Annotated in this window: 32 protein-coding genes and 4 pseudogenes (1 of these 36 running past the window's edge); 21 read left to right on the forward strand and 15 right to left on the reverse strand. The window is 46.1% G+C overall.

Translation table 11 applies throughout. From position 1 onward, the window contains the following. Nucleotides 1–2,870, forward strand: a 2,870-nt coding sequence (locus QUA23_RS23920) for an Ig-like domain-containing protein (protein ID WP_333077612.1), incomplete at its 5' end; no start/stop codon positions are given. A 1,034-nt stretch (nt 2,871–3,904) separates the two neighbouring features. Here QUA23_RS23920 and QUA23_RS23925 read toward each other — a convergent pair. Both QUA23_RS23925 and ffh read right to left on the reverse strand, forming a co-directional pair. Further along, a pseudogene (locus QUA23_RS23925) lies at nt 3,905–4,654 on the reverse strand (IS1 family transposase). A gap of 442 nt (nt 4,655–5,096) precedes the next feature. After that, on the reverse strand, nt 5,097–6,545 hold the full coding sequence (gene ffh, locus QUA23_RS23930; protein ID WP_333077613.1) for a signal recognition particle protein: 1,449 nt from the start codon (nt 6,543–6,545) through the stop codon (nt 5,097–5,099). Between the two features lie 481 nt (nt 6,546–7,026). Between ffh and QUA23_RS23935 the strand changes: the two genes are divergently transcribed. From QUA23_RS23935 to QUA23_RS23945, 3 genes are all read left to right on the forward strand, one after another. After that, complete coding sequence (locus QUA23_RS23935) at nt 7,027–7,212, forward strand: hypothetical protein (protein ID WP_333077614.1); 186 nt, start codon at nt 7,027–7,029, stop codon at nt 7,210–7,212. A gap of 147 nt (nt 7,213–7,359) precedes the next feature. Continuing rightward, nucleotides 7,360–7,728, forward strand: a complete 369-nt coding sequence (locus QUA23_RS23940) for a DUF4440 domain-containing protein (protein WP_333077615.1) — start codon at nt 7,360–7,362, stop codon at nt 7,726–7,728. Nucleotides 7,729–7,751: 23 nt separating this feature from the next. Then, nucleotides 7,752–8,141 carry a GNAT family N-acetyltransferase gene (locus QUA23_RS23945; RefSeq protein WP_333077616.1) on the forward strand — a complete coding sequence of 130 codons (390 nt, stop codon included), beginning with the start codon at nt 7,752–7,754 and terminating at the stop codon, nt 8,139–8,141. 219 nt (nt 8,142–8,360) lie between these two features. Here the strand turns inward: QUA23_RS23945 and QUA23_RS23950 are convergent, their stop codons facing one another. Together QUA23_RS23950 and QUA23_RS23955 are read right to left on the reverse strand one after the other, a co-directional pair. Next, a complete protein-coding gene (locus QUA23_RS23950) occupies nt 8,361–9,533 on the reverse strand; it encodes a TRC40/GET3/ArsA family transport-energizing ATPase (protein ID WP_172188640.1) in 1,173 nt (390 codons plus the stop codon). 300 nt (nt 9,534–9,833) lie between these two features. Continuing rightward, nucleotides 9,834–10,226, reverse strand: coding sequence for a DUF2358 domain-containing protein (locus QUA23_RS23955; RefSeq protein ID WP_333077617.1), 393 nt, complete (start codon nt 10,224–10,226; stop codon nt 9,834–9,836). A 137-nt stretch (nt 10,227–10,363) separates the two neighbouring features. On the opposite strand from QUA23_RS23955, the gene QUA23_RS23960 reads away from it, so the two are divergent. Beyond that, nucleotides 10,364–10,972, forward strand: coding sequence for a glutathione S-transferase N-terminal domain-containing protein (locus QUA23_RS23960; RefSeq protein ID WP_333077618.1), 609 nt, complete (start codon nt 10,364–10,366; stop codon nt 10,970–10,972). A 262-nt stretch (nt 10,973–11,234) separates the two neighbouring features. Here the strand turns inward: QUA23_RS23960 and QUA23_RS23965 are convergent, their stop codons facing one another. The 3 genes from QUA23_RS23965 to ahcY all read right to left on the reverse strand — a co-directional run bounded on the left by QUA23_RS23965 (nt 11,235) and on the right by ahcY (nt 15,159). Then, nucleotides 11,235–12,659, reverse strand: a complete 1,425-nt coding sequence (locus tag QUA23_RS23965; protein WP_333077619.1) for an NADP-dependent isocitrate dehydrogenase — start codon at nt 12,657–12,659, stop codon at nt 11,235–11,237. Between the two features lie 430 nt (nt 12,660–13,089). Then, nucleotides 13,090–13,683 carry a DedA family protein gene (locus QUA23_RS23970; protein WP_333110543.1) on the reverse strand — a complete coding sequence of 198 codons (594 nt, stop codon included), beginning with the start codon at nt 13,681–13,683 and terminating at the stop codon, nt 13,090–13,092. A gap of 198 nt (nt 13,684–13,881) precedes the next feature. Then, complete coding sequence (gene ahcY, locus QUA23_RS23975) at nt 13,882–15,159, reverse strand: adenosylhomocysteinase (RefSeq protein ID WP_333047387.1); 1,278 nt, start codon at nt 15,157–15,159, stop codon at nt 13,882–13,884. Nucleotides 15,160–15,519: 360 nt separating this feature from the next. Here ahcY and QUA23_RS31145 point away from each other — a divergent pair. Next, nucleotides 15,520–15,693: pseudogene (locus tag QUA23_RS31145) on the forward strand (mechanosensitive ion channel domain-containing protein); the annotation flags it as partial. Nucleotides 15,694–15,791: 98 nt separating this feature from the next. Beyond that, nucleotides 15,792–16,040, forward strand: coding sequence for a hypothetical protein (locus QUA23_RS23980; protein WP_333077620.1), 249 nt, complete (start codon nt 15,792–15,794; stop codon nt 16,038–16,040). Between the two features lie 286 nt (nt 16,041–16,326). Here the strand turns inward: QUA23_RS23980 and QUA23_RS23985 are convergent, their stop codons facing one another. Together QUA23_RS23985 and QUA23_RS23990 are read right to left on the reverse strand one after the other, a co-directional pair. Beyond that, nucleotides 16,327–17,019, reverse strand: a complete 693-nt coding sequence (locus QUA23_RS23985; RefSeq protein ID WP_333077621.1) for a PEP-CTERM sorting domain-containing protein — start codon at nt 17,017–17,019, stop codon at nt 16,327–16,329. Between the two features lie 626 nt (nt 17,020–17,645). After that, nucleotides 17,646–18,245, reverse strand: a complete 600-nt coding sequence (locus QUA23_RS23990; protein WP_333077648.1) for a sulfite oxidase-like oxidoreductase — start codon at nt 18,243–18,245, stop codon at nt 17,646–17,648. Between the two features lie 275 nt (nt 18,246–18,520). Between QUA23_RS23990 and QUA23_RS23995 the strand changes: the two genes are divergently transcribed. Next, the gene (locus QUA23_RS23995; protein WP_333077622.1) at nt 18,521–18,790 is read left to right on the forward strand and encodes a hypothetical protein; all 270 of its coding nucleotides are present in this window, start codon (nt 18,521–18,523) and stop codon (nt 18,788–18,790) included. Between the two features lie 337 nt (nt 18,791–19,127). Here the strand turns inward: QUA23_RS23995 and QUA23_RS24000 are convergent, their stop codons facing one another. Together QUA23_RS24000 and QUA23_RS24005 are read right to left on the reverse strand one after the other, a co-directional pair. Next, entirely contained in the window at nt 19,128–19,823 is a 696-nt protein-coding gene (locus QUA23_RS24000; RefSeq protein ID WP_333077623.1) for a TrkA family potassium uptake protein, read from the reverse strand. A 140-nt stretch (nt 19,824–19,963) separates the two neighbouring features. Next, on the reverse strand, nt 19,964–21,298 hold the full coding sequence (locus QUA23_RS24005; protein WP_333077624.1) for a TrkH family potassium uptake protein: 1,335 nt from the start codon (nt 21,296–21,298) through the stop codon (nt 19,964–19,966). 260 nt (nt 21,299–21,558) lie between these two features. Between QUA23_RS24005 and QUA23_RS24010 the strand changes: the two genes are divergently transcribed. From QUA23_RS24010 to QUA23_RS24020, 3 genes are all read left to right on the forward strand, one after another. Beyond that, on the forward strand, nt 21,559–22,512 hold the full coding sequence (locus QUA23_RS24010) for a methyltransferase domain-containing protein (RefSeq protein ID WP_333077626.1): 954 nt from the start codon (nt 21,559–21,561) through the stop codon (nt 22,510–22,512). 99 nt (nt 22,513–22,611) lie between these two features. Continuing rightward, nucleotides 22,612–23,607 carry a homogentisate phytyltransferase gene (locus QUA23_RS24015; RefSeq protein ID WP_333077649.1) on the forward strand — a complete coding sequence of 332 codons (996 nt, stop codon included), beginning with the start codon at nt 22,612–22,614 and terminating at the stop codon, nt 23,605–23,607. A 147-nt stretch (nt 23,608–23,754) separates the two neighbouring features. Next, entirely contained in the window at nt 23,755–33,597 is a 9,843-nt protein-coding gene (locus tag QUA23_RS24020; protein ID WP_333077627.1) for a tetratricopeptide repeat protein, read from the forward strand. Nucleotides 33,598–33,673: 76 nt separating this feature from the next. Here QUA23_RS24020 and QUA23_RS24025 read toward each other — a convergent pair whose 3' ends face one another. Beyond that, nucleotides 33,674–36,895, reverse strand: a complete 3,222-nt coding sequence (locus QUA23_RS24025; protein WP_333077628.1) for a glycosyltransferase — start codon at nt 36,893–36,895, stop codon at nt 33,674–33,676. 173 nt (nt 36,896–37,068) lie between these two features. Between QUA23_RS24025 and cobA the strand changes: the two genes are divergently transcribed. The 6 genes and pseudogenes from cobA (at nt 37,069) to QUA23_RS24055 (ending at nt 42,047) form a co-directional block, all read left to right on the forward strand. Then, a complete protein-coding gene (gene cobA / locus QUA23_RS24030; RefSeq protein ID WP_333077629.1) occupies nt 37,069–38,634 on the forward strand; it encodes a uroporphyrinogen-III C-methyltransferase in 1,566 nt (521 codons plus the stop codon). A gap of 396 nt (nt 38,635–39,030) precedes the next feature. Then, nucleotides 39,031–39,237 (forward strand): annotated as a pseudogene (locus QUA23_RS24035) (type II toxin-antitoxin system death-on-curing family toxin); the annotation flags it as partial. A 226-nt stretch (nt 39,238–39,463) separates the two neighbouring features. Next, on the forward strand, nt 39,464–40,648 hold the full coding sequence (locus QUA23_RS24040; RefSeq protein ID WP_333077630.1) for a tetratricopeptide repeat-containing serine protease family protein: 1,185 nt from the start codon (nt 39,464–39,466) through the stop codon (nt 40,646–40,648). A gap of 87 nt (nt 40,649–40,735) precedes the next feature. Further along, a pseudogene (locus QUA23_RS24045) lies at nt 40,736–41,314 on the forward strand (Uma2 family endonuclease). Nucleotides 41,315–41,625: 311 nt separating this feature from the next. Further along, complete coding sequence (locus QUA23_RS24050; protein WP_333077631.1) at nt 41,626–41,883, forward strand: hypothetical protein; 258 nt, start codon at nt 41,626–41,628, stop codon at nt 41,881–41,883. Further along, nucleotides 41,883–42,047: a hypothetical protein gene (locus QUA23_RS24055; RefSeq protein WP_333077632.1), complete on the forward strand. Its 165-nt coding sequence runs from the start codon at nt 41,883–41,885 to the stop codon at nt 42,045–42,047. Before QUA23_RS24050 ends, QUA23_RS24055 begins: the two co-directional genes overlap by 1 nt. A gap of 231 nt (nt 42,048–42,278) precedes the next feature. On the opposite strand, the gene QUA23_RS24060 is transcribed toward QUA23_RS24055, so the two are convergent. Then, nucleotides 42,279–45,305 (reverse strand): PAS domain S-box protein, encoded by a 3,027-nt coding sequence (locus tag QUA23_RS24060; protein ID WP_333077633.1) that lies wholly within the window; start codon nt 45,303–45,305, stop codon nt 42,279–42,281. 422 nt (nt 45,306–45,727) lie between these two features. Between QUA23_RS24060 and QUA23_RS24065 the strand changes: the two genes are divergently transcribed. Beyond that, on the forward strand, nt 45,728–47,152 hold the full coding sequence (locus QUA23_RS24065; protein WP_333077634.1) for a diguanylate cyclase domain-containing protein: 1,425 nt from the start codon (nt 45,728–45,730) through the stop codon (nt 47,150–47,152). Nucleotides 47,153–47,641: 489 nt separating this feature from the next. On the opposite strand, the gene QUA23_RS24070 is transcribed toward QUA23_RS24065, so the two are convergent. Continuing rightward, complete coding sequence (locus QUA23_RS24070; RefSeq protein WP_333077635.1) at nt 47,642–52,789, reverse strand: CHAT domain-containing protein; 5,148 nt, start codon at nt 52,787–52,789, stop codon at nt 47,642–47,644. Nucleotides 52,790–52,994: 205 nt separating this feature from the next. On the opposite strand from QUA23_RS24070, the gene coaE reads away from it, so the two are divergent. Together coaE and patX are read left to right on the forward strand one after the other, a co-directional pair. Then, nucleotides 52,995–53,732, forward strand: a complete 738-nt coding sequence (coaE, locus tag QUA23_RS24075) for a dephospho-CoA kinase (protein ID WP_333077637.1) — start codon at nt 52,995–52,997, stop codon at nt 53,730–53,732. Between the two features lie 815 nt (nt 53,733–54,547). Then, complete coding sequence (gene patX, locus QUA23_RS24080) at nt 54,548–54,751, forward strand: heterocyst-inhibiting protein PatX (protein WP_333077638.1); 204 nt, start codon at nt 54,548–54,550, stop codon at nt 54,749–54,751. A gap of 311 nt (nt 54,752–55,062) precedes the next feature. Here patX and QUA23_RS24085 read toward each other — a convergent pair whose 3' ends face one another. After that, nucleotides 55,063–56,469 (reverse strand): TldD/PmbA family protein, encoded by a 1,407-nt coding sequence (locus QUA23_RS24085; RefSeq protein WP_333068058.1) that lies wholly within the window; start codon nt 56,467–56,469, stop codon nt 55,063–55,065. Nucleotides 56,470–56,737: 268 nt separating this feature from the next. On the opposite strand from QUA23_RS24085, the gene QUA23_RS24090 reads away from it, so the two are divergent. After that, nucleotides 56,738–57,671 carry the 5' portion of a HAMP domain-containing sensor histidine kinase gene (locus QUA23_RS24090; protein ID WP_333077639.1) on the forward strand. It continues 683 nt past the right edge of the window, so 934 of the gene's 1,617 nt are visible here — the first part of the coding sequence; it begins with the start codon at nt 56,738–56,740; the stop codon falls past the right edge of the window.

Consider the following 57,671-nt stretch of genomic DNA (forward strand, 5'->3'; position numbering starts at 1 on the left):
GCGACGGAACCTTCACGTCTGGGTCTGCTCAGATAGGTATTAATGTCACCAATCAGCCGCCGCAGGCAAATAGCGACCGTTACAACACTCCCCACGACAAGACACTCAATGTCGTATTCCCCGGAGTTCTGGCCAATGACATCGACCCCGACGGCGACCCCTTAAGTGCCACACTGCTATCAGTCCCCACTAACGGCAAGGTCAATTTCAACCCTAACGGTTCCTTTAGCTATACTCCCAATCCGGGTTTTGTCGGCTTGGAGGAATTCAGCTACAGCGTCAGCGACGGAACCTTCACGTCTGGGTCTGCTCAGATAGGTATTAATGTCACCAATCAGCCGCCGCAGGCAAATAGCGACAATTACAAAACCCTGCACGATCAAGCCATCAACGTGCCAGTTGCGACAGGAGTTTTAGCAAACGATAGCGACTTAGACGGTGATTTATTGACTGCAACTAAAGTCACAAATCCCAACAATGGTACTCTCGGATTGAATAATGATGGTTCGTTTATTTATACTCCGAATCCTGGATTTGTTGGACTCGATAGCTTCACTTATAGTGTCAGCGACGGGATTGCTACCCTACCACCAATTGTGGCAAATATCAATGTCACTAACAATCCGCCGATCGCACAACCCGATACCTATACCACCAGTGCCGGCAAAGCCCTCAGCGTAACAGTGCCGGGAGTTTTAGCCAACGACTCAGACGCGGACTTTGACACGCTGACTGCTGCGCTGGCCGCAAATCCGACGCAAGGGTCGATCGCCCTCAACAAAGACGGTTCTTTCACTTATACTCCTAACGCTGGCTTTTCTGGAACAGACACCTTTACCTACACAGTCAGCGACGGGATAGTTAACTCTGCATCGGCTACCGTAACTGTAAACGTCAACAATAACCCGCCTGTTGCGAATTCTGACACCTATACTACTCCTTTTAATACGGGTCTCAACGTGACGGGTTTGGGAGTCTTAATCAACGATACAGACCCGGAAAACGACCCGCTGACTGCGATTCTGGTGACAAATCCGGCTACAGGGTCGCTCGCCCTCAACCAAGACGGTTCCTTCAGTTACACTCCGAATGCTGGTTTTGCAGGGACAGACTCTTTTACCTACAAAGCTAATGACGGGAAAGCTGATTCTGCGATCGTCACGGCAAGCATTGTTGTCAATAACCCTCCGACTCCGACTCCAACTCCAACTCCCACGGAAACTCCAACTCCAACTCCCACGGAAACTCCGACGCCGACTCCCACGGAAACTCCGACTCCGACTCCCACGGAAACTCCGACGCCGACTCCCACCGAAACTCCGACGCCGACACCTACGGGAACTCCGACACCGACACCTACGGGAACTCCGACGCCGACACCTACGGGAACTCCGACACCGACACCTACGGGAACTCCGACACCGACACCTACGGGAACTCCGACACCGACACCGTCACCTACGGAAACTCCGACTCCGACACCTACGGGAACTCCGACGCCCACTCCCACGGAAACTCCAACGCCCACTCCCACGGAAACTCTAACGCCCACTCCCACGGAAACTCCAACGCCCACTCCCACGGAAACTCCGACGCCCACTCCCACGGGAACTCCAACGCCAACGGGAACTCCAACGCCAACGGGAACTCCAACGCCAACGGGAACTCCGACTCCAACGGGAACTCCGACTCCAACGGGAACTCCGACTCCGACGGGAACTCCGACTCCGACTCCGACGGGAACTCCGACTCCGACGGGAACTCCGACTCCGACTCCGACGGGAACTCCAGACGATCGCGATTGCATTTGCGAACAGATTACCCTACCCGCGATCGGTTCGATTCCGGGTCCTAATTCAGTCGATCGCACTTTCAACGGCACTGACGGCGACGACTTCCTCACTGCCAGCAATCTCAACGACGCTATCAACGGTTTCAACGGCAACGACATTCTGCTGGGCGAACAAGGCAACGACAATATTTACGGAGGACGGCCCAACAATATCCCCCTTGGCCCGAATGCAGACAGAGACTTGCTGTTTGGTGGCCGTGGCAATGATTACCTCAACGGCCACGCCGGCAACGATCTCATTTTTGCGGGTAAGGGCGATGATCTGGCGATCGGTGGCAAAGACGATGACTTGATTTGGGGTGACAAGGGCAATGACACTCTGGTTGGTGCTCAGGGTAACGACTGCTTGTTTGGAGGCAGTTTTTACCCGTCTAGCCCTGACTCGAATGGACGCGATTTGCTGTTTGGCGGTGCGGGTAACGACTTCTTGAACGGGGGAAATGCTGCGGATACTCTCAGCGGCGGCGAGGGCAATGATACTGTTTATGGCGGCAAGGGCAATGACGTTCTGATGGGGGGTACTGGCAACGATCTGTTGTTGGGCGATCGCGGCAGTGATAGCATTTGCGGCGACGACGGGGACGATACTATTTTAGGAGACAGTGCGATCGACTTTAACGGCGAGCCTGATTCCCTGTGCGGCGGTGCTGGCAACGATCTGATGTTTGGAAGCGGCGGTAGTGACAAGCTATGTGGCGAGGAGGGCAACGATACTCTCTATGGGGGTAAAGGCGACGATTGTCTGATAGGGGGTTTGGGCAACGATATTCTCAGCGGCGACATTGGGCGCGATCGCTTTGTTTTAACAGCAGGTGAAGGCAGCGATCAAATTACTGATTTCACAAAAGGTGAAGATTTGCTGGTGTTAGCGGGCGGTCTAACTTTTGCTCAACTTAGTATTACCCAAAACGCTACTGCAGCTTTCATCAGGATTGGTGAAAACGGTCAATTGTTGGCTGCTTTAAATGGAGTTCAAGCTAGTGCGATCGGTGTGAATGATTTTACTATCTTCGGGTAAGCACAAATTAATTAACTAAGGTGCGTACTCCGCACCTAATACCATTTTTTTAAAGATGTGATAGACTTGTGTTAAAAGTAAAGGAGAGAATTACAATGTCTGGTCCTCCTCATATAAAGATTACCGAATCTGTAGAAAATTTACGAGAAATCCTCAAACAGCTTGCAAAGAATCCTAGCTTATAACAAAGTTCAAATGCTTTATTTATTTTAGTCAAAGCAAGTAGAAACTGTGCGAGAAGTCTCGGCAGTTTTAGGTAAAAGTGAGGCAACAATTCATCGCGGGCTCTCTCAATATAAAAAGGGCGGTCTGGAAAATTTGTTAAAAAATCGGCAGGTTTTTGGCCAAAAAAGTTTTCAGTTGAAATAGCAGCTTCATTGCAACAAGAGTTGAGAGACCCTCCCAGATTTCGGAGTTACCAAGAAGTTCATCTCTGGCTCTGGTTGATTAAAGGAATAGCCAGTAGTTACCAGGCTGTGTATTCTTTAGTGAAAGGTGAATTAAAAAGTAAATTAAAAATTCCAAGACCTCGCAGTATTTCTCAGAAATCTACGGCAATTAATGAATTTAAAAATAACTTGCATCAACAGATAAAAGCTTTACTAGACAAAGCTTTACCTCAAGTAAACAAATATAAAAAAGTCAATTATTGGTGAGCGTGATGAAACTCGTCTAGGGCTGCATACAATTCGTCGGCGTAAGCTGACGCTTTCCGGCGTAAAGCCCCGAGGAAAGCATCAATGGAAGTTTGAGTGTTTTTGGCTGTATGGGGCAGTATCGAGCGCAAAAGAGAAAATTTTTTTTGGGAGTTTTCGCATTTAGACAAAGTTTGTTTTGAAGCATAGTTACAATTTTTGTCAATCCAATATCCTGCTGAATTACACATCATTCAAGTGGATAACGCACGACTCTCATAATTTAGGATCATCTGAATTACCAGACAATATTATTTTACTATTTCAGCCTCCGGCCTGTCCAGAAGTAAATCCCACAGAAAGAGTGTGGGAATATCTAAAAAATTCGGCGTTGCTGAATTACGGTATGATACGGGCAAAAATACGAGAGGGAACCCGAAAATGATTTTTGAGATTTTGATGGGGAATTGGAACATCTCCAAATTTTAGATAATGAATTAGTAATTTAATTGAATACCCTAGCATTTTTTCACATTTAGAATAACAAAGAGTTTTTCTTTTTAGGCGAGCCAAGTAATGTCTGAGTCTTGTATTTTCACCTTCAACTGCAAGTCATATAGGTTTTGCTAATAATCTGGTCTCCCTCCGGGATAAAATTTGGGTAAACTTTCCAGCCATCTGTCACATAAAAATAGCATTTCCATTTACTAACTGTCGCCCATAGTGGTTCAAAAGTTTGGGCGCTATGGGATCCTAAAACCCATCCTAAAATACCTTGTTTAAAATGGTCTACGGCTGTCCACAGCCAGATTTTGTTTTTTTTGAACCAACAAATGTTTGTAATTCATCTAATTCTCCCACTTCGGGATTTGTTTCTGGGTCGTAACAATCTGGTAAGAGTTTCCCGGCTTCTTTTACCCAATTAATGATTGTAGTATGATGCACATTTTTGACTCTTTCAATTGCTCGAAAACCCATCCCATTAACATACATCTTGAGACATTCACGTTTAACTTCTTCCGGATATCCTTTTTGAGCTTGATAATCATCTATAAATTGTCTTTTGCATTTGATGCAAATATAATTCTGTTTGCCTTTTTTGTGACCATTTTTACTGATATGAGTTGATTTACATTCAGGGCATTGCATAATATTGCTTTTAAATGTGTGTGATTTTTGACGCTCGGAGGACAACTTCATCATACCCTAGTTCAGCAACGCCAAAAATTCTTTAGCTTGGTCGGTGTTTTGTAATCTTGACGAACTCCGCACAAAAGTCCAGGAAATTTTGGCATCTTTCACAGCTCGCGTCATTGGTTTTATCACCGGATCGTCTTGGATTTTACATTCTTTATCTCTATCACATCTTTAAAAAAATGGTATTACTCAAAGGTATGAGTGAACGATTGTTGGGTCGTGGAAAGGTCAAAATGCAGGTAATTGGTACCTTGATGAGGAAACTGGTCCATTTGGCTCTTGCGATTTTAAAATCCCAAGAGCCTTTCGACCCCAATTATTTGAACGCTACCCCTTGACAGGTCAAGACAGTATCTACAACTTTTTGACAATGGTGCAATATGTTTGACGCTTTCTACAACTGTCCGAAACCTTTTTTAGGCTTATCTTTTTTCTTTTTCTTCTTCTGCTGCGCCCCAATATAGCCGCGGGAACCGGGCTGCATTCCGGGGCTGCCCATTCCCGGCATTCCGGGCATTCCCGGCAATCCTCCCATTCCTGTAAAGTTGCCTTGACTCATTTGCTGCATCATGGTACGCATTTTCTGGAAATCGCTTACCAGCTTAGTTACGTCGTTTTCAGCGTAGCCTGCGCCTTTGCCGATCCGGCGGCGGCGGGATGGAGAACTCGCTAAAAGTTCGGGGTTGCGGCGTTCTTCAACTGTCATCGAATTAATCATGGCTTCGGTGCGTTTTAGCTGCACTTCTCCCTGCCGCATTTGTTCGTCTGAGAGTTTGTTCATCCCCGGAATCATTTTCATGATGCCGCCGAGGGAACCCATATTTTTTAACAGTCTGGTTTGTTTGAGAAAGTCAGTAAAGTCAAACTTTGCCGTAAGCATTTTCTCTTGCATTTTCTCGGCATCGGCGATGTCGAATTCTTCTTGCGCTTTTTCTACTAGCGTCAAGACATCGCCCATTCCGAGTATTCTCGATGCCATGCGATCGGGATAAAATGGTTGCAAGGCTTCGACTTTTTCGCCGACGCCGACAAATTTAATCGGCGCGCCGGATATTTGCCGCACGGATAAGGCTGCACCGCCGCGGCTGTCGCCGTCTAATTTGGTTAAGATTGCGCCGGTAATGCCGATTTGTTCGTGAAAGGTGCGGGTTAAATTTGCTGCTTCTTGGCCGGTCATGGCATCAACAACTAACAGCGTTTCGTGGGGTTGTACTGTTTGTTTGATGCGGCCCAATTCTGCCATCATGTCTTGGTCTATTTGCAGGCGACCGGCTGTATCGACGATGATGGTATCAATGCCAATTTGTTTGCCGTGTTCGATGCCTTGGCGGGCAATTTCTACGGGGTCAATATCTTTGCCTAATTCAAATACGGGTACGTCGATTTGTTTGCCGAGAGTCAGCAATTGGTCGATCGCGGCGGGTCGATAAATGTCGGTTGCGACTAGCAGTGCGGTACGATTTTGTTTGCGGAGGTGCAGCGCTAGTTTGGCGGTAGCTGTGGTTTTCCCGGTTCCTTGCAAACCTGCCATCAGGATAACTGTGGGCCCGGAGTCGGCGGTGGCTAGGGGTACGTTGGTTTCCCCCATGACGCGCACGAGTTCGTCGTGGACGATTTTGATGAATTGTTGGTCGGGACGGACGCCTGAAACGACTTCTGCGCCTTGTGCTTTTGCCGCTACCTCTCCGATAAAGTTTTTGACGACTTGGAGGTTGACATCGGCTTCCAGGAGGGCGCGGCGGACTTCTTTGAGGGCGTCTTGAATGTTGGACTCGGAGATTTTATTCTGTCCGCGCAGTTTTTTCCAGGTGGATTCGAGTCGATCGGCGAGGGCTTCAAACATAGGGCATTGTTGGCTAGTCAGTATTTTTAATTTTAGGCTAAATGCGGACGTTTGGATTAATGTTTTGCTAATTTTTCAATAATCCTTTCAGGGCGGGCTAGAATCCCACCCCAAAAGCTAATTATTCATGTGTTGTGGAACAGGCATCTTGCCTGTTCTTAAAACTGCTATAAGATGTGAGTTTTTATGCGAATTGATGCTGAAATTACTTCTATTTTCTGTAGTATGGTACGTTTTGATAAACCCTACTTTCTGGAATACGATTAAATTATTTCCGTCACGTTGCCACAATTTTAATGTCTGCTTATACCCAAAAAGATTCGATAACTCAAAAGCTTGCTGCTAAAAGGTGGGTTTACTTATCGTTCGGCAAAAGGCAGGCATACAAGATGGGTTCATGCTTTACTACCTAATGAACCAATTACCCTTGCTGGAAATGATGGCGATGATGCGAAACTGTGTATAAATTAAAGATTATAAGTTGTTTTGGCGATCGAATGCTGACCCAGAAAGGTTGAAAATGCTGCAAACAAATGCGTCGGAACGTCAGGCGCGAAAAATAGAGGTTAATGCAGGAAAGAGTGAACGAACCGCAGAGGACACAGAGAGCACAGAGGATGGGAAAGAAGAGGGAGGGGAAGTTATGTCTTTAAGTGAGGAGGAATAGTCATCGATGTATGGGTTGATTCGTTCTTGATTCCAGAGAAGTTATTAGCGATCGCACGGGCATAAATAATTGTGAAGAGATCGGGCATAACAAATCATTGGAGGGGACAAAATTGTGATATTTTTACGTTTAGTTAGAGTGATCGTTATGGAAATCAGCAGCGAAGACCGAGACACCCTCGAATGCCTAGAGCAAGAGCTATGGCGCGAAGAGACTCGCGTTAACACGGAACGCATGAACGAACTGATCGCACAGGACTTTTTTGAATTTGGACGTTCTGGACGTGTGTGGCAAAGACAAGATACACTTGTGGCAGAGCCTTCATCAAGAGATGTCCTCCGTCCACTACCTGAATTTCACATTCGCCTGCTCGATGAGAACATTGCTCAGGTTACCTATGACAGTGCATTTATTTATGACGGCGTTGTTGAACATACACACAGAAGCTCTATTTGGTCGCGAACGGCAAGCGGTTGGGTAGTTCGCTTTCATCAGGGTACACCGTTTCAACCTTGACTACTTTCAGCACTCGCATCACAATGATGAATGCAATTACCTATAGACATCTAGAACCTGGGGATGAACACCAAATCAGTGCTTGTATGTGGGCTGCTGCGGATCTATGGGAACTCACAGATGGAACACCAGAAAGTGTTGCTGAATGGAAAAAAATTTCTGACATAGAAGAATTAAGAGCCAGAATTTTGAGTAGCGAGAAAACGCTAGTCGCTACGTGGAATGGGATGATTGTTGGTTTTATTGCATTTCGGAGAGGGAATCATCTGTCATTGTTGTTCGTCGGAAGAGAATTTGGTGAGCAAGGAATCGATAGAGAACTATTCACTCGATGCAGCAACGATATTGAGGAAATTACGGTTAACTCATCTGATGCGGCAGTAGGCTTTTACCAAAAAGTAGGGTTTGTCTAAAGTTGCGATCGCTTCTTCAAAAATGGAATAAGGGGAACACCAATGAAGTGGGTGAAATGAACTCGCTAAAACTGATTGGTTACTTGGCTGAGTGAAATCTAAAATAGCCTTTAGTTCAGGTGTTTGCCTTAGTTAAGTAGTCTCTAGAACGACTAAGCTAAAAATACAGGACTTAGACAGGCAAAATATTTATATTGTGCCTGCCTAAGTTGTGTTAAATTAAGCAAACTTAATCTTCAAATAATCGTCCTCCATCTTCGCCCCGGAAGGTTGCAGGGCGGCTAAAGCTTGCGGCAACACCAAATTACGGCGGTGATTGCCAATCCGAACATTCAACTCATCTCCTGTTTTGCTCAACTGGATCTGATCCTTAGCAATTCCCGGCAAATACAGTTCCAGACTATATTGATTGTTTTCCTGCACGATCTTAATCGTATTTTCTTTGTAATAAACTTGACTTGGGTCTTCGTCTTTGTAAAGCGTTTCTTTCAACCGTTCCAAAGCTGCCAAACCGCACATTTCTTCTGAATAAAGTGGCACCTCCTTAACAGGTAGTGGCATGAAATCTGAGTGAATTTCCTGACGGTACTGTTCCTGGCTTTCTTTCCACCGTTTGAAAAAGGGGTCAGTTACTTCTGCGGGAATAATCCGGTTAGCTACTACTAAATCTGTGGCTACATTGTACAAACTCAAATAGGCATGAGCCCGCAGAGACTCTTTAATTACCATTTTTTCTGGATTAGTAACTAACCTTACCGAAGTGACAGTATTGTCAGTTAAAACTTTTTCCAAAGCTTCGATTTGTTCGTAAAATTCGTAAGGTGCATCCATCACCTCTTTGTCTGGTAAAGAAAAACCCGCAATCGGTCTAAAAATAGGTTCAACTAAAGGCCGAAGGGCGGCTGATATGCCTTGCAGCGGCTTGTAAAATTTTCTCATGTACCAGCCGCCAACCTCCGGCAAACTTAGCAGTCTCAATGCAGTGCCAGTTGGGGCAGAATCGATAATTAAAACATCAAATTCACCTTCGTCATAATGCCGCTTCATCCGCACTAAACCGAAGATTTCATCCATTCCTGGCAAGATGGCTAATTCTTCAGCTTGCACGCCTTCGAGCCCCTGCGCTCGCAAGACTTGAGTAATGTATCGCTTAACTGCTCCCCAATTGCCTTCTAATTCCCTGAGAGCGTCTAATTCTGCTCCCCACAAATTCGGTTTCACCAGCCGCGAATCGTGTCCGAGTTCCATGTCGAAGCTGTCGGCTAAGGAGTGAGCGGGATCAGTGCTCAGCACTAGGGTTTTGTATCCCAATTCGGCACATCGCAGCCCAGTCGCAGCGGCTACGGAGGTTTTGCCGACGCCGCCTTTTCCAGTCATTAATATTAAGCGCATTTATTGTTTAGCTCGCCTGAAAGTAGTTTACTCTTATATTGTAACGTTATGTAACAAAAATTAATTTGCTGGGGTAATTAATTGGGGCGACAAGCAGCCACTGAACACAGCGCATTTCCTGTGACTCACGAAATTGCTGCAATGTCAAGATCGGTTAAAATTATTTATTTCAAATATCTATTGCGGCGCATAAAAATCCATCAGCGTTCATCTGTGTTTACATGCTAATATCTGCGGTTAAAAAAGGGAGTTCGCTCTTGAAACACTATTTTTTATTGCTAACAAACCTAAAAACAATTCTCAAACATTAGTTTTCCGAGGAAATACAAGCTGTTTGAGCACATCCAACCGCGAAGAGTCCCAGTAATCGATATGAGAAACAATTAAACCGTCGCTGTTGACTTTCAGTTCGCTCCTTCCGGCGATCGCCATTTTCGGTTTCCAAGGTAAGGGTGCGATCCAGCTCAGAGTCCAGCGAGTTTCTATATTATCTCCCGACTGCGAAATGCCGTGCAAATCGAGATTTACATCTTGAAAAAAAGTCCCCATAAACCCGATCATTTTGCGGTAGCGATCGACTCCTGTAAATCGATTCACCGGATCCTCAAAATAAACATCTTTTGCATAGATGCTGTAAGTCTGATTATCAGGAAATCTTTGATAATCGTCTTTGAGAATTTCAATAATGTCCATTTCGAGCGATCGTTATTCTTATATTATTAGAATACAATTTTAACACAAGAGAGCAAAAATCCGCAATTCTAGTCCAAATTGTGATAGTATATCGGGTTATTTCCTGCCTTGCCAACTTTCAACTTAACATCACAACTATGATTGACCTCTACACTTTTACCACACCGAACGGTCGCAAAGTCTCGATCATGCTCGAAGAAATAGGTTTACCCTACAACGTGCACGTCATCGACATCACAAAAAACGACCAATTTAGCCCAGAGTTCATCGCAATCAACCCCAACAGCAAAATTCCGGCGATAGTCGATCGAGATAACGGCATCACCGTCTTCGAGTCTGGCGCTATTCTGATCTATCTTGCCGAAAAAAGCGGCAAATTTCTGCCCGCAGACAAACAAAAATACTTTCAAGTTATAGAGTGGCTGATGTTTCAAATGGCCAGCGTCGGTCCGATGTTTGGTCAGCTTAACCATTTCAAACGCTTTGCACCCGAACAAATTCCCTATGCGATTGGGCGCTACGAAAAAGAAACCTTGCGGCTCTACGGAGTATTAGACACTCAACTAGCAAAATACGAATACATCTGCGGCGACTATTCTATAGCCGACATTGCTACCTATCCCTGGGTTGCTATTTACGAATTTCAAGGATTAACCCTCGACAACCACCCCCATCTCAAACGTTGGGTAGAAACCTTGCAGAAGCGTCCCGCCGTTGAGCGCGGAATGGCTGTTCCATCATTATAAACCCCGCATCTAAATTGTATTTTCGGGAGGGCTAGGAGCAACGGCCCACAAGCAAATTGACTTTTGTGGAACGGGCTTCTAGCCCGTTGTTAATAAACAGCGGGCGGGCTAGGAGCAACGGCCCACAAGCAAGTTGACTTTTGTGGAACAGGCTTCTAGCCAGTCCTGAATAAACAGCGGGCGGGCTAGGAGCAACGGCCCACAAAGCAAGTTTACTGGTTGTGGAACGGGCTTCTAGCCGATTCAAAAAAAGCCCTCAAACTCAATCCGCGAAATGCTTAATAATCGCCTCAGCAAACTCCGAACACTTCAACTCAGGCACTGGCGGTTCCATCAACCTCGCCAAATCGTAAGTAACTTCACCGTTAGAAATTGCCGCTGCCAAACCCTTCTTAATCAAGTCTGCAGCTTCCTGCCATCCCAGGTATTCTAACATCATCACCCCGGACAAAATCAGGGAACCGGGATTGACTTTATCCAAACCGGCGTGTTTCGGTGCAGTGCCGTGAGTTGCCTCAAAAACTGCACATTCATCACCAATATTCGCGCCGGGACCCATACCCAATCCACCGACAATGGCGGCGGCCGCATCGGATAAATAATCCCCGTTCAGATTCATTGTCGCTAAAATCGAATACTCGGCCGGCCTGGTTTGAATTTGTTGGAAAATACTGTCAGCAATTCGGTCGTTGACCATAATTTTCTCTTTCCACTGACCACTGCCGTGACTGTCCCAAATTGCAAACAGAACATCGGCGACTTCTTGACGAATTTTGGCTTGTTTTTCTGGCGTCAAAGCATCATATCCAGGGTCTATTTGGCGGGCATTATCTTCTAAGCTAATGTCGGGATTTTTTTCTTTGTTGCCCAGAATCCAAGACTCTCTTTCAGTCACGCACTGAGCGCGAAATTCGGTAGTTGCTAATTCATAACCCCAATCTCGGAAAGCTCCTTCGGTGTATTTCATGATGTTGCCTTTGTGCACCAAAGTTACTTGCTGCTTCTCTTTTGGCAACCGTAAAGCGTGGGTAATAGCGCGCCGTACTAAACGCTGAGAACCTGTTTTGCTAATGGGTTTAATTCCGATTCCCGAATCGAGGCGAATTTGTTTTTTGCCATGTTCTGGTGTTGCTGGAATTAACTCATTATTGAGGAATTCAATCAATTTTTTGCCGATTTCGCTGCCTTTTGCCCATTCAATTCCGAGGTAAATATCTTCTGTATTTTCCCGGTAAATAATTACATCTAGGAGTTCAGGAGTTTTGTGTAGCGAGGGTGTTCCAGCATAATATTTGCAGGGCCGCACGCAGGCGTAAAGGTCGAAGATTTGCCGCAAAGCTACGTTTAGCGATCGAATTCCGCCGCCTATGGGCGTTGTCAGCGGCCCTTTGATGGCGACTCCGTATTCTTTGATGGCGTCTAAGGAATCCTGGGGCAGATATTGGTAAGTACCGTAGACATCGCAGGCTTCGTCGCCTACATAGATTTTAAACCAGTTAATTTTTCGATCGCCACCGTAAGCCTGTTCTACCGCAGCATCCATGACTTTCTGGGATGCAGGCCACAAGTCAACGCCGGTACCGTCGCCGCGAATGAAGGGAATAATCGGGTCATTGGGGACGATCGGCGAACCGTCTTTGAAAGTAATTTTAGAACCTGTTGTTGGGGCTACAATCTTTTCGTACATATTTTAACAGCGCGGATAGCAATGTTCCCTATTTTGCCACGATTATCTGCCTAAACCTCAACCCATCCTAAATATTTGTATAAATTTAAGTTGAATTTTTGGGAGAGCGGCTGCCCGTCACTGTGACTTTTGGGCGATCGCCCATTTAAAAGTTAATTTAAAAAAGTAGCAAAGATAGCAGAAGTTTCTATCAAATCTCCCTCTGTATCTTTCAGCGCTACGGTTGAGAATATGCTGGAAACAAGTCAGTGGATTTTAGATTTTAGATTTACTCCACAGATGAATCTAGGGGGTTGAACCTTAGTCTAAAATGTTGGGCGCATCACGACTCCTGTTGGAAAGTTGTATGCGTTTTTGGGCGGGGCAAAAATGGTGATTGTAGCCGCCGATGAACGCAATAAAACGCAGATTTTTTTCACAAAATTTGCATTTATTTGCGATATTTTTCCTTCTGCATATTCTTTTTGACAACCCACAATATAAACCAAATGACAATAATCACCACAACTATTTTGGAAACAGGGCCCAGATAATCGTCTACAAGTGTATAATTTTCCCCTAGTTTATATCCGGCAAAAGTCAGGAAACTTACCCATAAAAGAGTGCCGCCTGTTGAGTATAGTAAAAAAGGAATTAAAGGCATATTATTGATGCCAGCGGGCAGGGAAATTAGGGTGCGAACTCCGGGTACTAGGCGACACAAAAACACGGCTTTGTTGCCGTGTCTGTTAAACCATCTATTTGCTTTGTCAATATCGGCGCCCGATACTGTGATCCACTTACCGTATTTGTCGGCTAAATTCCTCAAGCGTTCTTCGCTCAATAATTTACCGGCATAGTACCAGGGAAGCGCCCCCAGAATTGTACCGATTACTCCTGCTGCGATCGCCGGCGCTAACTGCATATCATCACCCTTTGATGCCGTGAATCCTGCCAGCGGCATAATCAATTCTGAGGGTATGGGTGGGAAAAGATTTTCTAAAAACATCAACAGGCCAATTCCGAGATAGCCCATCGATTGCATTGTGTTAGTTATCCATTCAACCATTTTGATTTAATAATTTGGTAAGAAGAAGTCAGTAGTCATTAGTCATTAGTCATCGATCGTTCCTAGACTCTGCCTGGGAACGCATATCTAGAGGCTCTGCCTCGACTCCCCAGGAGGGAGGCAGAGCCTCCTTGTATTCATTCCCCGGCACAGCGTGGAAACGATAAACGATGATTAAGTACCCGAAGTCCAAGAGTTTGTGTACTCAATTTGTTCTGCCGTCAAGGTATCAATGTGAATACCCATTGCTTCCAATTTGAGACGGGCAATTTCTTTGTCAACCTCCACGGGGATTGAGTGAATACCAGGCTCTAGTTTGCCTTTGTTCGTAACCAGATATTCGCAGGCTAAAGCTTGGTTAGCAAAGCTCATATCCATCACGGCGCTGGGATGTCCTTCGGCTGCTGCCAAGTTGATCAAACGGCCTTCGCCCAACACAATAATCGACTTGCCATTATTGAGGTGATATTCTTGAGTGAAAGACCGAACCGTTTTCACGTCGGTGCTTTTTGCGCCGAGGGATTTGAGGTCAATTTCAATGTCGAAGTGACCGGAATTGCAAACAATTGCGCCGTCTTTCATTGTCTCGAAATGTTCGGCACGAATGACGTGTTTGTTACCAGTAACGGTAATGAATATATCTCCGACTGTTGCTGCTTCATCCATCGGCATGACGCGGAAACCGTCCATCACTGCTTCGATCGCCCGAATCGGATCGATTTCGGTGACAATTACGTTAGCACCCATACCGCGGGCGCGCAGTGCCGTGCCTTTGCCGCACCAACCGTAACCTGCAACCACAATATTTTTACCGGCTAACAAAATATTGGTAGCGCGGATAATGCCGTCTAGGGTAGATTGACCGGTGCCGTAGCGGTTGTCAAAGAAGTGCTTGGTGTCGGCGTCGTTGACGTTCATGGCGGGGAAAGTCAGCACGCCATCTTTCAACATGGCCCGCAGGCGCACGATGCCTGTGGTAGTTTCTTCGGTAGTTCCGATTAAGTCGGAAATTTGGTTCGGGCGGTGCTGGATCAGTGCGGCTACCACGTCGCTGCCGTCGTCGATGATAATATTGGGGCGGTGGTCTAGGGCTGTGTAGACGTGACGTTCGTAGGTAGCGGCGTCTTCTCCTTTGAGGGCGAAGACGGAAATGCCGTAGTCTTCAACTAAGCAAGCCGCTACGTCATCTTGAGTGCTCAAGGGGTTGCTGGCGATCAGTACGGCGTCGCCACCGCCGAGTTTGATGGCGATCGCCAAATGAGCGGTTTCTGTGGTTACGTGGCAGCAAGCAGCCAAGCGAATGCCAGCGAAAGGCTTTTCTTTAGCGAAGCGTTCTTGAATTTGCCGCAAAACGGGCATTTCCCGGCCGGCCCACTCGATGCGTTGCTTTCCCAAGGGGGCGAGGGACAAGTCTTTGACTTCGTGTTTAATCTTGACGGATGTAGCAACCATGTATGTTATTTCTCAGAAATCATCAAACTTTGTTAGTTTTAGCAGATTAAGTCATCGGCGGGCAAGTGCTGTGATTTTACTCGATCGGGGTCGGCGCTGCTAATCTTAAATTTTGATTGTGTTTTAATGATTAGCGAACGAGTCGATGGAGTCACCCCCACAGTGAGAGTCAAACATTCATGTCGGCCGATCGATCTCAATTTTTGGTTTTAGCGTCGCATTATTGAATTATTTGACACTCTCATTTTGGCTGCTGGCAGTTTGAGCGCCTGGGTGATTGCGTTGCCAGCTTGGCGTCCGGCAGATATCATTGGTTTGTTATGACTTGGTTGAGTAGGGATTAGTTTAGCGTTCCCAGACATCTTCAAATACTTTTTAGGTAAAATATTGTTGCTGTTGCACGAATCGTTTCAATGCGGCGATCGGATAATTGTAGAAGGCTTTGAAGGTACTGTGGAAAAGATTTTGCTGCGTTCAACTCAAAGTATTAGCGATCGGGGAGAGCCAGTTATCGTACCGAAGGCGATCGTATTTACCAATTCAGTGCGGATACTAACAACCATTACACACAGGCAAACCAACCTGCGTTTAATTTTAGCCTACGAGCTCGGCCTTCCTGAGCCATTGAAACCTTGGTTAAAGCTATTTCCGAAGTCGAAGGCGTTTTGTCCCAAACAACTCCAAAAGTTGATACTTCAGGCATTAACCAAGATTCTTTGCATCTTATTGTCCCCTATTGGAAGCTGCCGGAACAAGCACAGGTGCGACGGACAAAAACCATGGTTGTGGTGGCGATTAAAGTAGCGTGCGTCTGGGCGGACATTAAAATTCTTCAATCGGTAGCGGTGACTTTGTACGATCGAACCCTTTACCGTGAGTGAGTTTGGAATTTTGAGTTGGGAGAGGGAGAGAGTGGGATAGTCGGAGAGTGGGAAAAATCCTGTTTCTCCTGTCGGACTTCTTCACTCTTGACTTGTGCCATCCCCCTCCATCCGTTAAATCCATTAAATCCGGTACACTGCTGCCTGGCCGAACGTCCCTCTGACTTCTCCCTTCTGACTTTTCAAATCAAGCAAAAGGCGAGCCTATTTCTCATTAGCGCGCCTCCAAATAGAACTTTATTTTGTTGTCAAACGTAATTGAGGAGATTGTTCCGGTTGAAACAAATCATGAAGTCGTCTTGCTAGCGCGGCGACGGCGTGCTGCAACCAAGCCACCCAAACCGAGAGCCAAACCAGTCATTGTCATCGGTTCTGGAACTGCTTCTGCGCTCACTGCGAAGTCTTGGAAGTCTGCGTCGTTGTTGTTACCACGATCGTCGAAGGAGATTAGCGTGCCTCCATTAAACAGAGAACCTGTGCCGCTGGTAAATTGTCCAGCAGCTTGGAAGACGTTCGTGGTTTCTTTGCCAAGTGCGTCCCACAGTTGCGATTGCGCCCCAAACACCGCTTGCTGGCTGCCACTGTTCAAGGCTGAGGTTGAGTAGACACTGCCACCCCAGTCACTGTCGAGCCCCAAAGTGTAAACTTGATTTGCCAGGAATGTGAATACTACCGAGCCAGAACCCAAGACTGTATTGCCCAGAGTTCCTTTCCATTCGTTGTCCCAGTAGTTGTCTGAGGATTTAGTTTCCGTAAACAGGCTTTTAACTAGAGAGGGAATCGAGTTGTTCACCTGGTAGATTCCCAGAGCGGACTGGTACATTCCGTGAGACTCTTTGAAGTTAAACTTGACGCTTGTATCTTGGGTGAATGTGATGCCGTTGGTGCCAAAGGAGAAGGCTTGAGCTGGAGCTCCGGCGCCAAAAAGAGCTGTGGCGGCTGCGGTAGCTGTTAGGGCGGATAAGAGTTTGGTATTCATAACCTGTTCCTTTTGTGCGAGGGTCTTAATATTTTCATTATGCGATACTTTCTTTGTATTTGGTTCACTTTAGGTAAAGTTTGACATATTCTTTATCAAGCCTTTACATAACCTTCACAAATGCTGTCTATCGCATCTATCAGCAGGCGATCGCTCCCTACAAATAGCCACTAAATAATTATAAAGAGTGTGGATGGAAACCTTGCAGTCACTGGCATGGGAGCGCGGAGTAGCGAAACTGATTTGGATCTGACCTATGCTAATTTTTTATTAGATTCTCAAGTCTAAATCCTCACTAGCAAACACTTAAGTATAAATACGGTCATATTCGTGTGTACTGATAGTTAAAGGAGTTTTCTATTAACCAGAAACTGGGAATATTTGTTTTTTGGGACTTGTACAGGGGAGTTAAAGTAGTTTATCTATCGGGTAAATTACGTACAAAATGCAATCGTGGGGTCTACGTATTTTGGTTTAATTAAATAGAGCCCGTGGCGTGAGATATCCCCAAGATGCGATCGAGGGGATGCAATTTCCGCAGACTGAAGCAGTAAAAGATCGGATTGCCCCTCAACAAAGATTGTATAGAGAAGCTCTCGCCCCCTCTTTGCTCCCGATCGCCCGCCTCAAAACAAACCGCTGTAGCGTTCCTCGGCCCAAGGTTCGCCCCGCCGATGGTAGCCGTTGCGTTCCCAAAAACCGAGTTCTTCGGTTTCTGTAAACTCCAGGCCGTTAATCCATTTAGCGCTTTTCCAAGCGTACAAGTGGGGAACTACGAGCCGCATTGGACCGCCGTGGTCTGCGGATAGAGGTTCGCCGAAGACGGTGTGGGCGAAAAAGTTTTCTTCTCGGAGGAAGTCGGCGATCGCAATGTTGGTAGTGTAGCCGCCGTAGCAGTGTTCCAGGACGTGCAGAGCTTTTGGATCGACTTCTATATAGTTCATAAAATCTGTGACTTTGACTCCCGTCCACTGCACGTCGAGTTTTGACCACCGGGTGACGCAGTGAAAATCCGCCGTAAAGTTACTTTGGGGCATGGCCTGGAAGTCCGACCAAGTGAAGGTTTTTGGTTTTGCTAATCCCCAGACTTTAAATTCCCAACTCTCAATACTGACGGAGGGTGTATCGCCGTAGGTCAGCACAGGAAAGCCGTTGGCAAGGTATTGACCTGGGGGGACGCGATCGATGTTTTCTGATTCTGGCTTGCGAAAAAATTTGCCCACCATTGATTCACGCTCTACAGTAGCTGACTGCAATCCTGAGTATAACTTGCAGAGACGGGCGCACCGCAATTCATCTCAAGGTAGAAAGCAAAAGCACTTCTATAGAAATAAAAATCCCTAAATCCTGCTTGATGCCCGCCTAATTCTGCCTTCGGAGAGAGTCGAAGCTAAAAATTTTTAAAATTTATCTCCCCAGCGTATGAATTACCTAACCTTAAATTTTATCGTAATTATTGGTGCATTTCCGAATCTTTGATGTATTGTAACAATATGCTCAGATGCCATATGTAAAAAACATTGATGGGGTAAAAATCATGATCGCAAGTTGCTTGATTCCTTTGACGGTCTGCTTGGTTGCTTGGTGGGTGACTGCCGGGACTGACAACAGAACGCTAGACGGAATTCCGGCTCCCATAGCTGCAATTATTGGAGTGTGTTCGTTAATTTGGTTTGTGGCGGCGTGTCCTTGGTTTGTTGAACTCGCTCTAGTCTTGGCGGTGGTGGTTTTTGGCAAAGCTTATTTGCAAAAAATCTTGAAAGTCGGCTGAATTTTCAAGGCTAGCGCTCCTATGATTTGCGGGAGCGCGATCGAGTGCTGCTACTTTGTTAAAATTTTTCGCGATTTGTCTGGCTAGGTTCTCAGAGGGGGTCGCAAAGGCGGAACCAACCCTAGAATTGGTGAAATTCAATTTAGATATTTCGGTTAAAAATTAGAACATAAAGCTTGACAGAGAAACCCGGTTTATCTAAGATAAACCGGGTTTGCAGGGGTCGGAAATTTTCACACATCCCGCAATACTTGCATAGGACTTAGGCATTCCGAACTCAAGAAACCAGGTTTCTGAGTCCAGGAGTGTTGCTGTATGTGCGTAAAATGGCAAGCTGTTAAATTGGCAAGCGATTGATATCTTTATTAGAACCAATTACTACCATCGCGTCGCCCTTTCTCAAGCGTTCGCTTGGCTCCGGATTAATCTCGAACTTTTCGGCGCGCCCGACTGCTAGCAAGTTCAAACCATACTTGCGCCGGAGCTCCAATTCGGAGATGGTTTTACCGTCAAACTTTTCAGGAACGAGTAACTCAACGATGCTGTGATCTGGGTCGAGGTCAAAGCGTTCTAAAATGCTGGGTTTTGTAAGAAGGCGCGCCACAGAGCAGCCCATTTCTCGTTCGGGAAAAACTACATGATCTGCACCGACTTTTTTCAACAGTTTTAAGTGAGTTTCCGAAGAAGCTTTGGCTATTACGTGACTTACCCCGCCTTCCTTAAGATTTAGGGTGGTGGTAATGCTTTCTGCTAGGTAATTGCCGATCGCCACAATCACTGTTTCAAATTCAAATATACCGGCTTCCGCAAGAGCGCTAGGCTCAGTAGAATCTAACTGTACAACGTGAGCAGCAATACGATCGGTCAAAGCTTGAGTTACTTTTTTTTCATCAGTATCAACTCCCAGAACTTCGTAACCCAAGCCGTGCAGAGTCGAACACACAGCTCTACCGAAGCGTCCCAAACCAATAACTGCAAACTGCTTGTTGTCGGCGCGCAAAGTGCGAAAAAAATTCAAAGATGACAGGTTCACTCAATATCCAGCGCTGAGCGTCTTGCTGTTTAAATTTTAGCAGACACAGCGCCGCCTCCTTTTGGTTTTTAGGTAAGTAGTAAAAGTTGATTTGGGTTGTCACCCATTGTTTAGATTATCAGCAAGTAGGCAGGATTTTTTTATCCCACTAACAAACTTTCCTCAGCATACTTAAAAGACCTGGGTTTTGGGTCGCCGAATGCAGCACTCACCAGCAGCAGCACCCCAACCCGACCTATGTACATTGTAGCAATCAAAATCAACTTACCGATCGCTGAAAGCGTGGGTGTAATCCCAGTGGAAAGACCGACCGTGCCAAAAGCTGAAACTGCTTCATACAGCGCTGCGATAAATTCTACTTGGGGATTGGTCAGCTCGATTAAAATTGCAGAGGTGAACGCGACCAACAGGGAACCGAAGACTACGCTAATGGTTTTCAGAATCATTGGTGGCGGGATTTGACGCTGATAGCACTCCACATCTTCCTGGCCTTCGATAACTGCTGTGGTACAGCAAAACAATAGCCTAAAAGTTGTGGTTTTGATTCCGCCGCCGGTGCTGCCAGGACTGGCGCCGATAAACATCAGCGCGATGGTCAGAAATAGCGAGGCTTCGGTCATTTGGCCAATGCTAATTGTATTGAACCCCGCCGTGCGGGGAGTAACAGATTGAAACCAAGCTGCCATCAGCTTTTGAGGAAAAGTTAGAGAGCCGAAAGTGTCTGGGTTGTCGTATTCCAACACCAAAAAGGCTAGCGTTCCTAAAATTAAAAGGACAGCCGTTGTAGTAGTAACAACTTTGAAGTTCAGGGAAAAAACTGTGCAGATAGGGCTTTTGTTGAAGCGATCGCGCAGCCACAGGTACATTTCCATAATTACTTGATAGCCAATTCCTCCAAATATGATTAAACCACTGACTGTGAAGTTAACCATAGGCGAAGTGATGTAGCCAATCAAATTATCTGAATAGATGCTAAAACCGGCGTTGTTAAACGAATTAACACTGTGAAATATAGCCGACCACACACCCTCTTTAAATCCGTATTGGGGGACGAAAACCGTCATCAGCAAAAACACTCCTGTTAATTCAAACAAAAGCGTTGTTGCTAGAATTGACTGCACGAGTTGTACTACGCCGGCTAGCCCGGATTTGTCGAGAGATTGTTGCAGGGCAACTTTGTCTTTCAAGCCAAAGCGGCGGCCCAATAACAGCAGTAAGAAAGTCGTGGCTGTCATGTAGCCCAAGCCTCCTATTTGCACCAGTAAAACTAGGCACAGTTGGCCCCAAAAAGAGTAATATTTTCCGACATCCACAACCGACAAGCCCGTGACGCAGACAGAGGAAGTAGAGGTAAACAGTGCTGTTATTGGATCGCTCCAAGTTCCATCAATTGTGGAAAAGGGCATCATCAGTAATAGAGCACCTGCGAGGATGACAGCGATAAAGCCCAAAGCAATGGTTCGCGAGACAGTCATTCGATTTTAGATTTTAGATTTTAGATTGGAGATTGGAGAGGGAACCCACAAATCGAGTTGAGATTTGAGGTTTGAGAGGGAACCCACAAATCGAGTTGAGATTTGAGGTTTGAGAGGGAACCCACAAATAGATAGTCGGGCTTGAAATCAGGACATCTCTGTTTGGCGAATGCCGGAGACCGATCGAACTCAATCGCCAAATTCTATGACAACAGCGGGAAAATAACGGTAGAATTCCTTTAATAACTTGCGATTCGGCGATGACATCAACACTTTACCAGCAAATTCAGCAACTTTACGACGCTTCTAGCGGTTTGTGGGAGCAGGTGTGGGGCGAACATATGCACCACGGTTACTACGGCCCGGATGGCAATTTGAAAAAAGAGCGCCGACAGGCTCAGATAGATTTAATAGAAGAACTGCTGGCTTGGGCTGGAGTACCGTCAGAGAAGGCACTGTGTGAATCTTACCGCATTCTCGATGTCGGTTGCGGGATCGGCGGCAGCACGCTGTATTTGACCGAAAAGTTTAGTTCTATCCCTCAAAATAATTTAAAGTTGGATGGCGAGGCGGATCAAAATTATAGCCGATCGCCCGAACTCAATAAAACGAGCGCTAGCGTTACAGCGACCGGGATAACTCTGAGTCCGGTACAGGCCAACAGAGCGACCGAACGCGCTAAAATGGCCGGGCTAGAAAGCAAGGTGAATTTTTTGGTGGCCGATGCTTTGAATATGCCTTTTCCGGACGAGTCCTTCGACTTGGTTTGGTCGCTCGAAAGTGGCGAACATATGCCCGACAAAATTAAGTTTTTGCAGGAATGCTGCCGCGTGCTCAAGCCGGGAGGAACTTTGATTTTGGCAACTTGGTGTCACCGCCCGGTGGGAGAAACGGCGGGAGAATTAACTGATGAAGAGAGAAAGCAATTGGCAGAAATTTACCGAGTTTATGCTTTGCCTTATGTGATTTCTTTGCCGGAATACGAGGAAATTGTCCGCAGTTTACCTTTGACAAGTATTCGCACGGCTGATTGGTCAAAAGCTGTTGCTCCTTTTTGGGATGTGGTGATCGATTCTGCTTTGACTCCGAGCGCGATTTGGGGTTTGCTGACGAGCGGTTGGACGACTATTCAAGCAGCACTTGCTCTCGGATTGATGAGCCGTGGATATCAGAGCGGGTTGATTCGTTTTGGGATGATTTTTGCTGTAAAATAACAGGCATATATCAGAGAAGTTTTGAGTGTTGAGTTGAGGAGTAAGGTGTGCATTGCACACCCTACAGAATATTATTTGTTGGCTGCGGGTGTGAGATTTATGGGCAATGATTCGATTGGCAAGTCTTGGATTGATAAAAATGGCTCGGCTCCGCAAAGCTGGCTGAGGGCATTTTGGGAGTTTTCTCGGCCTCACACAATTGTGGGTACTAGCTTGAGTGTATTGGCTTTGTACGCGATCGCCCAAAGTGCGCGGCTGTTTGTGAATCCTGTATTTGGGCCCCTAGCTTTTGCCTGGCTGGCTTGCATTTGCGGCAATATTTATATTGTGGGATTGAACCAGTTAGAAGATGTTGAAATTGATAAAATTAATAAGCCGTATTTGCCGATCGCCTCGGGAGTGTTTTCTCGGAAAACTGGGGAATTGATTGTAATTGTAACGGGAATTATAGCAATTTTGACTGCTGTTTTACAAGGCCCGTTTTTGCTGGCTACCGTTGGCGTTAGTTTGGCTATCGGGACTGCTTATTCTCTGCCGCCAATTCGCCTTAAGCGGTTTCCTTTTTGGGCGGCGCTGTGCATTTTTACGGTGCGGGGCGCGATCGTAAATTTAGGGTTATTTTTACACTTTAATTGGGTGTTGGGTTTGGGAAGGGTGAAAAGCGCTTTTTCTGGCTGGAATTTGGAGAGTGTGTCTTTTCGGATTCCTGCGGAAGTTTGGGTGCTGACGGTTTTTGTTGTGGTGTTTACGTTTGCGATCGCCATTTTTAAAGATATCCCCGACATGGAAGGGGACAAGCAATATAATATTACTACGTTTACGATTGAGCTGGGCAAGCCGGCCGTCTTTAATTTATCTCGCTGGGTGTTAACGGTTTGTTATTTGGGCGCGACTTTGGCGGGAGCGATCGTATTGTCTAATGTTAATTTAGTGTTTCTGGCAGTTTCTCATTTGGTGGCTTTGGGTTTGATGTGGTTTTGGAGTGCGAAAGTTGATTTGGACGATCAAAAAGAAATTGCTGCATTTTATCAGTTTATCTGGAAGCTCTTTTTCTTAGAATATCTGATTTTTCCCGCATCTTGTTTGTTGGGGTAGAAGGGGTAGAAGGAAGAAGGTAGAAGGAAGAAGGTAGAAGGAAGAAGGAAGGGGGAAGAAGGAAGGAGGAAGAAGGTAGGAAGAGTTAACAAGTTAGAACAAGTTGGCAATTACAAGTTAGCGAACTCCCAAACAACAAAGATAACTATGGCTTCTAAAAAAAAATCGCCAAAATCTGCCTGCAAATTGGGTGCAGAAGACTCTTTAAAAATAGCTTGGGAACACCACCAAGCGGGACATTTGTTAGAAGCTGAGAAGTTGTATCGGCAGATACTAGAAGCGCAGCCGGAATCAGCAAACGTGCTGTGTTTGTTGGGAATAGCGGCGAGACAGCAGGGAAAGATTGCAGAGGCGATCGACTTTTACGAACAGGCGATCGCCCAAAACCCCGATTTTGTAGAAGCACATTTAAATAAAGCTAATGTTTTGCTGGATGTACGCGAGTATCAAAGGGCGATCGCCAGTTACGAACAAGTCATCAAAATCCAGCCAAATTCCGCACTCGCTTACAATAATTTGGGCTGGATTCAACAGCAATTAGGTGAAATAGACTCGGCTATTTTATCTTACCAAACAGCGCTGCGACTCGACCCCAACTTGCACGAAATAGCGCACAACTTAGGACATTTATTTAAACAAAAAAATCAATTAAACGAGGCGATAGCTTATTACCTCCATGCTTTAAAAATAAATCCTAATTTGACATATTCCCTGATGGGCTTGGGAACAGTTTTGCAGCAGCAAGGTAAATTAGCCGAAGCTTTCAACTGCTACCAACAAGCTGTAAAACTAGATCCAAAGAATCCCGAAGCTCACAACAATGTAGGAGCCTTCTTCCACAAACAAGGCAATGCAAAAGCAGCTATACCACACTACCGACAAGCATTAAACTTAAAGCCAGATTTCGTGGAGGCTATTAACAATCTCGGACACGCTTTGGTCGATTTAGGAGAGTTTCAAGAAGCTTTTTCTTGTCACAGTCGAGCCTTGGAATTGCAGCCAGACAATGCCATCGCACACCTCGAATTAGGTTTAACTTTGCTATTGTTCGGAGATTTTCAGCGCGGTTTTGCTGAATATGAGTGGCGGTGGCGCACTCCGCAACTACAACCGAGGCAATTTAAACAGCCGGTTTGGGATGGTTCGGATTTGCAGGGGAAAACTATTTTACTCCACGTCGAGCAAGGCTTTGGCGATTCTATTCAGTTTATTCGCTACGCCCCAATTCTTCGGAGCCGAGGCGCTAAAGTTATGGTGGCTTGCTATCCAGAACTGATGCGGTTGTTTGCGACAGTTCCTGGTATTGAATATTTATCAGTTAGTCTGGAAGGTTTGCCAGAATTTGACGTTCACGCACCTCTGATGAGTTTGCCGCGAATTGTGGGGACTACTCTGGAAACAATACCGGCAAATGTTCCTTATTTAGCTCCGCCTGCTGAGTGCAAATTTGCGCTTTATTCTGATGCCCAATTGAAGGTAGGGATTGTTTGGGCGGGGAGTCCGCAGCGCCGGAAAGACAATCAGCGTTCTTGCAGGTTGAGCGATTTTATTCGATTTTTGGATGTTCCGGGAATCGCTTTTTATAGTTTACAAAAAAACTTGTCCGAGAGCGATCGCACTTTGTTGAACCAACACTTAGTGCCGGATTTAACTCCGCATTTGAACGACTTTGCTGATACCGCTTCGGCTATATGTCAACTGGATTTAGTCATTAGTGTCGATACGGCTGTGGCGCACTTAGCTGGTGCTTTAGGAAAACCGGTTTGGGTGCTGCTTTCTTTTGCTCCTGACTGGCGTTGGCTGCTGCACCGCGAAGATAATCCTTGGTATCCAACTGCGAGGCTTTTTCGCCAAAGTCAGCCGGAAAGTTGGCAAGAATTGTTTGAGGAAGTGCAGGCGGCTTTAAGTTCTTTTGCGATCGCCAATACTGCTAGTTATTCCGAGGATTCTGCCCACGCTCAGGTTGACTTCGTTTCACTTGCAATGACTGCTAATCATACGCCTGGTCTCGATTCTGTGGCTGTCAAAATGACAGGTGCAAGCGTAGTTCAAGAGAGTAAACAAATATTTGTGATGGCTAGCGAAGGGTTAGCAGAAGGCTCCGCAGCTAAGCACTCGCAGGGGATTGAGACATCGGTTGCGATCGGAAACGGCGGGGAGAATTTGGTTGTTTTAGAGGATTTGTTGCGACAAGCAGAACAGTTAATGGAAACAGGAGATCGCGAAGAGGCGATCGCCCTTTACGAACATATTATATCTATTGAGCCAAATTGCGTTCAAGCGCGGATTAATTTTGGTTTTCTCAAGCAAGAAAAGGGCGAATTAGAGGCCGCTATCCCGCATTACCGAGAAGCTTTAGTCATCGACCCAAATATTCCTCAAACAGCTTACAACCTGGCAAAGATTTTTGAGGAACAAGGTCAAGTGGAAGAGGCGATCTCACATTACGAACAAGCTCTTGTCGCTCAACCGGATTTCGTACCCGCCCTGATTAATTTAGCGGTTGCCCTGCAAGAAAAAGGTGAACTTGTAAGGGCGATCGAGCTGTACCGACGAGCGCTGGAAATTCATCCGCATAGCTGGGAAGCTTACAACAATCTGGCAACAGTGTTGCAAGAACAGGGCAATTTAGAAGAGGCGCTGGAGTATTATCACAAAGCTCTAGAATTGCTGCCGGATTTTGTGGAAGCTATTAACAATTTAGGCCGGACGTTTCTGGAAAAAGGCGCGGTAGAAGATGCGATCGCCTGCTACAGACGGGCGATTCATTTAAGCCCCAAGCACGCTAGCGCTCACCTAAATTTGTCCTTGGCTTTGCTGTTGGTGGGAGATTTGGAAAATGGTCTCGCCGAATACGAGTGGCGCTGGCAAATTAAAGAATTTCACACTGGTCACTCGTGTTTTTTGACTGGGCCGGAAAATACAGTTTCGGCGAGAGAATATCGACCCCTGTGGGACGGTTCTGATTTGGTGGGAAAGACTATTTTGCTGCACGCCGAACAAGGTTTAGGCGATTCGCTTCAGTTTATCCGCTACGCTGCGATCGTCAAAAATAAAGGCGGTAGGGTAATTGTTGGCTGTTACCCGCAATTGCACCGTTTGTTTGCAACGGTTGACGGCATTGATTTGCTAATAGTTAAAGGCGAGCAACTGCCGGAATTTGACGTGCAAGCGCCGATGTTGAGTTTGCCGTATATTATCGGTACAAAGCTGGAAACAATACCAGCAAATACTGCTTATTTGTCTCCGCCTGCGGGTGCTGAATTTACGCTTCTGCCCGATCGCACTTTGAAAGTTGGCATTGTCTGGGCGGGGAATCCAAAACACCGCAAAAACAAGCAGCGTTCGTGCAGTTTAAGCCAGTTTCTGCCGCTTTTGGAGGTTTCGGGGGTAAGTTTTTACAGCTTGCAGAAAGAGGTTTCCGAGGTCGATCTCGCGCTGTTGAATCAAACGTCGATCGTAGATTTGAGCCCGCATTTTGGCGATTTGGCTGATACTGCGGCTGCGATCGCCAAACTGGATTTAGTCATTAGTGTCGATACCGCTGTCGCCCATTTGGCGGGGGCTTTGGGCAAACCGGTGTGGATTTTGCTGGCGTTTTCGCCGGATTGGCGGTGGCTGCTGGAGCGCGAAGATAGTCCTTGGTATCCGACGGCGCGGCTGTTCCGGCAGCATCAGCGGGGCGACTGGGAGGACGTTTTCGATCGGGTTGCGGAAGCTCTAGGCGCTGTTGCTGCTGCATTTGTGCCGTCGGATGCGGCGGATGCAGAGTTTCGGTTGGGCGTGGATTTGCAGCAGCAAGCCGATTTGGGCGGTGCGATCGAATGTTATGAGCGAGCGATCGCGATCGATCCTAATTACGCAGCCGCGCACAGCAATTTAGGCGTTGTCAAACAGCAAGCGGGCCAGCTAACAGAGGCGATCGCGCACTACCGACAAGCGCTAGCAATCGACGGGAATTTGGCGGAAACTGCGAGCAATTTGGGCAGCGCGCTCGCAGAAGCAGGGGAGACTGAAGAGGCGATCGCACAATATGAGCGGGCGCTTTCTTTGAACCCGAATTGCGCGGAAGCGCTGATTAATTTGGGCCTGTTGCGGGAAGAGCAAGGGGATGTGGCGGAGGCTATAAGCTGCTACGAGCAAGCGATTCAAGTCAATCCTAATTGCGCGGTGGCTTATTTGAATTTGGGAATTGCTTTGGAGGCACAAGGGGAGGAAGCGGGCGCGAATTACGAACGCGCGATCGCGAATTACGAACGGGCGATCGCGATCGAGCCAAATTATGTGGACGCCTTGCACAACTTAGCATACGCCTCGATCCGACAGGGCCAAATTGACCGCGCGATCGCATACTACGAGCGATCGACTGCGCTGCAACCGGATTTAGCAGAAACTCTGATCGGTTTGGGGAGTTCCCTGCAACAGCAAGACAAGTTAGATGAGGCTCTAGCCGTTTGCCAGCAAGCAATTCAGCAACTGCCAGCCAGTGCACAGGCTCGCTGCAATATGGGAATTGTCCTGCAGAAACAGGGCAAAATTGAAGATGCGATCGACTGCTATCAGCAAGCTTTGAGGCTGAAACCCGACTTTCCTGAAGCTTTGAACAATCTCGGCAAAGCTTTTGAGGAAGCGGGAAAAATGGCCCAGGCGATCGATTGTTACCGTCGGGCGATCGAACTCAAACCCGGTTATATCAATCCCCTCACCAGTTTGGGAAGTGCTTTGCACGATCGCGGCCAATTTGCAGATGCTGTCACCTGCTACAGCCAAGCAGTTAAATTCAATGTCGGCCATCCTGAATCTCACCTAAATTTAGGTTTAGCGTTGCTGCTGGCGGGAGACTTTCAACGCGGTTTTTACGAGTACGAATGGCGACTCCTAGTTAAAGAAAAACAGTTCCGCTCCCACAACTTTATTCAGCCGCTTTGGGATGGCAAACATTTGCAGGGAAAAACTATTTTGCTTTGCCCGGAACAGGGTTTAGGCGATGCAATTCAGTTTATCCGCTACGCAGATTTAGTCAAGCAAAAAGGCGGTAGGGTAATTGTTTGGTGTTTGCCGCACTTGCAGCGCTTGTTTGCACAAGTTTCGGGAATCGATGGGTTAATAGTTAATCCAGAGGATGCGCCGGATTTTCAAGTTCAGGCGCAGCTAATGAGTTTGCCACACCTTCTGGGAACAACTTTAGAAACTATACCGGCGAACGTTCCTTATTTAGCTCCGCCGCCAGGTTGGGAATTTACTCTCAATCCAACTACTAATTTGAAAGTAGGGATTGTGTGGTCGGGAAATCCTAAAAATTCCCAAAATAAGGTGCGATCCTTACCCCTAAATTTGTTGACAAAACTGTTAGATATTCCTGGAGCCGATTTTTACAGTTTGCAACAGGAAATGACAGCAGACGATCGCGCTTTGTTAGAGCAAATGCCTGTAACAGATTTAAGCTCTTATTTGCACGACTTGGCGGATACTGCGGCGGCAATTTCGGCTCTGGATTTAGTGATTTCTGTAGATACTGCTGTGGCGCACTTGGCTGGTGCTTTAGGCAAACCAGTGTGGATTTTGCTCTGTTTTGTGCCGGATTGGCGGTGGATGTTGCAACGCGAGGATAGTCCTTGGTATCCGACGGCGCGGCTGTTTCGCCAGTCAACAGCGGGAGATTGGGAAGGAGTTTTTGAAGAAGCTGCTTTGGCGCTGAAAGAAAGAATTTGTCAGCATCAAAAAGCTCTACCGCCAATAGAAGCTCAGACCAATATTCACTTATATCAAAAACAGTTCAATCAGGGAAATATTCTCAAGTCGCAAGGAAAATTTGCCGAGGCGATCGCTTATTTTAAAAATGCTTTGGTTTTGCAGCCGAGTTCGATAGAGGCTACTACTAATTTGGCAGTGACGCTGCACCAAACAGGCGATTTAGCCGAAGCTGCCACCTATTATCAGGGCGCGATCGAAATAGATCCAAACTGCGCTCAATCCCACAATAACTTGGGTATTTTGCTGCAAGATCAAGGCAATATAATGGCTGCTATATCTTGCTTTCAAAAGGCGATCGCCCTGAATCCCCTTTACGTCAAAGCTCTCAACAATCTTGGCGCGATACTCCAGCAGCAGGGCGAGTTGCCGAGTGCGATCGCGTGTTTTCATCAAGCACTTTCTGTCAATTCCAATTACGTGCCCGCGCTGGTAAATTTGGGTGCGGCGATGCAAACACAATCTCAGCTAGACGAGGCTGAACGGCTTTACGAGCGTGCAATTGGAGTAGAACCAAACAATCCTACAGGACACTATCACCTGGGAACGTTATGCTTGGGTGCGGGAAAAATAGAACAGGCAATTTCTAGCTTAGAACGAGCCATATCTTTGAACCCTAATTATGTAGAAGCTATTACTAATTTAGGCAGTGCAGTTGAACAAGTAGGAGACGTAAATCGAGCAACTTCTTGTTACAAGAAAGCAATAAAAATCGATGTTAATTGTGTAAAAGCTCACTTCAATTTAAGCTTAGTTTTGCTGTTGACTGGGGACTTGCCGCGCGGTTTAGCAGAATACGAGTGGCGCTGGCAAACAGAACAGGCGAAAAAATTGCCACGGTTGAATTTTGACCAACCAGTTTGGGATGGTTCAGATTTGAACGGACAAACTATTTTGCTCCGATCCGAACAAGGTTTGGGCGATGCCATTCAATTTGTGCGATACGCGGCAATTGTGCAGCAAAAAGGCGGCAAAGTAATCATTTCTTGCTATCAAGAACTGAAGCGTTTATTTAAGCAGATTCCTGGCATCGCACAAGTGGCTGTTCGCATGGATGAATTGCCGGATTTCCAAGTGCAAGCACCGCTGATGAGTTTGCCTCATATTCTGGGAACAAATTTAGAAAATATACCGACAAATGTTCCTTATTTAGCTGCGCCGGCGAATTGGCAATTTTCCCTAAATTCCGATCGCAATTTCAAAGTGGGGATTGCGTGGGCGGGAAGTTCAGAACATTTGAAGGATTTGCAGCGATCGAGCGATTTAAGCTATTTCCTGACATTGTTAGATATTTCCGGTGTAAGTTTTTACAGTCTTCAGAAAGACTTGTCGGCTGACAATCGTAGTTTGTTAAGTCAAATTCCCGTGATAGATTTGAGCGACAATTTGAACGATTTTGCCGATACTGCGGCAGTGATATCGCAACTAGATTTAGTAATTTCCGTGGATACCGCTGTCGCACATTTAGCCGGTGCTTTGGGTAAACCCGTATGGATTTTGCTGTGTTTTATGCCGGATTGGCGGTGGATGTTGGAACGCGAAGACAGTCCTTGGTATCCGACGGCGCGACTGTTTAGGCAGCAAACACCGGGCGATTGGGAGGAAGTATTCGATCGGGTAAAAATAGCTTTACAAGAGAGGGCGGGCACGGGGGCACCGCCCCTACAATCTACTCGTTCCTTGGCTGTGCCTGGTAACGCAGATCCAGAGGCTCCACCTCGATTTTCTTTATCGCCCGCACAGGTACAATTTCACATAGCAAAAGCCTTAGAAAAACAAGGTAAAAAAGCAGAGGCAGCCGCTCGTTACGAACAAGTAATTGCCGCCTCACCCAGCCATGCCGAAGCCCACAGTTATTTAGGTTATCTCAAACAGGAAAACGGGCAAATAGGCGAGGCTATTTCGCACTACAAACAAGCGCTAGAAACCAATCCCAACCTGAGCGAAACAAACTTATACCTGGGTTCAGCCCTCGAAGAACAGGGACAAGTCGCAGAGGCCATCGACTTCTACACTAAAGCAATTCAACTACGTCCCAACTCGCCAAATTGGCGCTTGAGACTAGCATTAGCTTTGCTCTTAACTGGAAATTATGAGCCGGGTTTTGCGGAGTACGAATCGCGCTGGCAAACTCAACAATTAGATACGCGCTCTTTTGAGCAACCGCTTTGGGACGGCTCGGATTTGCAGGGAAAAACAATTTTATTGCACCCCGAACAAGGTTTTGGCGATACGATACAGTTTATCCGCTACGCTCCTTTAGTTAAGCAAAAAGGCGGCACAGTCATTGTTGCTTGTCATGTGTTGCTGAAGCGTTTATTTGAAGGAATTGCAGGAGTCGATCGAGTAGGAGTCAGGCCGAGCGATTTGATAGATTTTCAAGTGCAAGCCCCCCTGCTAAGTTTGCCGCGAATTCTGGGAACGACTTTGGAAAATATACCCGCGAATATTCCTTATTTAGCTGCGCCACAGGATTTTAAATTTTCCCTAGAGGCGAACAATAAACTAAAAGTAGGTATTGTGTGGGCGGGCGGCCCGCTGCACCGCAACAATCATCGGCGATCGTGTAAATTGAGCGATTTTTTGAAATTTGTAGATGTTGCGGGAGTTAGTTTTTACAGTCTTCAGAAAGATTTGTCAGGGGGCGATTCCCTACAGGATAGCTGCGCTTCACGCACTTTATTAAAGCAACACCAAATTGAAGATTTAAGCGAACATTGCGTTGATTTTGCCGACACCGCAGCAATTATTTCGCAACTCGATTTAGTAATTTGCGTAGATACTTCTGTCGCGCACTTGGCCGGTGCTTTGGGCAAACCCGTGTGGATTTTGCTATCTTTTGTTCCCGATTGGCGCTGGATGCTGGAACGCGAAGATAGCCCTTGGTATCCTACTGCGCGGTTGTTTAGGCAGCAAAAAGCTGGTGATTGGGATGGAGTTTGCGATCGCATCAAAGCAGCCTTAGAACACTTAATCTCTACTCGTACCCAGGCTCAGCCTGCTAACGCAAATTCTGATACTCCGCCTCAAATCCAACCCCCTGAAACTCCCCCACAAATTACAGGAATCGGCATCAGTTGGCCGCTCAGCATCACCAGCGGTTGGGGAATTTACGGCGTGAATTTAACACTACAATTGCTGCAAAATCCAGCCTGGCAAGTTGCACTTTTAGCACCGCCATCAATCACCTCAGAATCGATGAATCCGCTGCATAAATCCTTGTTATTACCTGTAATTGAAAAGCAAAAAAGTTTTCAGGAATTAGTAGCAGCAAATTCCGACAAACAAATTAGTTGTAATTTTCCCGTACTTTACGCTTTGGGAAATAATCTAGCATCCTCTGGAGTTGACAATCAAATTACCAGCGCTTGTCAAATAGGAGTCATATTTTTTGAAGACACGCGAATTACAGCAGAAGCACTAGAAACAGCCAAAAAATATAGCACGATTGTCGCAGGTTCCAACTGGAATGCGGATGTTTTGAGAAGCCAGGGCTTGACTAATGTGGCGATGGTACATCAAGGAATTGACCCAACAATTTTCCATCCTGCACCCAAATCTAATCTATTTGGCGATCGCTTCGTCATTTTCTCCGGCGGCAAACTTGAATATCGCAAAGGTCAAGATATTGTAATTGCCGCTTTCAAACGATTTCGCGCCAAACACCCAGAGGCTTTATTACTAACAACATGGCACAACTTCTGGCCTCAGTATATGCTAGGAATCGAACAAACCGGAAACGTTGCCGGACTTCCCAATATCAACCGCGACGGAAGTTTAGGAATTTCCCAATGGTTAGTGGCTAATGGTTTGCCGGTTGACTCTTTTATCGACATCGGCTTAATTCCCAATCACCTCGCCGGACAAATTTTGCGAGAATCCGACTGCGCTGTTTTCACCAACCGCTGCGAAGGTGGAACTAATTTAGTCGCGATGGAAAGTATGGCCTGCGGAATTCCGACTATTCTATCAGCAAATACTGGTCATTTAGACTTGATTTACAGCCACATTTGCTATCCTTTATGGAATCAAGGACGAGTTAAACTTACTGCTCCTTTTTCCGGTGTAGAAGGTTGGGGAGAGTCGGAGGTTGCAGAAGTTGTTGAGGCTTTGGAGCAAATTTATACTAATCGCGAAGAGTCAAAAACTCGCGGTTTAGCTGCGGCTAATTTTATGCTCAATTGGACTTGGGAAAAACAGGTTAAGCGCTTTCTTGATGTTATATCAAATTCGCTTTAACAATCATGTTTTTCCGGCGAATAGAATTCGCTACTACACAAACAAAGTTTGTTTTTGCGGACTAAAGAATAAAGAATCAAGATGAACTTGCGATTTGTCCCAATAGCTTTTCAGCACTATTCACGCTTTCCATATCGTACAGTTCCCGGTTGTAACAAACAATTTGTGCTACCAACTTTTGATGATATTGCTGAGCTTTTGCCAACATAGAACCCTGGTAACGCCTATAATTGACAACTACTTCTCTCGTACCCAAAAAGGGAATATTGTGCTTGTGGCAGTTAACCCAAAACTCCCAATCTTCGTAACCTTCCTTCATCCCAACTTTGTACCCGCTGATCAAATCCAAAATAGATTTGTGATAGAGTGAAGACGGGTGAATCATGTTAGATTGCTTGATATTTTCGGGAGAATACAACTCGTAACTGGGTACTATGCGATTTTCAGTACCAAACATTTGATAAGAACCAAATGCTACGCAAGGTACATTTGATTTTAAACATATTTCTAAAAGGTCAGTCAAGGCGTTTTCAGCTAGGATATCATCGGCATCTAAAGGCATAATGTATTCACCGTTTGCTGCTGCTATGCCAGCATTTCTCGCACTTGAAAGCCCTTGATTTGTTTGTTCTACAAGCCTAATTTGATATTGGGAATTTGCTACTATTAAATTTTTGGCAACTGTGCTGGTAGTATCTAAGCTGCCGTCATTGACAATGATAATTTCCCAATTTTTGTAAGTTTGGTTAATCACGCTAGTTACTGCTTCCAGCAAAAAATGAGATTGATTGTAGCAGGGAATAATCACAGATACCAAAGGTCGATCTGCCAATTGTGGCGATGCTGAAACTTGTTTGACACTTTCTGATTGTAAATTACGTGCCGAATTTCTAGCAGCTTGCAAGCTGTAAAAATAAATCTTGGGATGGACGATGGCTAATTGATTCAGATTGGTATTTTGATATTCATTTACTAACCTCGGATATCCCGACAAGTATTCTTGTTTAACAAAAATCAAGATATTCTGAGCGTACCAAGGCTCTACTTTGTCATTGTTCCATACTTTTTTTCTCAAGCAGTCAATAACTGCATAGCCGTTTTTCTGAAAGTAATAAACCCAATATTGTGGCCACTGTTCGTTAACGTGTTCGACGCCTCCTTGAAATGGTATCGCAGCAGAAAACAGAATCACTGGTGCTAGTTGAGTGAGAGAATTAACAAAGTTTTCCGCACAGGTAGCCGGCAAATGTTCGGCAACTTCCAGAGAAATTGCTAAGTCAAATTTTCTGTTTATTTGCAGCGGTTGCTTTAAATCGGCGGATTGGAACTGATTTAAAGGAATTTGTAAAATAGTGCGATCGACATAATCGCCATCTATTCCCAAACAATCAGCAATTCCCAACTTGTGGAACGCAGCTAACCAACTTCCCGTACCGCAGCCCACATCTACCACACTTTTAGGTAAAATGGGTTGCAGCAAGTCTAACAGAAGGGGAATAATTTCTCTAGCAGAACTGCGAGTTCCTTCTCGGATTAATTGGTAAAAATCTCTTGTATAAGATGACTGTTGGTTTTGAGTGGTTTGGCTGGGTGTTTGAGAATTAATCGCCTCTAAACTGCTAATATTGTAACCGTGCAAATGTGCTGGTAACTGCCAGGAAATATTGGGGTCTGGTTGATGTTTTACTGGCTCGACATTGCCCCGCCAAGCAGCCCCCATAATTTGCATTGTTTGATATACTACCGTTTGCCATCCCCTTTGCTTCAAGTAATCTAAGCCTTTACCAACATCTGGAGCGGTTAAATCGTGAAATAAAATTATTGCATCTTCCTCAGCCAATTTTTCACACGCAATGGCATCATTTAACGGCCCATCACCTCCGTGTTCTCCGTCAATAAAAATTAACGACCATTTGCGGTTGAATTGAGCGGAAAATTCTTCTACTCTTTGGGGGCTATAGCCTGGTATTAGCTCGACTGATGTTTGAACGCGCGACGCATTTAGAGCACCTTGAATTGAGTCGATTACGCTTTGTCTAATGTCCTCTCTTTCTAACAGCGGATCTACGACATCTAACTCAACTCCTGCGAGGGCTAAGTGACAGGCAGACCACCCTAGCCAGCAGCCTATTTCTAAAGCTTTTTTACCTTTGAATTGCAGAGCTGTATTGTAAAGGATGTGTGCTTCGTCGCGATTCAAAAACCCGATAAATGGATAGCGCTTGTCTGCATACCAATTATGCGGGATTTCCCGGCGCAAGTAAGGCCAGGTACTTGCATTTGGATCGGCAATAATCATGTTGGGGAAATAGGAGTCAGGTATAATTATTTGGAACCCTGGGGAAACATAATCCCCCGGTTTTAATAAATTATTTTTGCTAAGTTCAGGTTGTTGATAAGTCATTTGTAGTTTTTGAATTATTTGTATTGCTTCCTGTTTTTTAGGTTGATAACGGACGCTAATTTCCAGTATATCGCCGTCAGTTGCCATCAATTGTACTCGGTCAAACTGCTGGCGCCCAGCTAAATGCAAAATGCCGATCGCCTCCTGCGGCAAGTACGGCTCCACAAAACAGCCTCGCTGCTTGTCCCAAACCGGAAAACCGTTGAATATCCAATTGCACCAAGCTGGGAGCAGTTCAGTCAGATTGAACAATTCGCCACTGTAAACAGCCAGGTTGAGGGCAAATTGGTCTGTCATGACACAGCCGGATCTCTGCAATCCTTGATGGAGCTTTTCAGCCCATATTTCCCAGTGCAAAGCATCTTTCCGGAGGGCAAAAACTCCGGCATTTAAAATCGGATAACTGTAGAATTTATTAGCAATTTCTTCACCAAAGTTAGCTTCGTATTGTTGATAAACCCACGGCCAAAACTGAGGAAGTTGCCCGTATTGCTGCAAGCTCGCCCTGTGAACTTCGGGAATAATTGCCAGCCCCCGGCGCGATGCTCCTTGAACCAACAAATTAATTGCTCTCCAGTCTTGAACCCAAGCATCCGCATCGATCCAAAGGTATATATCAAAATTGGGAAAGTATTTTCGCAAACAAGGTCTAACTAATAATCCTTTTAAATGTTGGGGAGCTTCATTTCTGCCCGGAAAGTCAAAGTCCCAATCGGGCTTTTGAATGATATTAACTTTTGTTTTGAGCCACTGCAACTGTTCGGCAGTGCAGCCGAGATCGAAAAAGCCGATCGCCAAATTTTCACCATCTGGCTTTTCCCGCACTGATAAAATAGTGCCTCGCACCAATTCAAAGTAATTTGCATCGGCGGCTGTGATGATGATAATCTGCATAAATAGTGGGTGGGGGCGGGTTTATTTAACCTGTTTGCACCGTTGAGGGCAAGGGGTGAACCCGCCCCTAGAGGCTGCTTGAAAAATCTGATTAAATTATAGGGTAGGGTAGGGTGTACCGAATCACCCCAATATTCATAAAACTATACTATCGAGACGATTGAGGAGGACTTATGAAAAACCAAAAAGGGAAAGTTTATCTAGTCGGTGCGGGACCGGGAGATTGTAACTTGATGACAGTGCGATCGCACAAACTGCTATCCCAAGCCGAAGTCTTAATCTACGACGCTCTAATCGACATCCCGCAACTAGAATTAATTCCAGCAACTTGTCGGAAAATCGAAGTCGGCAAACGTGGCGGCAAACCTTCCACACAGCAGCAAGAAATTAACCGTTTGCTGGTCGAACATTGCAAGTTAGGCAAACAAGTCGTGCGGCTAAAAAGCGGGGATCCGTTTATTTTTGGTCGCTCTAGTTCCGAAATTCAAGCATTAATCACAGCGGGTTGCAACTTTGAAGTAATACCCGGAATTTCATCAGCCTTAGCCGCACCTTTATTAGCAGGAATTCCTCTGACTGATCCGGTAATGAGTCGCTGTTTTGCAGTGATGAGCGCCCACGAACCGGATGCTCTTGAATGGGAAGCTTTAGTGCAGATAGAAACTTTGGTAATATTGATGGGAGGGCGAAATTTAAGCGAGATCATCTGGCAATTGCAAAAGCACGGACGATCGACCGAAACTCCGATCGCCATTATCCGAGATTGTGGCCGCCCCGAACAGCAAATTTGGCTAGGCACTCTCTCCAACATTGTACAGCAAACAGCAGGTCAATCTCTATCACCTTGCGCGATTGTAATTGGGGAAGTAGTCAGATTGCGCGAATATCTAATTCAGCCAGAAAGCACAAATATGATCGATACACCTGTCACCACTAATAACAGTAAATTGCCGCTAGCAGGAAAAACCATTTTAGTCACGCGATCGGTTTCTCAGTCGGCTGAATTTAGCGATCGACTCCAGCAACAAGGAGCCCGCGTTATCGAAATGCCCGCCTTGGTAATTGGGGCGCCGTCCACTTGGGAACCATTAGACAGTGCGATCGCACAATTGTCAAGCTTTCACTGGTTAATTCTCACTTCCCACAACGCTGTAGACTGCTTTTTTCAACGATTACAAGCAAAAGGCAAAGACGCGCGGAGTTTGTTTGGGATTAAAATCGCCGTTGTCGGGAAAAAAACAGCAGAAAGTTTGCGATCGCACTCTCTACAACCAGACTTTATTCCCCCCAACTTTATCGCCGATTCCCTAGTCGAGAACTTCCCCGATAACTTGCAAAACTGCAAAATCCTATTTCCGAGAGTAGAAAGCGGCGGCAGAGAAGTTTTAGTTAAAGAATTCACAGCCAAAGGAGCGCAAGTAATAGAAGTACCAGCTTACCAATCTTGCTGCCCCGAAACTATCGACCCGATCGCCCTATCCGCACTCCAAAATCAAGCGGTAAATATCATAACATTTGCCAGTTCCAAAACCGTACATAACTTTTGCCATCTCATACAGCAAAGCCCAAAATTGTCCTTGTCTAAGGATTGGTTGGAAAACGTTTGCATTGCATCCATCGGCCCGGAAACTTCCAAAAGCTGCCAAAATTTATTGGGTAAGTTAGATGTGGAAGCTAAGGAATATACCTTGGATGGGCTGACTGAGGCGATCGTTGAGTGGGTACAAGCGAGGTTGTAAAATAGTTGTACGATCATTAGGAGGAAAGAAACATGACCGCAAAAGACCAACTTCTTCAAGAACTCGATCAAGTGCCAGAACCCTTGCTGCTGAAAGTTCTTGGATTTGTCCGTTCCTTAAAGACTGAAGAATAACAACAAAAACTAGAAGCCAAAGCATGGCAGGCATATCTAGATTCAGAACGCGAAAGAAAGGAGGTTTATCGTCGCCTTGCCAACTCCTAATTTTGTCAGCAAAAGTATGGTTGTCAATATCCACGCCAGACAGATAGAAAGATTTGGTGGCACTCCCGGCGTCAGAGACGAAGGCTTGTTGGAGTAGGCTTTGGGTCAACCGCAAGCAACTTTTAGCGGTCAATTGTCGGATGCAACAATTGCCTAATAAGCTGCTGCTTATCTCTATCACATAGCGATGAATCATCCGTTTCTTGACGCTAACAAGCGATCGGCTTTTGCGGTGACAGATACTTTTTTGCGTTTAAATGGTTCCACTCTGAATTTGACGGACGATCGAGCATATGATTTAGTCATGCGAGTCGCACGGGGAACCATGACTAAGGAAGAACTAACCACCGAGTTCGAGTCATGTATTTTTGAGCTTTAATAAGTAAGTTGGGCAGCCTTCATGGAGATTAAGTAAGGTGTGGCTGACTCACCCTACATGGAAATAGCGAATCGCGGAACAAAAAAGCGAGTAAAATTATCACTAAAGAACAAAGCCGAGATCCTTTGCGTCAAATCAGTAATAAAACTAAAGACAAAAAAGCACAAATCGCCGATCGCCCTTTCTCCGCCAAATCCCGCTACCCAACTACTAATTAGCAATAGCCATGAATATAAATTTTTCTCGTTACGACACCTTAACCACCCTGCTAGCAGGAACTACCGCAGCCTTAACCATAGTCATCAGCCAACCCGCGATCGCCAAAACCCCCCAAGAAGTCGCCAACATTGCCGGGCCGCTGACCGTACAAATTAACAGTTCCCTCGGAGACGGTTCTGGGGTAATTATTGCCAAAAACGGCAAAACTTACACAGTTTTAACAGTCAACCACGTCGTAGAAAAAGCAGACGTGAAATACACCGTTCGCACGTCTAAAGGCAAAAACTATCAAGCAACCTCCGTCACCCGTTTGCAAACCGCCGAAACTGACCCGGATTTAGCCGTAGTCAAATTTGAAAGCCCCGAAGAATATCCAGTCGCGACGATCGCCGATTCCGATCAAGCCGTCATCGGCACTCAAATCTTCGTTTACGGCTATCCCGCTACCGGCGGACTTTTCGGCGCCGAACGAGCACCCGAACTCTCTCCCGGACTCGTTACCAGCCGCCCGGATAAGCGCCCCGAAGGTTACACTTTGCGGTATCAAGCCGTAACTTGGAGTGGCATGAGTGGCGGCCCAGTTTTTGACTCCGAAGGCCGAGTCATCGGTTTACACGGACAAGGGGAATTCGGTTTCGCGCAAACGAGTTCCGGCGAAGTCGCCCCGATTAAAACCGGATTTAATGCAGCAGTTCCAATCAATACATTTATTGCGAAGCTGGTGGCGGCGGGAATCAACAAATCCGAGTTGAAAGTAGACAATACTCCCGCAACTCAAGGCCCCGTATCCACCATTAATCCTCAAGACGCCCAAGCTTATTATTTTCGAGGACTTTCGCTGTTAGATCAAGACAATCCTTGGGACGCGATCGCCGATTTCAACAGAGCACTCGCTTTTAAGCCCAATTACACTCCGGAATTGTACTTCAACATCGGCAATGCTCGTACTCTCCTTACCAGCACCAGCATCGATTCAACCCGCGCGCCCAGCGCTATTCAAGCATACACGCGGGCGATCGAAGCCAATCCCGGTTTTGCCGACGCTTACTACAACCGAGCTTTAGCTTACCTGGACAACAAAGACCAACCGAAAGCAATTGCTGACTTTCAAAAAGCAGCAGAACTTTACAAGCAAGGTGGCAGAACAAGTGCGTATCTAGACGCGATCAGCAGACTCAAACAATTGCAGTAGAATGAGAAGTTAACAATTAAGAATTAAAAATGAATAATCCCATTTTTAATTCTTAATGTAGTGCATACAAACAGCAGGTAAATAACAATGACTGCTATCACCTTAAACCTCAACTCCATTATTAAACTAACTTCTGAACAGTTTTATTAACTGTGCGAAGAAAACCCCGACTTGAAACTTGAACGGAACGCCAACGGAGAATTAATTGTCATGCCACCAACAGGAGGAGAAACGGGAAAAAGCAACTCAACAGCGAATGCTCAAATCTGGACGTGGAACGATCTAACTGAACTCGGAGAAGTGTTTGATTCCTCCACAGGGTTTACTCTGCCCAATAAAGCCGATCGCTCTCCTGATGTCTCCTGGGTAGAAAAAGCCCGCTGGGAAGCTTTGACACCTGAACAAAAAGACAAATTTATCCCCTTGTGTCCTGATTTTGTAATCTAGTTTCTTTCTGCAAGTGACAGATTGACAAAGACTCAGGAAAAAATGCAAGAATATATGCAAAATGGCTGCCGTTTGGGTTGGCTGATTAGCCGCCAAAAACGGGAAGTAGAATTTTATCGCCCCGGTCAAGAAGTGGAAGTTTTACAATCTCCTCAAACCCTTTCTGGGGAAAATGTTTTGCCGGGCCTCGTGCTAAATTTGCAAAAAATTTGGAATTAGCAGAATTCACTTTTCACTTATTATATCATCTTCAATAAAATAACCGTTACCATTTCCTAGTGAGGAATGCAAGTCAGAGCCAGTTGGCTCAGGATTCTGGGTACTCACTACGAACCAATTTTGTTATAATATTTCGAGGCGACATAATATTAGCTGGAAATTTGATAAAATTGTAATTACCATAAAATTACCTGTCTAGAATTATAGTTCAAACAATTTAAGCTAAAAATGTCACATTAGAAGAATTAAAAACACATTTTGACATTCAACTTGTCACAGACGACCAATTTTTCAGAGAATGGCAAGACGACTTGCCAGAAATCACCGACTTTCAGAAACGACAGCTAGATCAGGTTAAAGCGGGTTACTTCAACTTGCTTGAGTATCCGCCGATGCTGGAAAAAACCATCAGTTTGTCGATCGTCTCTCTGCTGTTATTTGTCGGCGAGTTTTATCTGCATCCTTTCTACATTAAACCCGAAAAATTCGTCGAAATTTCCGAAGAAGATGAAGGCGTTATCATCCAAGGTAGCCGAGATACTTTACTTTTAAAAGAGCCGTTGGGCTGATGGTAATAGAATCAAAGCGAGTTTCATTTTCGATCGAAGTCGGCTTGGCGCAAATGTTAGTTTATCTGCTGGCAAATCCCAACCGGGACAAACCTGGTTACGGCATAGTTGCTACAGTTTGTGACAATTTTTATTTAAAATTTACCACATATTGGGTGTGTTAAAACAATACGTATAGTATTGTTTTTTCATCAATAAAAAATATAATTAACCCGCATTTGGTATTATTGATAACCGTTGAAACCCTTATTTTAGCCTGGGTTTATGGCTGCGGAGCCTTTAAGGTACCCGCAACAAACCCAGCGGGTAAAGAGATTGGGGATTATGGGAGAGGTTTATTGGAGATATAGCCACTCCTTAGAGCAATATAGCTTCTTTGTCCTTAAACTCGATAACTAAACTGGATTCGGGAGCAGAGGTCGAATTAACTCCACAATTTTGTCATAGTTAAAGTTATTCACACAATCAATTAGCGCACTGGAAAGGGTTGATTGAGCTGCGGGAATTTGTTTGATTAGCTCGTTCATGACTTCAGGATCGACATAGTAGGCAGCTTGATACATTTGTTCTAACCACTGAGAGGACATCACGGCTAGATCTTCTGGAGATAAAGAATCAACAAATAGTTTTGGGGAATCTTTTCCTACAACTGTGTAGATGTACTCTACTCCCAAGTGTTGAGCGAGTTTGTTAAAGACGAGCCCTTCCTGAAATGGCTTGCTCATAAAGTCGTCACAACCAGCCATAAGAACTTTCTCTCGCTCTTCTTCAAAAACACTGGCAGTTAAAGCAATAATGACAGTCTCTTGTCCATGAGGGTGTTCTCTAATGCGTTTAGTAGCTGTGTAGCCATCCATTATCGGCATTCGTATATCCATCCAAATCAGGTGTGGGCACCAACTTTCCCACAGGGATAGTGCTTCAACTCCCTGTGTTGCTTCGCGCACCTCAAAACCGACTGAGGTAAGGATTTTGACCAATAAGCGGCGATTTTCCTCTACATCTTCAACCACAAGGATGCGGTAAGTTGGTTGTCCTGGAGCTATACCAATCACTCTTTGTTTAAGCAATTCTGATGCAAGGCAGACTGATTGAGGTAAGTTTACCCCCAGTTCAAAGTAAAAAATGCTGCCCTGATTCAATGTGCTTTGAACCCGAATCTGACTACCCATGAGTTGGACAAATCTTTGGCTGATAGCTAGACCTAGACCAGTACCTTGATTCAATTTATTCCCAGCTTCAGCTTGCACGAACGCCTTAAATAAACTGTCAAGTTCTGTTGGATCAATTCCCACTCCAGTATCCTCAATTTCAAAACATAGGCGACAGGACGTTTGGTCGATCTGTTCTGAAATTACTCGTAAGGTGACGCTTCCTTGATTAGTAAACTTAATCGCATTACCGAGCAGATTGACTAAGACTTGATACAGTTTTTTCTCATCGATATGCACAAATTGGGGAAGATTGGGATCTCGCTCGACAATTAGTTTCAATCCTTTCAATTGGGCTTTAATTTGCAACATTTCTTCAAGAGAAATCAGCAAAAACTTGAGGTCAACGTCAGCAAGAGAGAGTGTCATCTGTCCGCTCTCAATTTTGGATAAATCTAAAATGTCGTTAATCAATTCCAATAAATGTGTGCCGCTACGATTTACGATCGCCAGATCTTGTTGGAGTTCGGGAGTCAGAACCGGATCGTAACTCATCAACTGCGTAAATCCCAAAATAGCATTGAGAGGAGTACGGAGTTCGTGACTCATATTGGACAGGAACATACTTTTGGCTCGGTTTGCTGCTTCTGCTGCTTCTTTAGCTTGCTGAAGTTCCAACTCGGCTTGTTTGCGATCGCTAATGTCAATTAAAGATCCCAAGATTTCCACTGGTATACCTGCACGATCTCGAATTAGTCTGAGTTGACCGAGTATCCAGCGATAAACTCCATCTGAGCGACGAAGACGGTATTCATGGAAATAAAAATCATTGACGAATAGATTGGTTAAGCCATTAATTACTCGTTCTACATCATCGGGGTGTAAGTTATGCGCCCAAAATTCAGAATCTTCTAAAAATGCAATACTTTCATAGCCCAATACATCTTTGACATTTTCGCTGATGAACGTTGCTCCATAATTGCCAGCAGGTTTACTGCTAAAAATAACTACCGGGCTGTAGTTCAGGAGAAAGTTGAGGCGATTTGTGGTAGCTTGCAAGGCTTGCTCAGCCAGTTTTAGCTCTGTTGCGTCCTCCTGAACTGCAACATATACGGTTCCATATTCAGGATGCTCAAACCTAGATGTATGAACCCTGCACCAAAAAAGTCTTCCATCTTTTTTCTTATTGTAGACTTCATATTGTGCTTCTCCTTTCTCCTCAATTTGAGCGATAATATCTAGAACGCTGGCGTCTGGTGTAATCTCTCTATCGACATAATTCAAGATACCAACGGGTTGACCTGCGAGTTCGCCATCTGTGTAGCCAAACATAGCGTCAAATTTGGGATTGGTGTAGACGAGCCTGAGATCTGAGGCTTTAATTAAACACACTCCACCTGCCATGTTATTCATAATAACACTCTGAAGTTCTAGCGTCTTTTGAGCTTTTTTTCGAGCGGTAATGTCTTGAATTTGAGCAATAAAATGCAGTGAGTTTCCCTGTTCATCTTGTACTACCGAGCCATCAAGAAGAATCCAAATTATATGTCCTTGTTTATGGAAATAACGTTTTTCCATTTGGAAATTTGAAATTGTTCCTGCTAATAACTGATGTACATAGCTAAGATCCAGGTCTAAATCGTCGGGATGGGTAATGTCTTGGAAAGTTAACCCTAACAACTCTTCTGAGGAGTAGCCAAGAATCTGACATAAGGCAGGATTGACTTTAACCCAGTGCCCATCAAGTGAAACGATCGCCATTCCAATAGACGCATTTTCAAAGGCATTGCGAAACTGCTCTTCACTGTTTCGTAATGCCACCTCAATTTGTTTGCGTTCGTTTTCAGCCCGCTTGCGCTCGTTGATCTCCTTCTCTAAGGCTTGATTCGCCGCAATAAGTTGAGCTGCACTAGGTAAAGCTAAAGCTGATGGAATTAAAAACACTAGCTCAGATGCAGTATATATAGAAATCAGAGCAGTAATAGCTTTAAGTCCTCCAGAAACCCAATAAGTAGGAAACCAAAGCGTCCAAATTTCCATGATATGAGTTGTACCACAGGCAATTATGAAGGCGCCAAACAGAAAAAATACTTTCTGAAAAGGAGTATCTTGGCGCTGTCGCACAAAGTAGATTAGCATGATTGGGATGGAGTAGTAAGCTAAAGCGATTAAACCATCGGATAAAATATGTAATCCTACTAAGTTTGTTTGCCAGAGATAGCAGTGACCATGAGGAATGAATCCTCCAGTCTCAAAAAATTGTGTAATCATATCTAACCTGCATTATTAATGAGTGCTGAAGTGTTTAGCGATTGAGTTCTGCCATTGCCCGCTTCATGGTCGAAGTCATACCGGGAAAACCACTTATGAGTAGGGAGATGTCAAATTGCCAACCCAGCAGTACGAGACATCCGATCGCAATGACGAGTAGACTTGCCCTTTAAGAAATGTGCTTGTTCATAAATCGGCTGCTTGGGTTGCAAAAATCTTCTCCTCATGTTACCCGAAACGAAGAAGGGCTACCACGGGGGGATTATTCCTACCTCAACAACTCAGATATTTTAGGGGCTGTGCCAGCGTGCTAGTCCTCGAACTGTGCGATCGCAGGACTTCTTTCTGCGTAAAGTGAGTTTATAACCTAATAATTCAACTATACTCTTATTCATAGGCTTATAGTCCTCTGGCAATAAACTATGGAAAGGAGTAGGATTATCGAGAAAACTAGCGATAGAGTTAGCGATCCAGTTAGCAACTACCGAGGCAATATTTTAATTGTTGACGATCTGCCTGATAATTTGCGTCTTCTGGGCCGTACTTTGAGCACACATGGTTATAAAGTTCGCAGTGTCACAACAGGTGAAATGGCGATCCGAGCCGCCCAATCGCCATGGACGGAACTAATTTTACTAGACATTAAATTGCCCGATTTGGATGGCTATGAAGTTTGTAAACAATTAAAATCTGACGAGAAAACCGCAGGCATTCCGATAATTTTTTTGAGTGCTCTCAATGCAACTTTTAATAAGGTTCAGGGGCTGGCTGTTGGTGGCGTAGATTATATTGCTAAGCCGTTTCAAGTTGAAGAAGTATTAGCTCGTGTCGAAACTCACCTAACCATCCGACGGTTGCAACAAAGCCTCCAAGAGCAGAATTTACGTCTCTTGAGAGAAATAGAAGAACGGCAACGTCTCGAAGCGTCCCTCTTTGCCGAAAAAGAACTCGCTCAAGTGACTCTCCAATCGATTGGTGATGCAGTTATTACTACCAATGCTCAAGGTAATGTGCGATTTTTCAATCCTATCGCTGAGCAACTGACAGGCTGGAAGGCTCATGAGGCTCAGGGACTACCCCTGTCTACAGTCTTTGAAATTGTCAATGAAATAACGCGAAAGCCAGTAGAGAATCCGATCGACAAGGCTCTGTTGGAGAAACGAATTGTGGGCTTAGCTAACCATACTATACTGATTGCGCGCGATGGGACGGAGTATGCCATTGAGAACTCAGCAGCACCAATTCGAGACTGCCAAGGTCAAATTATCGGGGCAGTCATCGTCTTTCATGATGTTACCGAATCGCGCAATCATGCTCGTCAACTCTCTTGGGAAGCCAGTCACGATGCTCTGACGGGTTTAATCAACCGTCGAGGATTTGAGCAGCGACTAATAGAGGCGCTCGCCTCTGTTCAAGATAGCAATCAGCAGCACGCTCTCTGTTATTTAGATTTAGATAAGTTCAAAGTCGTTAACGATACCGCAGGCCATATTGCTGGCGATGAGCTACTGCACCAAATTACTACACTTTTACAAAATGGAGTCCGCGCTAATGACACATTGGCTCGCTTAGGAGGTGACGAATTTGGTCTTTGGCTTAATAACTGTCCCCTCTCTAAAGCAGCTCAGATTGCGGAAAACCTCAAAGACCTAGTGCATCAGTTTCGGTTTATTTGGGATAGCAAAACCTTTATCATCGGGGTCAGTATTGGAGTTGTTGCCATTAACCAAGCCAGCCAAGATTTGATGGAGGTTATGGGGGCGGCTGATGCAGCTTGTTATGCTGCCAAAGGCAAAGGTCGCAACTGTGTTCATGTTTATCGTCGAGACGATGGCGAACCAATATAATTAGATAACGTGGTGAGAGGCAGTTGATTTCCAAAATTAGCTGTGTGTTAGAAACCAATCGTTTTTGTCTCTACTTCCAAAAGATTGGCTCTATTAGCTCTAATCAATCATTAGAGCCTTATGAAATTTTGTAGAGAATGCTATACAAAAAGGGAGAAAGCGTTGCTCCCAATGAGTTTATTCTCAGCGCCGAGTGTTATGGCTTGATAACAAAGAGCGATTGTTGTTGGGTAATCGAAACTTTTTTATCGAATTATCATAATTGATCTCAACTAAAATTTTTTAGTCAAGACTTGTATACAATCACTATTTCTGGCGCTAGCAGTAGAGTTTTTTTTTATTTTTATTGTTCGATTTTATGGCGTTTTTGATGTTGATGTCGCGGTCTATAGTGTGAGTTACCGCACTTTTTTAGGTATTCCCATCCTCCGAGTTTTGCGACTTGTTCTCTCCCGGTTTTTGTGCCGATCGCACCCTGTTCCTTCAGAATTACCACGGCGAACCGATCATTGTAAAAGCAGCCCAATAATAAGGATGCGACAAATTTCGATCGCCCCTAGCAGTCAACTCCGACGGTAAAGGCAGAGCTTGATTTTTGCCCGATCGCACCAAATAACCATCTTGCAAGCGCACTTCTCCCCGCAACATCGCCAACTGCGCTTGCCGCAAAGCCTCAGCCTTAATCGGCGCTGTACGCAACTGCTGGTAAAACTCAGTCATCAGCCCCAAAGTACCGATATCGCTGACATACCACAAACTCGCCAAAGCCGATTTTACCCCCGCGTGCACCGCCAACCCCGCAAACCCCAACTCAGCTTGTTCGTCTCCCACCGCCGTAGTACACGCACTCAAAACCAACAACTCCACCTGCGGGTTAGATAACTTCAACTGATCCAACTGATTCAACCGCAACTTAGTATCCCAAAACTGAATGTAAGAATTTTCCGCCCCCCCAGGCTGGAAATCGCCGTGAGTAGCTAAATGAATAATTTTGTATTGCGGTTGATTCCGCTTGTGCTTCAAATTTGCCAAAGTAAAAGCTTCATTGAGAAAAGACGAACCGGGCCAAATCTTGCCCACAATTGTCGATATTTCCAACGGCACCGCAGGCAAAGGATTTTGATCGTATTTGGCCGGAAAATTCGACGCACCCATCGCTAAAACTTCAGAACCCTTAACACCAGCATAGCGAGTATCAGTTAAACTCAAACTCGGAATCAGCCCCAGACTGTACTTTTCTACCAAAAACTGCTTGCCGTCGTAAAGAGCAGCCAAAGGCAAAGTTCGCAAACCTGAATCCATCGAAAACACCAAGGTGTCAATCTTGTTAGCCTCCAAGTCCGCTTGCAGCGGTGCAATTAACCACTGGTAAAGTTCCTCGGCAGGTTGCTTGTAGTCAGCAGCATTCAATCTCCTGGGAGTTCTGATAGCATTAGTGAATTCTTTAGCAACTTGCAGCACTGTCTGGCGGCTTGCAGGCACGCTTTTAAAAACACTTTTGCCGTCTGGCAATAACAACACAAGTTCTAAATGTTTGTCTTTTGCCCAGACGTAAAGGATGGCGGGTTTAACCCCAGTCAACTGATTGACGCTGTTGAGAGTATCTCGAATACTTTTCTGCGTGACTGACTTTTCAGTTACCGTGCCCCCAAAGTAACGTTCAAATTCCCGGCCCTGAGTTCTATCCCTTTGCTGCACTGCGTCGATCGGACTTATTTGCGCGATCGAACTCGCTCTAGAAATCTCAGGAACTCTCACATTCCCGATACTTTCTGTACTCACCGCACTCGCAGGCTTCTGTGGAGTTGTTGCCACGCTGGCGTTTTCTGTCGCCGCAGGCGTACCCAAATTGTCTTTTAACACCGACGGCGACAGCAGTATCGGGCCGCTAGCATTCTCGTTCTGCCGCGCCTCAACAGAGGTAGCAGCAGGCTCTGACGAGACATTTGCGTTACTGCTCTTTGGCACCGACGCTGCAGGGCCGAGAGTCACTTGACTCACAATTTGTTGAGAATTTTCTGTAGTTTGCAGTTCCACGCTGGTAGTTGGTGCCGGACTCGGCACGATCGCCAGCGGCCCGATAGTAGTTGAGGAGGTGGCAGTGTTCGACTTCGAGTTTCCCGTCCCAACATTCGCCGCCGTGCAGGTTCCCGACGGGCAAGTGCTTTGCAGCAGCGTCTGTGAACCCGATTGAGCCAGGCCGTCTGTAGAAATGCTGACCTCGGCGCGCTCAGTAGCAGTTCCTGTTCCCGGAGTCCGAAACGCTCCCCCAGCCTCGATTGCCACATCGCCGCCCGTATTGCCACGAGCTTTGATCGAAACAACTTCAACATCTTTCTGTCCGATAATTTGGCTCGAACCGGCACTTCCCGATTGCGAACTCGAGTTGATCACCCCTGTAACGATCCGGCCCGGCGCCGCAATCGAAATATCTCCCCCGCCTCTGGCACCAAAAGCATCGATGTTGCCGGTTTCTACCGCACCAGCGCTGCGAACATTGATAGGGCCCGCCACCCCGGAAGTTGAGCGAGATGAAACCGTACCCGCAGTCAACTTGCCTTGACTGCTAGTGATGTTAATCCCCGCAGTCGAGGTAACGTCTCCGACGGCTACAGTACCGCCCATCAGAGAGATCGTGGCGTTATCAGTGCCGACGATCGCACCCGTCCCCACGATCGCGCCTGCGCCATTGGGCGATCGAATAGTCGTCGGATCTTGAAATGTCACGGCCGCTGGCGTTGAATTTGGCGTTGAATTTGGCGTTCCAGAAGCAATCGATATCACACCGCTACCGTCAGCGCGCCCGATCGCGATCGAAGCAAACCCATTCCGAAAAGTGTTCAATTCAGCAGCAGTCAAGTTCAGAGCTTCTGTATCGTCAGAACCTTGAATTATAATGTTTTGGCTTGGATCGGCCGGTTGCAACACCAGATTGCCGTTGCTGGCGATCGAATTTTTGTCACCTGTCAAGTCAATTTCGTTGCCCGTCAGGGTAATATCTCCCCCTGTTTGGGCGCCACCAGCTTCGATCGCCCCTGCTGTGACTCCATTGCGCCCCGTCAGCGTCACCTTCCCCGCGCGATCGCCCCTGGTGTCGATCGCCCCGGCAGTCACCGTGCCCTGTGCGGTAACACTAACATCTCCCGCCGAATTGCCTGTATCTTCCGAAGAATTGACAGAAGTGTTGATGGTGCGGGAAGTTCCAGTAAGTAGCTGACCGGTTGTGACATTGCCTGCGGTGCTGACGATGCGAATTTCCTGATTTTTGGTAGTGATATTTCCGGTTCTGATATTGCCATCAGCTTTGAGAGTAATTGAGGCATTGTCGGTCGCGGTCAAGGAATTTGTGGTAGTTATTGTTCCCAAACCCGCTGGCGACTGAATAATTAGCGGATCGTAAAATGTGAAATCGTTGGCAATCAGAATGGAACCCATACCGTTGCTGCGGCCGATCGTAATTCCAGCAAACCCATTTTCCAAACTTCCGAGGTCGCTTGCCGTCAGATTCAAATAAATATTAGTACCGACATCTCCAGAACCGCCGATCGCAATATTTTGACCGGGACTCCAAGGTTGCAGTACCAAAAAGCCAGTACCGCTGACTGAATTTTTGTCGCCTTTAAAATTAATTTCATCACCCGTCAAAGTAATGTTTCCCGAACCCCCGGCGACGAAGCTCACTCCGAGAACATTCCGAGCCGTCACATTTACATTTCCCGTCGCTTCCGGGCCGCTGGCATCAAGTTTTTGGGCCGTTACATTCAGGCCCTCGAGCACAATATTCCCGCTGCTGCCGCTGCTGGGATTGGATGAAGAAATGTTGTTTGCAACAGTCGAACCCGGACTAATCAAACTAATATTTCCGCCGTTACTCGACAAATTGCCCGCAGTAATTTGACTTCCCGAAATGGCGATCGCACCGCCAGCCGTGCTAATTGTATCTCCAGAGTTCATCGAAAAAACACCTGCGCCACTGAGATCGGCATCTGCTCTCAATGTTACCGAACCAGTAGTTGCTTGAAAGCTCAACTCATTGTCCGCCAAATCAGCAATTGTAATATCATTGAGCGCTTCGAGAACCACATTTGACGTAGCCGACATACTTTCCAAAGCTGTAGCCGAAATTGTCAGCGAAGGCTCAGAATTGTTTTCCTGTCCTGCTAGCGTTCCTGTTGCCAAAATATTATTTTTGGCAATGATTTCCGCATCGCCCGCACCTTCTGGGGAATCTGTAATTAAAATATTTTCCGGATCTAACAGCAAAGTCCCCAAACCGTTTGTCCCAGAAGTATCGACATTACCGTTAAAAATTAATCTTTGCTTGCCCGACACTTCCACAAACCCCCCAACACCTCCGGTTTCCGTTGCAGAAACGCCATTTGCCCTGATGCTGCCCAAAAATGCTGTTGTGTTGTCAGCCCAGACAAAAACACTCCCGCCGTTGCCTGATTCAGTTGCGTTGGCAGCGATCGAACTTTTGGCATCCACGTAAGTCATCCTGGCATTCGGCACAGTTCCCTCGCCTCGGTAATCTCCCCCGATCCGCACCGTTCCGCCGCCGTCGGGCCCGGAAGCTTCAATCTTTGCTCCCAACAGCCCTACCTTGTCGCCCAACACGTTGACGCTTCCTCCCTGGCCCCCCGTAGCAGACACGTCCGCAGAACCCGCTACCAGCGCAGTTCCAGCACCTCCTGGCACTGTTTGACCGCCTGTGAGCACAACTTCACCTTGAGCGTTCGTAGTTATACCCGTAGCGTGAGCCACGCCGGGGCCCGAAAGCAGCCCTGGTAAACTCTGGGGAGAGAAGGGAACCGCTTCGGAACCCGACACTCCGGCTGCTGGAGAAACTTCTAAACTCAGCAAAAGTCCGTTTTGACTCAACCGCACCAGATTTTCGCCCGGAACAGCCGCCACAGTAATTTGACCGCCTGGGGCTGAAAGTTGCCCTGTACTGATTACCGTACCGCCCAGCAAAGTCAAATTTTGCCCGGTTCCGACAGCCAAGTTACCGGCATTGACAATACTTCCGGGCTGTGGCCCAAAAACAAAAGCATTCGGTGTTCCGACTAGGGCGGCGTAGTCGTTCGCCCCTGTACCGTTGAACCAACGGTCGTCAAAACCGATACCGTTAGCGGTGGTAGCCAAAAAAGACCCGGACACATCGAGTCGGGCATTTGCTCCGAAGATGATGCCTGCGGGATTCATCAGCAACAAGTTAGAATTGCCACCAGTAACTTGAATTAGACCGTTAATTAACGAAGCGTCCCCACCGACAACGCGGCCGAGGATATTTTTAACGCTTGGGTTGGAGATGAAATTGGCAGTTTCACCAGAATTCAGACCAAACCGAGTAAAACTGTGGAACAAATTTGCTCCGTCTCTGGAGGTAGTGCCGCCTTTAATATCGTAGCGAGGAGACGACCCTGTACCTGGGACGGTGACAGCGGTTCCGGTGCCGTCTGGGGCTGGAGTAATAGATTGTGCCGCAGCAATTTGAGATTGGGGATAAATTGCCACGAGTACCCATCCGCTGCTGTTTTCTTTGAGGAAAACCAGGTTGGGTAAAAAATCTACTATCAAAAATCCAGCAAGGGGAATTGCTGCCAGAATCGACCGCACAGCACGTTGAGCATTCATAAGTTTGCCTCGGTCTAGACCTTAATTCGAGTTTAAAATTGAGATTTTAGGTAAAAAAGAGTCGATCGCACCCCAATGCTGACACTTCCTAACGCGAACTCTCGATCGCAAATCTTAAATTTTAAGTCTAAATTTGATTGTGTCACCAACATAGCAAAGACTGACAGTAAGTGTCGAAACACAGGAAGTTTAAACAGAGAAAATTATGAGCGATCGAATTGTCCGTCTGATTGGTTTAACTGGGGGCATCGCCACCGGTAAAACCGCTATATCTAATTATCTGAGAGATGCCTGTGGATTTCCGATTTTAGATGCCGATATTTACGCCCGCGAAGCTGTGAACCCCGGTTCGCCAATACTTGACTCTATTGTAAAACGATACGGCGCGGGTATTGTGCTCCCGGACGGCAATTTAAATCGGCCAGAGTTGGGAAGTATTATTTTTTGTAACGCAGACGAGCGGCAGTGGTTGGAACAACTGATTCACCCTTACGTGCGCCGCCGATTAGTTGAGGAAACTCAAAGCTGCATTGCTGCATCGAGTTTGGTATCCCAAGACACACAGGATTTAGGTACAAAGACTCAAGAAACTGGCTTTTTTCACCCTCATCAAAAGCTAGAACGAAGTATTGTTGAAAAAAAACCCGGTTTCTGCGCCCCGGCTGACACGTTGACTTTGGTTTTGGTAGTGCCGCTGCTGTTTGAAGCTAACATGACTGACTTGTGTACCGAAATTTGGGTGGTGTACTGTTCACCCGAAGTGCAGTTAGAACGACTAATGCAGCGAGACGGATTGAGTTACGAGCGAGCTAATGCCCGCATTAACGCCCAGTTGCCACTAGCTCAAAAGTGTCAACAAGCTGATGTTATTTTGGACAACTCGTCAACCCTCGACTCGCTATTCCTGCAGGTAGATGTGCAAGTCAGTCGCTGTGAGATTTGATATTTGAGATTGACTCCGCGATATCAGTTTTAAAACTAGGTTTTTTTTACTCCCTGCGCGCCAGTTCGATTTGAGAGTTGAGATTTGAGATTGACTCCACGATTTTGTGAACGGGCTTTTTTCCCCAACCCCTTTCGACTCCTCCTTCGGAGTGGCGCGTAAGCGCTTTTGTCACAAAGCAAGATCAAAAAAGATCAGAAAAGATCAGAAAAAATAAAAGGTTCACAATTTATTTAAAAGTACAATAGCAACCATTTATGAAGTAAATGTGAAAATTAGGCATTGCCCGCTTTAAGGAATTTCATTCACCAAGATATGTATATGTAACGTGCGGACGGCGCGCCTCGGTACTCTCCTGTTGTTTCTTTAATCTCCGGGTTGCCGCTTCACCTCAATAAATTATCCAGTTAATCATAAAAGTAGTAAAACTTTACAATTGGTGGTTTTTGTTTCCTTGTTGGAAGAGCGTTTCCAGAGGATTCCAGGGGTCATAGCATTTTAGATTTTAGATTTTAGATTTTAGATTGGGGAATAATTTATAACTACCAAGGTTGGGAAGACGGGCATACAAGAGTAGCATGATTTTTTTGAACATGGTCTTGAATTCTGCTGGTTGCCCGCAAATAGCAGAGAACTAGAAATTATCAGTGAACAAGCGAGCTAGATGATGGATTTCACCCGCTTTTAACCAAAACTCAAAAAAATTGCAAGTGCCCTTACTTACTAATTGATGATTTCACCGCAATTATTTTTTTATCCTGATAGCAGAGTACAGACTGCGTATCAAGAAGGGGAAAATACAAACACCAAAATTTATGATGCGCGTTTACTCTTCCATCCTGATGTCAAGCCTGTTACTGAGTGCTGGCGCAGTTAATACTCAAAGCTTAGAAACTCGATCGACCTTTTTTGCTCAAGACAACCCTACTCCAGAAATTTTAACCACTCTAGCTGGCACTCCGACCTTTGAGGCAGATAACGATAAAGATGAGCCGCCACAACGAGGCACCGGGAGATAAAGCCGAAAACAGCTATAATTGCAGGGAATTAGGGGGAGAATGGGAGAATATAAAATTGGGAGAATAAGAGAAAAATTGAAGATTTCGATTTATTAATTCGGGACTTAGGTACTGCGTACCAAAAAACCGATTTTTCAGCGGTATTTGACGACTAAAGGCATAATTGTTCGCTATTCCGGTTGTTTTGCCAAGCGTCCTCAAGATATCAGACACCACACACCACCGCGAAATGTTGCACTCAAAAAAAAAGGTAAAGCGCGAGTAGGAATCTGGCGCTTTACCTTTTTTTTTAAACTTTTGCAGCTTTAGCTTTAATCTTCTGCCGCAGCTTCACCACCAACAACGACATCGCGAATCCGCAAACTTGGGCCGCCACAGCCGACGGGCAAACCGCTTTGTCCTGCCTTGCCGCAGCCGCCGGATTCATCCCAGTAGAAATCGTCGCCGATCGCCTCAATATCAGCTAAAGTGCTGAAAACATTACCCGAAAGAGTAACATCCCGCACCGGATTGTCGAGTTTTCCGTCGCGGATCATCCAAGCTTCGCCGGCACTGAAAGTAAACATTTCGCCGTTAGTCATGCCGCCTTGCCAATTGCGCGCATAAACTCCTTCTTTGATACCAGAAAATAAGTCAGCAACTGGCGTGTCACCCCGTTCGATCCAAGTATTCGTCATGCGGACGATCGGCGGATAATGATAATTCAAACAGCGAGCATTGCCAGTAGGCGTTTCTCCCAATTTGCCCGCCGTTTCCCGCGAGTGCAGTCGCCCGACTAAAGCGCCGTCTTTAATTAACTGAGTAGTAGTCGCGGGAGTGCCTTCGTCGTCGTAGAAATAGCTGCCCCGGTGTCCCTCTGGCGCTGCACCGTCGAAAATTTGCAAGTTTTTGGGGCCGAACTGGCGGCCGAGGGTCATAATTTCCAAAATGTCGGGATTTTCGTAGGCCATGTCGGCTTCGGAAAGATGCCCGAAGGCTTCGTGGACGAACAATCCGGTCAAAATCGGGTCGATGACGACGGTGTAGGTGTTGCCTTGAACGGGGGGTAAGGCTAGGGAATCTACGGCTCTCTGGGCGGCGCTGCGAACTTGAACATCGAGATCGGTTAAGTCTTCGTAAGCTTTGCGGGAACCGGTGGTTTCGCGGCCGGTTTGTACGGTTTCCCCGCTGCGGGCTGTGGCCGCAAAGCGCATTTCCATGTCTGCCCAACCTTGTTCGAGCATGGTGCCTTCGGAGGTGGCGAGGATCATCCGCTGGGTGCTGTCGCCGTAGCGCACGGAGATTGTGGCGATGCGGGGGTCAATGCTGCGGAGAATGGCCGCGTAGCGATCGCACAATTGCTTTTTGTCAATTAGGGGAACCAGACGGGGGTCTGTTCCTGTCAGCGGCAGCAAGCAAATGTCTTGTATTGGGGTGACAGGCGCCAGGATCGTTTCTTCTTCGCCGATCAGTTTGGCCGCGGCGATGGCTTCTTCGATTCTTTCGGCGAGGGTGGAAAGTCGGTTAAAACTGGCAAAGCCCCAGCCACCTTTGTGACAAGCTCTGACTTGGCCGCCAATTGAGACTCCTTCGCTGAGGGTTTCAATTTTTTCGCCCCGCAGCAGGATGTCGGTGCCTTCGGCTTCTTCCAGTCGAATTGCCAGATAATCGACTTGGTGACGGTAGCGTGCCATTAAGTCGGACAGCAGATTTTTCGAGTCGGCGATCGAGGTGGGCATAAGGAAAGCGCGGTGTTTAACTTACTTCATTTTGCACTTTTGTCAGGGCGATCGTACAAAATATCGCCCCAAGCGCGGAGATTGCGGCTTATTGGTACGGTTCTGCCAATATCGTTAGTTGACAAATGTGGATATCCTGTGAGTTAGGAGGAAGGTGCAAGAAATTATGCGGGATTTTTCGATCGTGCTGGTGCTTGACTCCTAACTCCTGAACTTTCCTATACATAAATACTTCACCCTTCATGCCTCCGAAGGTGGGTTTATAACTGTGAATACTTACTTTTTACCGACAATAAGCGAAATTTTAGCCTCCGAAGGCCAAGAAAATGACCTGAGTCTCTTTGATGCTAAGTTGGCGGGAGAAAACAACCGCCATCGGTGTCCTGCAAGCCGTGGGGCTTCTCGGCTGAAAGCTGAACAGGAATGGTACGGGGCGATCGCAGCTTTGAATCAAATGCTCGATCGGCAAAAATCAGGACAAAAAACAGATGCCGATCGAGCAAATTCTCGATCTACAATCCCCAATGCCTGCCAGGGATTGGTTTTGTCTGGCCCGTCTTCGGTTTTGACTGACCCCGCTTTGGCCAACGGCTTTGCCAATTGGATTTTTACCAGTATTCCCGACAACGATGCAGCTTTGTGGTCTTTTCGGGCTAGACAAACTTTAGCTTTAATGCCGGCGGCTGATGTGCAAACATCAGTGCCTGCAGCGGCCCCGGCTTTGGCTTTGACAAGTGGCGATCCTTTGGCGCACGAGCAGTTTTGTTTGGTTTTAACTGCTAGTTTTAGCTTGGTGATGGTTTTGGGTGAAAATTCTGCTGGAATTCCGGCTTTTCTATTTTCTTTCGATCCGCAAGTAGTCGCCAAAGCTTGGGAGGTTTTGCGGCGCAGGGTGACTGAAAGCGAATGTTTGCTTGCCAATTCTGACGGTAGTTTCAATTTATCAGTTAGCCAATTAACTAATAATTCTACTAAATTAGACGCGCTGTTCCAGCAGTTTTTGCCTGGGGAGCCAAATTATCAAACAGTGATGCAGTTCAGCCGCTTGCTGTTGCATAATTTGCCGGTTGGGAAAGATGAAGCAGGCAGGATAAAGGATGAAAGAATTGATGATGGTTTGAGTCCGAGGCATAAAAAGTTATCGGCTACAGATATCAACTGCAAATCTCCAATTCCTCTGGCTACTAAAGAGGTGGAATTGC

The organism is Microcoleus sp. Pol1C5, from assembly GCF_036701115.1.
GTDB lineage: Bacteria > Cyanobacteriota > Cyanobacteriia > Cyanobacteriales > Microcoleaceae > Microcoleus.

Coding starts and splice junctions, on each gene's coding strand:
- ffh (WP_333077613.1), bottom strand. CDS start 6,545: ATGTTTGAAGCCCTCGCCGATCGACTCGAATCCACCTGGAAAAAACTG.
- QUA23_RS23940 (WP_333077615.1), top strand. CDS start 7,360: ATGGAAATCAGCAGCGAAGACCGAGACACCCTCGAATGCCTAGAGCAA.
- QUA23_RS23945 (WP_333077616.1), top strand. CDS start 7,752: ATGATGAATGCAATTACCTATAGACATCTAGAACCTGGGGATGAACAC.
- QUA23_RS23950 (WP_172188640.1), bottom strand. CDS start 9,533: ATGCGCTTAATATTAATGACTGGAAAAGGCGGCGTCGGCAAAACCTCC.
- QUA23_RS23955 (WP_333077617.1), bottom strand. CDS start 10,226: ATGGACATTATTGAAATTCTCAAAGACGATTATCAAAGATTTCCTGAT.
- QUA23_RS23960 (WP_333077618.1), top strand. CDS start 10,364: ATGATTGACCTCTACACTTTTACCACACCGAACGGTCGCAAAGTCTCG.
- QUA23_RS23965 (WP_333077619.1), bottom strand. CDS start 12,659: ATGTACGAAAAGATTGTAGCCCCAACAACAGGTTCTAAAATTACTTTC.
- QUA23_RS23970 (WP_333110543.1), bottom strand. CDS start 13,683: ATGCAATCGATGGGCTATCTCGGAATTGGCCTGTTGATGTTTTTAGAA.
- ahcY (WP_333047387.1), bottom strand. CDS start 15,159: ATGGTTGCTACATCCGTCAAGATTAAACACGAAGTCAAAGACTTGTCC.
- QUA23_RS23985 (WP_333077621.1), bottom strand. CDS start 17,019: ATGAATACCAAACTCTTATCCGCCCTAACAGCTACCGCAGCCGCCACA.
- QUA23_RS23990 (WP_333077648.1), bottom strand. CDS start 18,245: ATGGTGGGCAAATTTTTTCGCAAGCCAGAATCAGAAAACATCGATCGC.
- QUA23_RS23995 (WP_333077622.1), top strand. CDS start 18,521: ATGCCATATGTAAAAAACATTGATGGGGTAAAAATCATGATCGCAAGT.
- QUA23_RS24005 (WP_333077624.1), bottom strand. CDS start 21,298: ATGACTGTCTCGCGAACCATTGCTTTGGGCTTTATCGCTGTCATCCTC.
- QUA23_RS24010 (WP_333077626.1), top strand. CDS start 21,559: ATGACATCAACACTTTACCAGCAAATTCAGCAACTTTACGACGCTTCT.
- QUA23_RS24015 (WP_333077649.1), top strand. CDS start 22,612: ATGGGCAATGATTCGATTGGCAAGTCTTGGATTGATAAAAATGGCTCG.
- QUA23_RS24020 (WP_333077627.1), top strand. CDS start 23,755: ATGGCTTCTAAAAAAAAATCGCCAAAATCTGCCTGCAAATTGGGTGCA.
- QUA23_RS24025 (WP_333077628.1), bottom strand. CDS start 36,895: ATGCAGATTATCATCATCACAGCCGCCGATGCAAATTACTTTGAATTG.
- cobA (WP_333077629.1), top strand. CDS start 37,069: ATGAAAAACCAAAAAGGGAAAGTTTATCTAGTCGGTGCGGGACCGGGA.
- QUA23_RS24040 (WP_333077630.1), top strand. CDS start 39,464: ATGAATATAAATTTTTCTCGTTACGACACCTTAACCACCCTGCTAGCA.
- QUA23_RS24055 (WP_333077632.1), top strand. CDS start 41,883: ATGGTAATAGAATCAAAGCGAGTTTCATTTTCGATCGAAGTCGGCTTG.
- QUA23_RS24060 (WP_333077633.1), bottom strand. CDS start 45,305: ATGATTACACAATTTTTTGAGACTGGAGGATTCATTCCTCATGGTCAC.
- QUA23_RS24065 (WP_333077634.1), top strand. CDS start 45,728: ATGGAAAGGAGTAGGATTATCGAGAAAACTAGCGATAGAGTTAGCGAT.
- QUA23_RS24070 (WP_333077635.1), bottom strand. CDS start 52,789: ATGAATGCTCAACGTGCTGTGCGGTCGATTCTGGCAGCAATTCCCCTT.
- coaE (WP_333077637.1), top strand. CDS start 52,995: ATGAGCGATCGAATTGTCCGTCTGATTGGTTTAACTGGGGGCATCGCC.
- patX (WP_333077638.1), top strand. CDS start 54,548: ATGATGCGCGTTTACTCTTCCATCCTGATGTCAAGCCTGTTACTGAGT.
- QUA23_RS24085 (WP_333068058.1), bottom strand. CDS start 56,469: ATGCCCACCTCGATCGCCGACTCGAAAAATCTGCTGTCCGACTTAATG.